Source organism: Alteromonas sp. S015, assembly GCF_036864485.1.
Taxonomy (GTDB): domain Bacteria; phylum Pseudomonadota; class Gammaproteobacteria; order Enterobacterales; family Alteromonadaceae; genus Alteromonas.
Genome location: NZ_JAZETO010000006.1, coordinates 173,014 through 230,684 on the forward strand (window position 1 = coordinate 173,014; position 57,671 = coordinate 230,684).

General features: G+C 44.3%; 39 protein-coding genes (1 of these 39 running past the window's edge). 19 read left to right on the top strand and 20 right to left on the bottom strand.

Annotated features, from left to right (window positions below):
- Positions 1-164: 164 nt before the first annotated feature.
- The 7 genes from V7R42_RS12865 to rmf all read left to right on the top strand — a co-directional run bounded on the left by V7R42_RS12865 (position 165) and on the right by rmf (position 12,759).
- Positions 165-5,003 carry an NAD-glutamate dehydrogenase gene (locus V7R42_RS12865; RefSeq protein WP_334020670.1) on the top strand — a complete coding sequence of 1,613 codons (4,839 nt, stop codon included), beginning with the start codon at positions 165-167 and terminating at the stop codon, positions 5,001-5,003.
- Positions 5,004-5,169: 166 nt separating this feature from the next.
- A complete protein-coding gene (gene pyrD, locus V7R42_RS12870; protein ID WP_334020671.1) occupies positions 5,170-6,177 on the top strand; it encodes a quinone-dependent dihydroorotate dehydrogenase in 1,008 nt (335 codons plus the stop codon).
- A gap of 70 nt (positions 6,178-6,247) precedes the next feature.
- Positions 6,248-8,344, top strand: a complete 2,097-nt coding sequence (rlmKL, locus tag V7R42_RS12875; RefSeq protein ID WP_334020672.1) for a bifunctional 23S rRNA (guanine(2069)-N(7))-methyltransferase RlmK/23S rRNA (guanine(2445)-N(2))-methyltransferase RlmL — start codon at positions 6,248-6,250, stop codon at positions 8,342-8,344.
- Positions 8,341-8,574 (top strand): glutaredoxin family protein, encoded by a 234-nt coding sequence (locus V7R42_RS12880; RefSeq protein ID WP_334020673.1) that lies wholly within the window; start codon positions 8,341-8,343, stop codon positions 8,572-8,574. The genes rlmKL and V7R42_RS12880 overlap by 4 nt, the downstream gene beginning before the upstream one ends.
- On the top strand, positions 8,571-10,511 hold the full coding sequence (gene uup / locus V7R42_RS12885) for an ATP-binding cassette ATPase Uup (protein WP_334020674.1): 1,941 nt from the start codon (positions 8,571-8,573) through the stop codon (positions 10,509-10,511). The genes V7R42_RS12880 and uup overlap by 4 nt, the downstream gene beginning before the upstream one ends.
- Positions 10,512-10,523: 12 nt before the next feature.
- Complete coding sequence (locus V7R42_RS12890) at positions 10,524-12,281, top strand: DUF3466 family protein (RefSeq protein WP_334020675.1); 1,758 nt, start codon at positions 10,524-10,526, stop codon at positions 12,279-12,281.
- A 301-nt stretch (positions 12,282-12,582) separates the two neighbouring features.
- Entirely contained in the window at positions 12,583-12,759 is a 177-nt protein-coding gene (gene rmf / locus V7R42_RS12895) for a ribosome modulation factor (RefSeq protein ID WP_014949558.1), read from the top strand.
- A gap of 96 nt (positions 12,760-12,855) precedes the next feature.
- Here rmf and fabA read toward each other — a convergent pair whose 3' ends face one another.
- Entirely contained in the window at positions 12,856-13,374 is a 519-nt protein-coding gene (fabA, locus tag V7R42_RS12900) for a bifunctional 3-hydroxydecanoyl-ACP dehydratase/trans-2-decenoyl-ACP isomerase (protein WP_334020676.1), read from the bottom strand.
- 207 nt (positions 13,375-13,581) lie between these two features.
- On the opposite strand from fabA, the gene V7R42_RS12905 reads away from it, so the two are divergent.
- On the top strand, positions 13,582-13,869 hold the full coding sequence (locus tag V7R42_RS12905; RefSeq protein WP_334020678.1) for a hypothetical protein: 288 nt from the start codon (positions 13,582-13,584) through the stop codon (positions 13,867-13,869).
- Here V7R42_RS12905 and V7R42_RS12910 read toward each other — a convergent pair.
- Together V7R42_RS12910 and V7R42_RS12915 are read right to left on the bottom strand one after the other, a co-directional pair.
- Positions 13,866-15,512: a cryptochrome/deoxyribodipyrimidine photo-lyase family protein gene (locus V7R42_RS12910; RefSeq protein ID WP_334020679.1), complete on the bottom strand. Its 1,647-nt coding sequence runs from the start codon at positions 15,510-15,512 to the stop codon at positions 13,866-13,868. The two genes, V7R42_RS12905 and V7R42_RS12910, sit on opposite strands and share 4 nt — an antisense overlap.
- Before the next feature lie 15 nt (positions 15,513-15,527).
- Positions 15,528-16,835: a DASH family cryptochrome gene (locus tag V7R42_RS12915; RefSeq protein WP_334020680.1), complete on the bottom strand. Its 1,308-nt coding sequence runs from the start codon at positions 16,833-16,835 to the stop codon at positions 15,528-15,530.
- A gap of 106 nt (positions 16,836-16,941) precedes the next feature.
- Between V7R42_RS12915 and V7R42_RS12920 the strand changes: the two genes are divergently transcribed.
- The 4 genes from V7R42_RS12920 (at position 16,942) to V7R42_RS12935 (ending at position 21,463) form a co-directional block, all read left to right on the top strand.
- A complete protein-coding gene (locus tag V7R42_RS12920) occupies positions 16,942-18,366 on the top strand; it encodes a cryptochrome/photolyase family protein (protein WP_334020681.1) in 1,425 nt (474 codons plus the stop codon).
- A 3-nt stretch (positions 18,367-18,369) separates the two neighbouring features.
- Positions 18,370-19,908, top strand: a complete 1,539-nt coding sequence (locus tag V7R42_RS12925; RefSeq protein WP_334020682.1) for a cryptochrome/photolyase family protein — start codon at positions 18,370-18,372, stop codon at positions 19,906-19,908.
- Entirely contained in the window at positions 19,895-20,041 is a 147-nt protein-coding gene (locus V7R42_RS12930) for a DUF2256 domain-containing protein (RefSeq protein WP_334020683.1), read from the top strand. The genes V7R42_RS12925 and V7R42_RS12930 overlap by 14 nt, the downstream gene beginning before the upstream one ends.
- A 123-nt stretch (positions 20,042-20,164) precedes the next feature.
- On the top strand, positions 20,165-21,463 hold the full coding sequence (locus tag V7R42_RS12935; protein ID WP_334020684.1) for a DUF2254 domain-containing protein: 1,299 nt from the start codon (positions 20,165-20,167) through the stop codon (positions 21,461-21,463).
- 1,712 nt (positions 21,464-23,175) lie between these two features.
- Here the strand turns inward: V7R42_RS12935 and V7R42_RS12940 are convergent.
- From V7R42_RS12940 to V7R42_RS13000, 13 genes are all read right to left on the bottom strand, one after another.
- Positions 23,176-24,009 (bottom strand): 2OG-Fe(II) oxygenase, encoded by an 834-nt coding sequence (locus V7R42_RS12940; RefSeq protein ID WP_334020685.1) that lies wholly within the window; start codon positions 24,007-24,009, stop codon positions 23,176-23,178.
- On the bottom strand, positions 24,000-24,833 hold the full coding sequence (locus V7R42_RS12945) for a 2OG-Fe(II)-dependent halogenase WelO5 family protein (protein WP_334020687.1): 834 nt from the start codon (positions 24,831-24,833) through the stop codon (positions 24,000-24,002). The genes V7R42_RS12940 and V7R42_RS12945 overlap by 10 nt, the downstream gene beginning before the upstream one ends.
- Before the next feature lie 28 nt (positions 24,834-24,861).
- Positions 24,862-25,680: a hypothetical protein gene (locus tag V7R42_RS12950; protein ID WP_334020688.1), complete on the bottom strand. Its 819-nt coding sequence runs from the start codon at positions 25,678-25,680 to the stop codon at positions 24,862-24,864.
- Positions 25,681-25,692: 12 nt separating this feature from the next.
- The gene (locus tag V7R42_RS12955) at positions 25,693-30,402 is read right to left on the bottom strand and encodes a hypothetical protein (RefSeq protein ID WP_334020690.1); all 4,710 of its coding nucleotides are present in this window, start codon (positions 30,400-30,402) and stop codon (positions 25,693-25,695) included.
- Between the two features lie 509 nt (positions 30,403-30,911).
- A complete protein-coding gene (locus V7R42_RS12960; RefSeq protein WP_334020691.1) occupies positions 30,912-31,835 on the bottom strand; it encodes a hypothetical protein in 924 nt (307 codons plus the stop codon).
- Positions 31,832-33,304 carry a hypothetical protein gene (locus tag V7R42_RS12965; RefSeq protein ID WP_334020693.1) on the bottom strand — a complete coding sequence of 491 codons (1,473 nt, stop codon included), beginning with the start codon at positions 33,302-33,304 and terminating at the stop codon, positions 31,832-31,834. The genes V7R42_RS12960 and V7R42_RS12965 overlap by 4 nt, the downstream gene beginning before the upstream one ends.
- A 3-nt stretch (positions 33,305-33,307) precedes the next feature.
- Entirely contained in the window at positions 33,308-42,481 is a 9,174-nt protein-coding gene (locus V7R42_RS12970) for a DUF6603 domain-containing protein (RefSeq protein WP_334020695.1), read from the bottom strand.
- Positions 42,482-42,493: 12 nt separating this feature from the next.
- Complete coding sequence (locus tag V7R42_RS12975) at positions 42,494-44,152, bottom strand: lipase family protein (protein WP_334020697.1); 1,659 nt, start codon at positions 44,150-44,152, stop codon at positions 42,494-42,496.
- Between the two features lie 27 nt (positions 44,153-44,179).
- Positions 44,180-44,896: a hypothetical protein gene (locus V7R42_RS12980; protein WP_334020699.1), complete on the bottom strand. Its 717-nt coding sequence runs from the start codon at positions 44,894-44,896 to the stop codon at positions 44,180-44,182.
- 50 nt (positions 44,897-44,946) lie between these two features.
- Positions 44,947-45,861 (bottom strand): hypothetical protein, encoded by a 915-nt coding sequence (locus tag V7R42_RS12985; protein WP_334020701.1) that lies wholly within the window; start codon positions 45,859-45,861, stop codon positions 44,947-44,949.
- 2 nt (positions 45,862-45,863) lie between these two features.
- A complete protein-coding gene (locus V7R42_RS12990; RefSeq protein ID WP_334020703.1) occupies positions 45,864-46,829 on the bottom strand; it encodes a hypothetical protein in 966 nt (321 codons plus the stop codon).
- A 5-nt stretch (positions 46,830-46,834) separates the two neighbouring features.
- The gene (locus tag V7R42_RS12995; RefSeq protein ID WP_334020705.1) at positions 46,835-47,479 is read right to left on the bottom strand and encodes a hypothetical protein; all 645 of its coding nucleotides are present in this window, start codon (positions 47,477-47,479) and stop codon (positions 46,835-46,837) included.
- A gap of 10 nt (positions 47,480-47,489) precedes the next feature.
- Positions 47,490-48,053: a hypothetical protein gene (locus tag V7R42_RS13000; protein WP_334020706.1), complete on the bottom strand. Its 564-nt coding sequence runs from the start codon at positions 48,051-48,053 to the stop codon at positions 47,490-47,492.
- A gap of 633 nt (positions 48,054-48,686) precedes the next feature.
- On the opposite strand from V7R42_RS13000, the gene V7R42_RS13005 reads away from it, so the two are divergent.
- Together V7R42_RS13005 and V7R42_RS13010 are read left to right on the top strand one after the other, a co-directional pair.
- Complete coding sequence (locus tag V7R42_RS13005; RefSeq protein ID WP_334020707.1) at positions 48,687-49,886, top strand: tyrosine-type recombinase/integrase; 1,200 nt, start codon at positions 48,687-48,689, stop codon at positions 49,884-49,886.
- Between the two features lie 226 nt (positions 49,887-50,112).
- Positions 50,113-50,463, top strand: coding sequence for a hypothetical protein (locus V7R42_RS13010; protein ID WP_334020708.1), 351 nt, complete (start codon positions 50,113-50,115; stop codon positions 50,461-50,463).
- An 86-nt stretch (positions 50,464-50,549) separates the two neighbouring features.
- Here the strand turns inward: V7R42_RS13010 and V7R42_RS13015 are convergent, their stop codons facing one another.
- On the bottom strand, positions 50,550-50,906 hold the full coding sequence (locus tag V7R42_RS13015; RefSeq protein WP_334020709.1) for a diacylglycerol kinase: 357 nt from the start codon (positions 50,904-50,906) through the stop codon (positions 50,550-50,552).
- A gap of 120 nt (positions 50,907-51,026) precedes the next feature.
- On the bottom strand, positions 51,027-51,449 hold the full coding sequence (locus V7R42_RS13020; RefSeq protein WP_014998425.1) for a universal stress protein: 423 nt from the start codon (positions 51,447-51,449) through the stop codon (positions 51,027-51,029).
- 184 nt (positions 51,450-51,633) lie between these two features.
- Here V7R42_RS13020 and V7R42_RS13025 point away from each other — a divergent pair, with 184 nt between their 5' ends.
- Positions 51,634-52,107, top strand: coding sequence for a c-type cytochrome (locus V7R42_RS13025; protein WP_334020710.1), 474 nt, complete (start codon positions 51,634-51,636; stop codon positions 52,105-52,107).
- 88 nt (positions 52,108-52,195) lie between these two features.
- Here V7R42_RS13025 and V7R42_RS13030 read toward each other — a convergent pair whose 3' ends face one another.
- Positions 52,196-53,824 carry an FMN-binding glutamate synthase family protein gene (locus V7R42_RS13030; RefSeq protein WP_334020711.1) on the bottom strand — a complete coding sequence of 543 codons (1,629 nt, stop codon included), beginning with the start codon at positions 53,822-53,824 and terminating at the stop codon, positions 52,196-52,198.
- 345 nt (positions 53,825-54,169) lie between these two features.
- Here V7R42_RS13030 and V7R42_RS13035 point away from each other — a divergent pair, with 345 nt between their 5' ends.
- From V7R42_RS13035 to bfr (V7R42_RS13045), 3 genes are all read left to right on the top strand, one after another.
- Positions 54,170-55,741, top strand: a complete 1,572-nt coding sequence (locus V7R42_RS13035; RefSeq protein ID WP_334020712.1) for a cation:proton antiporter family protein — start codon at positions 54,170-54,172, stop codon at positions 55,739-55,741.
- A 134-nt stretch (positions 55,742-55,875) separates the two neighbouring features.
- A complete protein-coding gene (bfr, locus tag V7R42_RS13040; protein WP_334020713.1) occupies positions 55,876-56,352 on the top strand; it encodes a bacterioferritin in 477 nt (158 codons plus the stop codon).
- Entirely contained in the window at positions 56,352-56,819 is a 468-nt protein-coding gene (gene bfr, locus V7R42_RS13045) for a bacterioferritin (protein WP_014949587.1), read from the top strand. Before bfr (V7R42_RS13040) ends, bfr (V7R42_RS13045) begins: the two co-directional genes overlap by 1 nt.
- Before the next feature lie 117 nt (positions 56,820-56,936).
- Here bfr (V7R42_RS13045) and V7R42_RS13050 read toward each other — a convergent pair whose 3' ends face one another.
- Positions 56,937-57,416, bottom strand: a complete 480-nt coding sequence (locus tag V7R42_RS13050; RefSeq protein WP_334020714.1) for a hypothetical protein — start codon at positions 57,414-57,416, stop codon at positions 56,937-56,939.
- 229 nt (positions 57,417-57,645) lie between these two features.
- Here V7R42_RS13050 and ccoN point away from each other — a divergent pair, with 229 nt between their 5' ends.
- On the top strand, positions 57,646-57,671 hold the start of the coding sequence (gene ccoN / locus V7R42_RS13055) for a cytochrome-c oxidase, cbb3-type subunit I (protein ID WP_014949589.1). Its footprint extends 1,408 nt past the window's final position; the window shows 26 of its 1,434 coding nt (coding positions 1-26); it begins with the start codon at positions 57,646-57,648; its stop codon lies beyond the right edge, outside the window.

Consider the following 57,671-nt stretch of genomic DNA (forward strand, 5'->3'; position numbering starts at 1 on the left):
CCTTTAGGCCCTTTTTTTTGGGTGTTTTCTGCATACTTATCTATGCTGTTAATATAAGGTTAAGAATGGGCTTTCATTAGCGTCATTTATTAGAGAAAATAGTTAGGTACTCGGCACTTATACCAAGTTTGATTGGTATTACGACATTCAAAAAAGGTTAACAAATGACAGTCACCTCACAGCGACACTCAGTACTGCTAGACAATGTATTTGCACTTATCGACAAAAAGGTAGATACCAAGCAGAAGTCTCTTGTGCAGCAATTCGGACGTCTGTTGTATAAAAATATATCAAGCGATGACTTAGAAAATCGCAACGACAGCGACCTTTACGGTGCAACACTTAGTTTATGGAATGGTTTGGCGAAGTTTGAACATACAACGCCATACATTCGTGTATTCAACCCTGAAATAGCCAAACACGGCTGGCACTCAAGCCACACAATAGTAGAGATTATTGTGTCTGACATGCCTTTCTTGGTTGACTCTGTGCGCATGTTGCTAAACCGATTAAACATCACCGCACACTTGTTCCTTCATAGTCCCATTGGCATTAAACGCGACGGCGCGAATAAAGTTGAAGCGTTTGCAGAGCCGGGGAAATCTATCGAAGGTGCTAAAAAAGAAACGGTTATCTTTATTGAAATCGATACACAAACATCGAAAAAAGATATTGATGCATTAACTCAAGAACTCCATTCTGTCGTTGATGAAGTCTCTTTGGCAGTGCAAGACTGGCAAGGTATGACGAACACCCTCCAGGACGTCATTAAAAACAACGCAAAATTTAACTGGCCAGTGTCTGCAGAAGCGAAAAAGCAAACTAAAGCTTACCTAGAATGGTTAGGCGATCACAACTTCACGATGATGGGTTACCGTTATTATGACGTTAAAGCGATTGAGGGTGACCATAGGTGGATCCCTCAAAACGATACCAGTTTGGGCTTGCTTAAAAACTCGGTTAACGATCGTGAGCGTTTGTTATCTCGCTTGCCTGCGTCGGCCCGTGCCGAAGCGTTGAGCAAAAACCCATTAATTCTGACCAAAACAAACTCACGCGCGCGAGTACACCGTCCTGCATATATGGACTATGTAGGCGTGAAGGTGTTTAACAAAGAAGGTCAGGTTGTTGGTGAGCACCGCTTCTTAGGCTTGTACTCTGCATCATTTTATAACAACAGCGTAACTCAGCTTCCGATTTTACGCGAAAAAATCAAACGCATTTGTGAACTGTCTGGTTTCGAGCCAGGAACTCACGCTTATAAAGCCTTCGCGAATATTATCGAAACTTACCCACGTGACGAGTTACTACAAACGCCAGCGGAAGAGCTAGCGCAAATCGTGATGGGTATTTTCCAAATGCAAGAGCGAGGTATTTCTCGTTTATTCATTCGAAAAGATATCTTTGGTCGCTTTTTCTCTTGTATGGTATTTGTACCAAGAGAACGCTATAACACCCAGTTACGCAAAGAGACCCAAGCGCTACTTAAAGCGTCATTAGGCGCAACAGAAGAAGTTGAATTTACTACGTTCTTCTCAGAGTCTGTGTATGCCCGAACGCATTACATTGCCAGAGTCAACGACAACAACGCGGAATTCGATGTGAAGGAAATAGAGCAAAACATTATTGAGTTGACGAAAACCTGGAATGACAGACTGGCGTCAGCTATTTCAGCGGCGCATGGTGAAGCATCAGGTAAAGCGTTGGAGCGTAAATATAACAACGCTTTTTCTCGCAGCTACATGGAACACAATCTGCCATCAGCAGCGCTTGTAGACATTGGTAAATTAGAAACGTTAGACGACAACCACACACTGGATATGTTGTTTTATCGCCCTCAAGAAGAAGACGCAGACAGCCAAGTTGTTAAGCTTAAGCTTTTCCACCGTGCAGAACCTATTCATTTGTCAGACGTGTTACCCATGCTTGAAAATTTTGGGTTACGCGTAATCGATGAAAGCCCTTATAAAGTCACGTGTTCAGAAGGTGAACGCAATTGGGTAATGGACTTCACCATGTTGCATAAGAGTGGTCAACACTTTGACATGGAGAACGCTCAAATTCTCTTCCAAGATGCCTTTGCTAAGGTATGGTACAAAACGCTAGAAGACGACGCATTTAACCGTCTTATTCTTGGTGCAAATATGACTGGCCGTAAGGTAACGGTATTGCGCGCCTATGCTAAATACATGCGCCAGACTGGTAGTTCATTTAGCCGTGACTATATCGCGAACACGCTAGCTAACTATCCAGACATTGCTCGTTTACTTGTAGACTTTTTTGACCAGCGCTTTAACCCTAAGAAAAAGCGTAATGAGAAAAAAGAAGAGGCTTTACTAGAGACCATCAAGGAACAGTTAGATAACGTAAGCAACCTTGATGACGACCGAATTATCCGTCGTTACCTAGACATGATGTCTGCAACGCTACGTACAAACTTCTACCAGGCGGACGCCGCGGGCAACGAGAAGTCATACGTATCGTTTAAGATGATGCCTGAACTGATCCCTGACATGCCGCTGCCGTTACCAAAATTCGAAATCTTTGTGTACAGCCCTCGCGTTGAAGGTGTTCACCTTCGCGGCGGTAAAGTGGCCCGTGGGGGCCTGCGTTGGTCTGACCGCCAAGAAGATTTCAGAACCGAAGTACTGGGTTTGGTTAAAGCACAGCAGGTTAAAAATACAGTTATTGTCCCTGTTGGTGCAAAAGGTGGCTTTGTTTGTAAAAATTTGCCAGTAGGTGAAGGCCGCGCGGCGATTCAAGCTGAAGGTCAAGCGTGTTACCGCACCTTTATCACCAGCTTGTTAGACATCACTGATAACATCGTAAATGGCGAGATTGTTCCACCAAAAGATGTGGTTCGCTTGGACGATGACGACCCTTACTTGGTTGTTGCTGCAGATAAAGGCACGGCGACTTTCTCTGATATTGCAAATGGTATAGCAGAAGAGTTTGGTTTCTGGCTAGGTGATGCATTTGCATCAGGCGGAAGCATTGGTTACGACCATAAGAAAATGGGTATTACTGCACGCGGCGGATGGGAATCAGTTAAGCGTCACTTCAGAGAAATTGGCATCGATTGTCAGACCACCGATTTTACCGCTGTAGGTGTAGGTGACATGGCGGGGGACGTATTCGGCAACGGTATGCTGCTTTCAAAGCACACCCGACTCATTGCGGCATTCAACCACTTACACATTTTCTTTGACCCAAATCCAGACGCGGCAGCCAGTTATAAAGAGCGTCAGCGTCTGTTCGAAAACCCTAGCCTAAGCTGGGAAGACTACGACAGTAAGCTTATTTCAAAAGGCGGTGGCGTATTTAGTCGCGCGTCAAAATCTATCAAGCTTACGCCTGAAATGAAAAAGTGGTTGGGTACACGTCAGTTAACCATGACGCCTAACGAGCTTATTCACAATATATTGAAAATGCCTGTCGACCTACTGTGGAACGGCGGTATTGGTACGTATATTAAGAGCAAGAAAGAATCTCACTCAGACGTAGGTGACCGCGCTAACGATGACCTACGCGTAAATGGTCGTGACGTACAAGCTAAAATCGTAGGCGAGGGCGGTAACTTAGGTCTAACTCAGTTAGGTCGTATTGAGTATGCATCTAACGGTGGCCGTGTTAATACTGACTTTATTGACAACGTTGGTGGTGTTGATTGCTCGGATAACGAAGTTAACATAAAAATCTTGCTTAACAGTTTAGTTAACGACGGTGAACTCACGCTTAAACAACGTAACAAGCTGCTCTACGATATGACTGACGACGTAAGTCGCATTGTACTGAAAGACTGCTACCGTCAGACTCAGTCTATATCTATTACTGAGTTAGCTGGCGTTAAGCAACTTAAAGAGCAGCTTCGCTTTATTCACGGACTTGAGCGTGAAGGTCAGCTAAACCGTGAATTGGAATTTATTCCAAGTGACGATGAGATTTCCGATCGCGTAGCTACGGATCAAGGTTTAACACGCCCAGAGCTAAGCGTACTCATTGCCTACGGCAAAATGGTACTTAAAGATGCGCTTAATATTCCGGAAATTACCGACAATCCTTACCACGGTAAGTTGTTGGTAGAAGCGTTCCCTAAAGTGCTTCGCGAAAAATTCGCTACACATATGCAGCAGCATCCGCTTAGAAGCGAAATTATAGCTACTAAGTTAACCAATAACATGGTTAATGACATGGGCCTTAACTTCGTGTTCAGAATGCAGGAAGAAACGGGTGCAAGTGTGAGCGAAATTGCTGACGCATATGCCATTGTTCACGGTATCTTCAATATGAAGACACTATGGGAGCGCATCGAAGAGCTAGATAATGTAATTCCAGCACAGCTACAGCTTAAAATGCTGGATGAAGCGCGTAGAATTATGCGACGTGCGTCTCGTTGGTATATTCGCCACGGCAATAAGTCACAATCGATTGAAGAAGCCATTGCAAGCTATCGCGGCACCTTCGATATCTTATCGAAGAACCTACAAAACTATCTTGTTCAAAGTGAATATGCTCAGCTCGAAACTGTAACGCAGAAATATATCGACAAAGGCGTTCCTGAAGATATCGCTTACCAAGTAGCAAGCTTCTCTAATATGTTCTCAAGTTTCGACCTTGCGCAAATTGTAGAGGCTGATAAGCATGATACTGATGTAGTGGCTAAGCTTTACTATCAACTAGGTTCTCGTTTAGAGCTACACTGGTTCTTAGATCAGATAAACAATCAGGCGGTAAGCAACCATTGGCAAGCATTGGCCCGCGCCTCGTATCGAGAAGAGTTGGATTGGCAGCAGCGTTCGATCGCTGCCAATCTTTTAGCTTCTCGCGAAGACGCAAGTGATGCCGACCAAATTTTAGATGAGTGGATTGAAAGCAATCAAGTACTGCTTAAGCGTTGGTATCACATGATGTCAGAGTTTAAGACCAGCACAACACACGAATTTGCGAAATTTTCTGTCGCTTTACGTGAATTGATGCTTTTAAGCGTGAAGTCTAACCATTAGAATACACGCACCTTAATGATTTAAGCCCTGTTTATCAGGGCTTTTTATTAGCCGATTGAACATTGCTGTACGTTTTTGCAGCATCGTTTGTAAAAGTAAACCTCATACGAGCGCAATATACGTTGATGATCAACAGGCCCTTAATTAGCGAGCGGTAATAATAACCATGCAATCTCTAGTGCAAAAATTCTTGCTTCAGTGTGAACCTGAAAAAAGTCACGATTTCACCATTAACTGGTTAAACAAGACCCAACATACCCCGCTGAAATGGATGTACAGCACACCGACGATTGAAAAGCCCGTTACCGTTGCAGGTATGACCTTCAATAACCCGGTAGGACTCGCCGCTGGGCTTGATAAGAACGGCGATTGTATTGACGCATTTGCCAGCATGGGATTTGGTTTTGTTGAGATAGGCACGGTAACGCCTCGTCCGCAGGCAGGAAACCCAAAACCTCGTTTATTCAGAATTCCTGAAAAGCACGCTATTATTAATCGCATGGGATTTAATAATAAAGGTGTTGATCATCTTGTCGAACAAGTGAAAAAGGCTCAGTTTAAAGGGCCTATTGGTATTAATATTGGTAAAAACAAAGATACCGAAGAAGCGAATGCGCTTGACGATTACCTGATTTGCTTAAACAAAGTTTATCCTTACGCAAGCTACGTCACTATCAACATTTCGTCACCGAACACACCTGGCCTAAGAAACCTTCAATACGGTGAAGCGCTAGATAAACTATTAGCAGGGTTAAAGGCTGCGCAAGAAACGTTAACGCAAACCCACGGTAAATATGTCCCGTTATTTATCAAAATTGCGCCTGATTTAAGCGATGTTGAAATTGACAGTATTGCTGCTTCGCTAATTAACAGCAAAATGGACGGTGTGATTGCCACCAATACCACATTATCGCGTGACGCCGTTACAGGGTTGAAACACGCTGAAGAAATGGGCGGCTTAAGCGGTTCTGTTATGACTGATATGAGCTTAGAAGTAACCCGCAAGCTTAGTAAAGCGCTAGACCGAGCTATTCCAATCATCGGCGTTGGCGGCATTGATTCACCAGACGCGGCACAAGCCCGTTTAGATGCTGGCGCTTCTCTGGTGCAGGTCTACTCGGCTTTTATTTATCAAGGTCCATCGCTCGTTAAACGCATCGTAAACGCGTTATAATACATCCGAACCAATCTCTCGTGTACGTGCTTTTTAATGTAAAGCACGTCCATCAAAAACAGGTATATGAATGAATACTATTCTGGTTACTACCAGTCGCGGTCTTGACGAACTATTAAAACAAGAAGTGCTAAGCCTATGCCCTGAAGCGCAAATTAAACAAGGGCCTGGCACTATTCAGTTTGAAGGCTCAAAAGAGGATGCATATAAACTTTGCCTATGGTCACGCTTAGCCAACCGTGTAATTTGGGTGCTTGCATCAGGTAAAGCAGGCGATGCAGATGCGCTATATAACACGGCTATGGGTGTTGACTGGCAAATGCAGATGGATTCACATCATACCTTATCTGTGCAGTTTATCGGCACAAACTTTGCCATAAAAAATACCCAATTTGGTGCTGTACGAGTAAAAGACGCCATCGTCGATTCTTTCGTTGAGCAGAGCTTACCACGCCCCTCTGTTGAGCGTAAAAACCCTGATATCTCTGTATATGCAAGGCTGCATCGCGATAACGTAATTTTAGGCATCGATTTGGCTGGTGCCAGCTTGCACCAGCGTGCGTACCGACAAGAAACGGGTGACGCGCCGCTTAAAGAGCATATCGCAAGCGCAATGTTAATGCGTAGCGGCTGGACCGAGAATACCGATGCACCATTGGTTGACCCAATGTGCGGCTCGGGCACCATTGCTATTGAAGCGGCCTACATTGCACGCAACATTGCGCCAGGTATTAAGCGCCTTTATTGGGGCTTTACTAAGTGGCTTGGCCACGAAGCAAAGCTTTGGGATGATTTGGTAGAACAAGCTATTTCCGCTCAGAAGCCTAGCTGCGGCGGTATTTACGCGGGTGACTTCAGCCGTAAAATGGTAGCCATTGCGAAAGCAAACGCTGATTTTGCCGGTGTGTTTAACGATATTTCGTTTTCTCAACAAGACGCGACAAAGTCCTCCCCACCCGTTTCCACGTCAGGCTACGTTGTATCAAACCCTCCTTACGGAGAACGTTTGGGCGAGCTAACATCGTTAATACCACTATTTAGTGATTGGGGTAAGCGTTTTAAAGAAGCGTGGAAAGGGTGGCATGTGTCGCTGCTTAGCAGTAATCGCGATTTGCTGCGCGTGCTTAAGCTACGCGCCAGCAAAGACTATGCTATGAATAACGGTAAGCTAGAATGCCGTTTAGCGAATTATGTTTTAAATGAAGAAAACACGGTTCAGTTTAGTGAAGATGCAAGTAATCACGAGTTTGCTAATCGTTTGAAGAAAAACCTTAAACGCATGAAAGGCTGGATTAAAAACGCTAACACTAACTGCTACCGCATTTACGATGCTGACTTGCCGGACTACAACGTGGCAGTAGATAGGTATGGTGATTGGCTAGTCGTTCAAGAGTACGCACCACCAAAAACCGTGTCTGAAGACAAGGCCCGTAAACGTTTGCAAGAAGTGTTACTACATTTGCCTGCCGTAACCGGTGTGTCACCCAAACACATCGCGCTAAAAGTGCGTAGCCAACAAAAAGGTACAAAGCAATACGAGAAAATTAACCAGTCTGGCGACATGATGGAAGTGTTTGAAAATGACGCGCGTTTCTTGGTTAACCTTACTGACTACTTAGACACGGGGCTTTTCTTAGATCACCGTAATACCCGTCAAAAAGTAAAAGCATTATCTCAGGACAAAGACGTGCTGAACCTGTTTTCATATACGGGCAGTGTGTCGGTTTTTGCCGCTATGGGCGGTGCAAAGTCTGTAACTACTGTAGATATGTCTAACACCTATTTAGAGTGGGCAAAGAAGAATGTGGCGCTAAATAAATTAAGCTGCCCACACGCCTTTATACAGGCTGATTGCACTACATGGTTAGCTTCGCACAAAGGTAAGTACGACTTGATTTTTATCGACCCACCGTCATTTTCAAATTCGAAGCGAATGCAAAATACATGGGATGTGCAGCGCGACCACGTGAAAATGCTGACCGACGCTAAAGCGTGCTTAAAAGAGCAGGGGATCATCATTTTCTCTAACAACAAGCGTGGCTTTAAGCTAGACGAATCAGCCATCAGTGAACTGGGCTTGTCAGTAGACAATATTACCAAAGACACGATTCCTGAAGATTTTGCCCGCAAAGGCAACATCCATCAGTGCTGGGTACTAAGTTCATGAGAATTTATTTCTACACCGGGCCCCAATGTAGCCTGTGCGACTTAGCCGATGTTGAACTGCAGCAAACGTCTATGTTTTCATCGCTTGATATAGAAAAAGTAAACATTCGCACAAGCACCGAGCTTTACCATTTGTACGGTGCAAGGATCCCCGTTTTAAAACGGGCAGATAACGAAAAAGAAATTGGCTGGCCTTTCACAGCAGCTGATTTAGAGGAGTTTCTTCAGTGAGCATTTTGCAGTTAAAAAACATCACTGTTATTTATGGAAATCCGCCGCTGTTAGACGGTGTCGAACTGGTTGTTCAGCCTAAAGAGCGCGTGTGCCTAGTAGGTCGCAACGGTAGTGGTAAATCAACGTTAATGAAAGTTATCGCTGGCGATATTATTGCCGACGATGGGCAGCGTATAATTGAAAATAATACGGTCATTGCGCGCTTAGAGCAGGACCCGCCTCAAACCACCGATGTGACGCTTTTTGACTATGTTGCCGAAGGCTTATCAGACGTAGGGGAAACCCTGAAGGCTTATTTTCATCAAACCCGTATCGTTGGTGAAGACCCTAGTGAAGCTAACTTAAATAAGCTTCAGCGGTTGCAAGAGCAATTAGAAGCCAGAGACGCGTGGCAATTTGAACAGCAAATTGAACAGACGCTAACCATGCTAAAGCTAGACCCTGAGATATCGTTATCTACTCTTTCTGGGGGATGGCGCAGAAAAGCCGCGCTTGCTCGTGCTCTAGTACGCCAGCCTGACTTATTACTGTTGGATGAACCGACCAACCACCTTGATATCGAAATGATCCGCTGGCTTGAATCCAGCTTGAGTAATTACCAAGGTGCGATTGTATTTGTAAGTCATGACCGTGCGTTCATACGCGCTATGGCCACACGTATTATTGATCTTGATCGCGGGTCTGTTACCAGCTATCCGGGTAATTACGAAACCTATCTTGAAAAAAAACAGCACGATTTAGAAGTTGAAGCGTCGCAGAACGCTGAGTTTGATAAGAAACTAGCACAAGAAGAAGTGTGGATCCGCCAAGGCATTAAAGCCCGCCGTACCCGCAACGAAGGCCGAGTAAGAGCGCTGAAAAAACTACGCGAAGAGCGAAAAGCGCGCAGAGCAGTTCAAGGCAATGCAGTAGTAAACCAACATCAGGGCGCGCGCTCTGGAAAAATGGTGTTTGAAGTAAAAGACTTGAGCTATAGCATTGAAGATAAACCCATCGTAAAAGGGTTAAACTTGAATGTTCTGCGAGGTGACAAGCTTGCCCTTATTGGCCCTAACGGAAGCGGTAAAAGTACACTTATCAAGCTCTTGTTAGGTGAATTGCAACCCGATAGTGGCAACTGCAAACAAGGCACCAACCTTGAAGTTGCTTACTTTGATCAGCACCGCCACGGGCTGGACTTGGAAAAGTCTGTTATTGATGCGGTAGGCGACGGTAAACGCGACCTGATGGTAAATGGCCACCCGCGCCATGTGATCAGCTATCTACAAGATTATTTATTTACGCCCGAACGCGTTAATGCTCCGGTTAAGTCACTATCTGGTGGAGAAAAAAACCGCTTAATGCTGGCAAAATTAATGCTTAAACCGAGCAATGTTTTGGTGTTGGATGAGCCAACCAACGACTTAGATGTCGAGACCTTAGAAATGCTCGAGACGTTGCTCAATGAATATGCCGGCACGGTACTTTTAGTAAGCCACGATAGGGAGTTTGTGGATAATGTGGCAAATAGCAGCGTAGTTTTTGAAGGCAATGGATTACTTCGAGAATTCATTGGGGGTTTCACTGACGTAGAAAACTGGTATAAAGAGCAACAGGAAAAGCGTCAGCAAATCGAAAAGGAAGAAAAAGCCAAGGTAAAGAATGAAACTAATTTAGCTTCAGGCAGTCCTAGTGCTAAGTCTTCTCCCCGTAAGACGAAAAAGCTATCATACAAAGACCAGCGTGAACTTGAGTCCTTACCGAAGGAGCTAGAAACACTTGAGGAAGAACTTGAGACTATGCAGGAGAAGGTTAACGACCCAGACTTTTTCAAACAAGACAGCGACGTTACTGCCAAAGCCTTAGCTGAACTGGCAGATAAAGAAGAATTACTTTCCCAGAAATATGCGCGCTGGGATGAACTAGAAAGTATGCTGGAAGATAATCAGCAGTAAATAGGATTTTAAATGAAACGAACTCAGCTTGCCGCCGCCGTTCTGTTGGCAACAGGAAGTGTTTCGGCATTCGCCGCGACCTATTCAGTGACGCCTCTTCCTTTACAGGATACCGCTAGAAACAATTTCGCCCGGTCCATCGATAACTCAGGAAAAATGTTGTCTGTAGCACAATTGGAGTTTAATCCGCCTATCGACGTCGACCAGCTTGAAGAAGACACAAGCTTTTTTGATCAATATGGTGATAGTTTAGAAAACGAAGATGATGCGCGACAAGGCGTGTTTACCGATAGAGATTACAACACCATCGTTAACTTTCTGATTTCCTCACCAACCCGCTTGACGGGGCAAAAACTCGCTACGTGGAGAACATTTGAAACTGATACACAAGACTTTTCATTAGTACCCGGTTTAGACAAAGTTACTGACAAATTTAACGATTACACCCACTCGGTTGAGACGATTGGCAGAGATAGTCTTAACGGTAACTTTATAGTCGGAGACTCCACGGCATTTGTCGTTCTGGATGCTTACGAGAATGAAAATGGCGATACGTTAAACTATACCTACCCAGAATCGGCCGAACAGGGTTTCGTACAAGTTTCTGGTGAAACGAAAATTTTACAAGCTATCGACACAACAGCGGGAGGCTTCTCTTCAGCTCGTTCAATTAATGCTAACTTGCAGGTTGCAGGATTTAGTACCGTGAGCTTCAGGGAGGAAGTCACAGAACTTGTAGAAGCCTGTGCAGATGATGAGCAACGTGCGGATATCCCTGAAGGTCGTTGTTTATTCTCTATTTACAGTGGAGATTTTGCTGTTCCGCGTATTTCCAGCGGGTTCATTAACTCATCTGCAGACTTTTTGCCCACGTTTGTTCTACTGTCTGAAGTCAATGCAACGATATGGCAGCTAGATGTCAATGGTGACGTAATAAGTACTGACACGTACCCGTTATTATTTGAACCAGAAGAAGATGATGAGCAGCATTATTACACCTATGCTTACGATATAAATTCACAGGGCATCGCGGTAGGTGAAGGGCTAACGGGCGAACGCATCACGATTACCCGTCCAAATTCTTCAGGCAGAACTGAAAGTGAACGTGTCGCAACAGTGTTCAGAGATGGTGAAACGATTGAGTTACTCCCGCGAGAAGAAAATATTATAAGCCAAGCTATCGCTATTAACGATGAAAACTGGGTGACAGGTGCAGTGCTTCGTTCACAAAGTGATATCGCACGCTCTAGAATGTTTGTTTATAATCTTGATACCCAAGAACAACATTACCCAAATGGTTTCTTTGTTAGCTCCGGTGTAACAGCGAATGCTATTAACAACAACAATATCGTGGTTGGTAAGGCTGACGTAGACGCGACCAGTGATACTCTTCGTGAAAGCGCCGCGTTTATGTACAACATAGACACAGAAGAATTTACTAACTTAAATGATTTAGTTTCTTGCGATAACCCGTATGAGCTAGTTGAAGCGGTTGATATCAATGATGATAATGAAATCATCGCGAATGCGAGAATAAAAACAACAAACAAGTATGTAACGGGCGCTGATATAATCAACGCTAACGGCGAAACAGAAGACGTTGACACTATCGTTGCGGTTAAACTTTCTCCGTTGGCAAACGGTTCTATAGACGAATGTGAAATACCCGATGACGAATTGCCCTACGAGCGAAAAGGTGCAGCCACAGGATTGCTCGCATTTTTGGGGCTGTTTACTGCGGTATTTTTACGTAGACGTATAAAAAAATAGCGCTTCCACCGGTGAATATGTAAGTATTATAAAAGAGCCACTCGTAAGTGGCTTTTTTTATGCTCAAAAAGCGTAAAAACAGACGTATTTATGCATAAAAAATGTAACATAACTTTCATCGAAACTTCATTTATTTAAATTTTGTCAAGCCCTTTTATTTTTTATTTTTCTTGAACCATTTGGTGAATTGCACTATCACAGTAATGTACGCAATCACTTTTCCGGCACTATCAACCGAAATGATGTAGAGCGCTCGAGAAAATGATTTGTTGTACTTTCAACAAACAAAAGAGGCTAATCAATGAAAAGACAAAAAAGAGATAAACTGACGCGCGCCCATTCAAAAGGCTATCAAGCTGGCATCAGCGGTCGTTCAAAGGAAAATTGTCCATTTCAGCAAAACGATGCACGTTCACAGTGGTTGGGTGGATGGCGCGAGGCGGTAGAAGACAGACACTTAGGTTTAAGTGTTAAATAACACTTCTCTTTTATGAACTGATTATGCAAAAGGAAAGCCCCTGAAAAGGGGCTTTTTCGTTGTGTTAAATATGTTAAATAATGCTACGTAGACTCTCTAAAAGTTCGATGTATCTTGGAATAATCCAACTTTCAAATCTTTCGCTACATAAATTTCACGGCCATCAACTTCTACTGAGCCATCTGCCATACCCATAAACAGCTTACGCTTTATCACACGCTTCATAGTGATTTTATAGGTTACCTTTTTAGCAGTTGGAAGGATCTGGCCGGTAAATTTCACTTCGCCTACACCTAAAGCGCGACCTTTACCAGGACCGCCACTCCAACCTAAAAAGAACCCAACCAATTGCCACATGGCATCTAAGCCTAGACAGCCAGGCATTACTGGGTCGCCTGGGAAGTGACAATCAAAAAACCATAAATCGGGCGTAATATCTAATTCAGCGATAATTTCGCCTTTACCATGCTCACCGCCATCTTCCGTTATTGAGACCACACGGTCCATCATAAGCATGTTAGGTGCGGGAAGCTGACTGTTACCTGGGCCAAACATTTCCCCACGGCTACATGCCAATAAATCTTCTTTGTTAAAACTACTTTTCTTCTCTGACATTCCCAACTCATTGTTGTAATTAAAGTGACGTTGCTAATTTAGCGAACAGTTGTACGCCAAACAACTCTGAACAGTCATTTTTCTGAAGAAAAACGCGTGCTAATATACGCTAAGTCAATTAACTCCGTACAAATATCGCCCTACAAACGCAATTTGTAAGCAGCGATTATGCTACGCTTCACAATACCGTACCTTTGTGTGAAAACTATGACAGAACAAATGACAAAAAAAGTCGTTAAAAAAAGCCCTTTAGATAAAGCTAAGGCTAACGCTGACAAGCAACGTCGTTTTAGGGAAAGACAGAAAGACGCAGGAAAGAAGCTTGTTAGGGGCTACGTGAGCCCTGAAGCAAAGGCGTGCTATGACGAAATACGCGAAAAAACTGGTTGGACAGATAGTGAAGCCATGTCTAATGCTATGAGGCTAATGTATGCAGCGTACAAATGCGGTCAAATTAAACTTTTAAACGAATGGCTTAGAAAAAATAATCGTTAGGCGGTTTTGTTGGTTTTTGTTTTTAGCCAAGCGCGGCTTGGGCTATTTTGCATGGTGTGCCGCTCAATTATACGTTTCGCCTCTTTAACCGAGTCATCCCGTTCTCGATAATCCCATAACCGTTTGGCAGTCAGTCGATTGTTCTGAGCGATATCAATAATTGGTGTAACATAATCGCGGTCGATATCGAAGTCTAGCATTTGTGCTTCCAGTGGCGGTAACAAGTAGGGCGCATGAACCGCTACACTAGGTAAGTTTACCAACTCCGGTACCCACTTCTTTATAAATATGCCTTGAGGATCTAATTTTTGTGACTGTGTCGCAGGATTATAAAGACGCACTGTATGAATACCAGTGACACTCGCTTGCATTTGTATTTGAGGGTAATGGATGCCGGGTTCAAAGTCTAAGAACTGGGTTGCTAGATAATGAGCCGCTTTTAACCAGTGAACATTAAGGTGATGACATAAAAAGCTAGTGACCATCGCGCGCATTCGAAAATTTATATACCCGGTATGTTTTAATGCTCGCATGCAAGCGTCAACCAGCGGATATCCGGTTTGGCCAGTAGCCCAACGATAAAAACGCCGCTCAGCTTCAGGGCCATCTATAAAAGGAAATTTGTCGTAAGCGCTATTCATAGGTCGCCACTCTATGCTGTGCTCGCTTTCAAATTTCTGAATAAAATGGCAGTGCCAGTGTAGTCTTGATGTGAAAGCTGATAGGGCGCGGTTCCATTGCATTTTTTGCGTAGCTGGAAGCGACCTTTTCTTTTGCTTCTGAATCAAAACGTACTGGTACACTTGCTTGATTGATATATTACCCCAAGCAAGATAAGGGCTTAATCGCGAACATGCGCGTCTAGCATTCTCTGGCATAGAAATATGCTGATGATAGTACTTCCCCCGTGCTTTAAAAAAATCTTTTAAAACCTGCCAAGCACGCTTTTCGCCGCCGGGCTGCATTTCAGCAAAGGCGGGTATGGCCTCGTTTCTGCACGGCCTTTCGCTTACTAATTTATCTAAATAATTTTCAGGAAAACTTTTCGCTACATTAAGGCTTGGTTTAACGAAGTCAGCCAACTTATCGAGTGATTTCGACGCAATAGACATAGCTGAATGTTCGCGCCAATTAACCCAGTTTGTTTTGTCTAAATCAAAATCATAGGTGGCTTTTGCAAAATGATGCGTCCAATTATGCTTCCACTGCGCGCGATGCGACAACCCACGTATTACTGCACCATATTGAGATTCAAAAAATGAAATGTCATTACTTTTCAGATAGCTAGATACAGTTTTATCTCGGTTATACGTAACCTTCAGGCCGGTTTCTTGGTAACTCCTAACCGCTGAAATATTGTAATGTTGTGCAATGAGTTTAAATGCTTCGACTACTTCGCAGTGCAAAGTCAAAACGCCAGAAGGTGCTGGTATTTGACTATTGATGTCATCGATACTTTGCTGAATAAAGCGCCAATGCCGAACGTCCATATGTGGGTCAGCAATGAGTGATGGCTCCCAGCAAAAGAGTAGAAGCACTTTTTCGTGAGCTTCAACAGCGCGATAAAGAGGCTCGTGATCACGTAAGCGTAGGTCTCGCTTTAACCAGATAACGGTGACGGACTCTTTGGGGGTTACGAACATTATACGGCCAATTAGCTATAGCCATTTATTACGAAATTGACCTGCAGAGTCATAAATCTCGGTTTGCTTTTGCAAGTTGAATTGTCTGTGTCCGCGAGGGTCGCTTCCAACGCCCGCGAGATAAAGCCAATTTCCCCAATTACTTCCAACATCGTAATCGATTAATTGATGCTCAAACCACGCAGCACCGTATCGCCAGTCCTGTTGAAGTTCATGAACAAAGCAGCTAGCAACAAGTTGTCTGCCGCGATTTGACATATAGCCAGTTTCTGCAAGTTGGCGCATACAGGCATCTACGATTGGATAACCAGTTTTACCTTCGCACCAACGTGCGAAGACTTCGGGACAATGCTTTGTCGACGGTGCTTTATCCTGAATACCACCAAAGCGAAACCATCTCGCTCCATTCTTACACTGTAACCAATGAAAAAATTCGCGCCAGAGTAGCTCAAAGTATATCCAGTAGGTAGAGTCATTTTTTTCAACGGTTTCTTCAAAATACTGGACTTGCCTGATTACTTCTCTCGCTGAAAGCGATCCGTTAGCAAGCCAAGCTGATAATTTTGTACTGTCTTGCCATGAATCTAATGCGTTACGGGTTTCTTTGTATGATGCTGCAGCATGCCAATCAAAAAGGTAAGTATTTAAGTGACAAAGTGCCGCGGTTTCGCCACCAACAAACGATGATGCAGAAGGCCCGGGTAAATCAACATCAAGGGTGAGTAGAAAACATGCGTCTATTTGTGGCGTAAATGGACATGGCAAATTGTCGATAACAGAATGAACCGACAATGGTTTGCAATGCTTCTCTACTTTTCTGCGAAACGGGCTAAAAACGTCAGGCATATTTTCAATACTGAACGGAAAAGTTTGTGCATCAAATAGACCAAACGTTGCGGTTTCGATAACCGTTAACGTTTTAAAGAAACGTTTTATTGTATTGAGCTGTGCTATCTCGTTAAAACCACAATGTTCGCTTACGCCAAGATGAGAAAAATGCCCCGACTTAAGCAATTCAACTAAACACTTAGCAGAGCTACCTTTGACAACAAGTAGGTCATGCCCCAATTTTTTTAATTGACGTTTTAAATCAACCAAGGTTTGTATAAGGAAAGTCTTTCTATGCCCACCCATGGGGGCGAATCCAAAAGCGTTTGAGGTAAAGTTATCGTCATCAAAGATATAAACGAACGTAACTTCGCTGACCGCGTTACACAACGCGGAGATAGCCGCATTATCGTGAAGCCTTAAGTCATGCCGGAACCAGAACAATCCCCGCTGATGAACATTTGAACATTTAACGTTAGTTTGTTGATTTATCATACTAATTTTGAGCGTTTTTTTGTGAATTACAGGGATCTTGAATCCGCTTTACTTCGTAAAACATACGAATAACATTTAAATTTGGCACAACGCCTGAGGAAAAAAAGTGACGGTTCCTGTGAGCATCATGTGGTTTAGACAAGACCTCCGCGTAAAAGATAATCCGGCTTTAAATGCAGCATGCGATATGGGCAAAATAGTACCCATCTACATCTATGACAATTCGTCTCCTAACGGGCGAGAACCAGGCGGCGCAAGTAAATGGTGGCTACATCATTCTTTAACCTCACTCAATAAACGTCTTAACGGCCACTTGCAAATATTTAGTGGTGATCCGCAGGTTCTTATTCCGAAATTAATGGAAGCGTTCAATGCAAGTGGAATTTTTTGGAACCGATGCTACGAGCCGTGGCAAATAAATCGTGACAAGGCAATTAAGCAGACACTTATCGACAGCGATTACGAAGCACACAGCTGCAACGGAAGTTTACTTTGGGAACCAATGAAGGTGTTGAAAAAAGACGGAACACCGTATCGCGTGTTTACGCCTTATTACAAAAAGGGCTGCCTGCAAGTTGAAGAACCGCGTTATCCGAAGTCGCCGCCTGCACGCATTACCTATGCTGACGTAGCAAATAAAGGTGACGATTTAGACTCGTTAGGTTTGTTACCTGCGGTTAAATGGGATGACATTATCGCTAGCCAATGGGCGCCGGGCGAAGACGGTGCCGCAGACAATCTAGCTGATTTTATCGAAAACGCCGCGCGTAAATACAAAGACGGAAGAGATATTCCCTCTGTCAGGGGAACATCTCGCTTATCTCCGCATTTGCATTTTGGCGAAGTTTCACCAAACCAGGTTTGGTATGCGATAAAAGACAAATTTGGAAATAGCGAAGACAAAAGCATTGAGACCTACTTGAGCGAGCTAGGCTGGCGAGAGTTTAGCTACTACTTGCTGTTTCACTTTCCAACGCTGCCAAATAAAAATTTCAACGAGAAATTCGATAAATTTCCCTGGCGCACAGATGCTAAAGCACTAAAAGCGTGGAAGACAGGGAGTACCGGCATTCCTATTGTCGACGCTGGCATGCGAGAACTATGGCAAACAGGCTATATGCATAATCGAGTGCGCATGATTGTAGGGTCTTTTCTGGTTAAAAATTTATTGCTTAGCTGGCATGAAGGCGAAAGATGGTTTTGGGACACCTTGTTAGACGCTGACCTCGCCAGTAACAGTGCCAGTTGGCAATGGGTTGCAGGTTCGGGGGCAGACGCTGCGCCTTACTTTAGGATCTTTAATCCAATACTCCAAGGTGAGAAGTTTGATAAGAAAGGTAACTATGTTCGTAAATATTGCCCAGAACTAAACGAGCTCTCGGATAAGTACATTCATAAACCTTGGGAAGCACCCAGTGCGATATTGAAAGAAGCAGGCATAGAGCTTGGTAAGGAGTACCCGAAGCCTATTGTTGATTTGAAAGCGTCTAGGCAGCGTGCCCTTGATGCGTTTCAGCAAATAAAAGAGTAGGGTATGGCAACACTGATTTTAGTATTGGGCGATCAGCTTACCGAAACATTGCCCGCTATCGTTGAGGCAGTCAAAAGCGAAGACACTATTTTAATGGCAGAAGTACGTGAGGAAGCGACTTACGTGAAACACCATAAGAAAAAAATAGCGTTTTTGTTTAGCGCCATGCGCCATTTTGCAAAGGCTTTGCGTGACAACAACTTTAACGTCAGCTACGTTAAATATAATGATGGGAATAACAAAGGCGATTTACTAGCTCAAGTTAAACACGAAATCAGTGAAAATGGTTATGATGCAGTAAAAGTCACCATGCCGGGCGAGTACCGTTTGCTAAAAAGTATGGAACAATGGGAAAACGTGCTTGGCATCCCCGTTACTATCTGCCAAGACAACCGTTTTCTTTCAACTCCAAAGGAATTCACCGACTGGGCTGAAGGTAAAAAGCAGCTTCGTATGGAGTTTTTTTACCGAGAAATGCGTTGTAAGCATAACGTACTTATGGACGGGAAAAATCCCGTTGGAGGAAAGTGGAATTATGATGCTCAAAATCGCGAGTCTATGCCAGAAACCCACAAAGTACCAAAGCACACAACGTTTGACGTTGACGATATTACTTCTGACGTTATCGAGTTAGTCAAAAACGAATTCAGCGACCATTTTGGCGATATTGATAATTTTCATTTTGCGGTTACGCGGCAAGACGCATTAGCCGTTCTAAACATTTTCATAGAAGAAAGGCTGCCAAACTTCGGTCAGTATCAAGATGCCATGGTTGAGGGTAAACCTTGGCTTTATCATTCGCATATTGCGTTTTATCTGAACTGTGGTTTGTTGACGCCTAAAGAAGCGATACAAGCCGCTGAACAAGCGTACTACGCAGGACAAGTTCCACTAAATTCTGCTGAAGGATTTATTCGTCAGGTACTGGGTTGGCGCGAGTATGTGAGAGGCTTCTATTGGCACTTTATGCCAAATCTGAAAACGGATAACTACTTCAATAACAGCCGCGCACTTCCTTCGTTCTTTTGGAACGCCCAAACCAATATGAACTGCATGCGCCAATGTATAAAAGAGACTAAACAAAACGCTTATGCCCATCATATACAACGACTTATGGTGATCGGCAACTTCAGCTTACTAACAGAGCTCAGCCCTGAAGACGTTCAAGCCTGGTATCTACTTGTGTATGCCGATGCCTATGAATGGGTAGAACTTCCCAACGTGGCAGGTATGATTTTATACAGTGACGGCGGGCACTTAGCCAGCAAGCCGTATGTGGCGAGCGGTAGTTATATCAATAAAATGAGTAACTATTGCAAAAATTGCGGGTATCAGGTTTCTAAAAAAACAGGGCCAAAAGCTTGTCCATTCAACTATCTTTATTGGCATTTTATTGACAAGCACAAAGAAAAGCTAAGCAACAATCACCGTATGGCGATGATATATAAGACTTACGGGCGTATGAAGGAAGAAAATATTGAGACCATGAAGCAAGATGCTTCGATATTTCTTAGTAAACTGACCAAAAATGAAGAAGTCTGACTTACCCACTAAAATATGCCCAGTCTGTGAAAGGCCTTTTACATGGCGAAAAAAATGGGAAAAGAACTGGGAAAGCGTGCGTTATTGCTCAAAGCGTTGCTCAGGAAACCGAAAAAACGCTGAGAGCAAATAAAACGATTAGAAAAAGCGCTCTACTAAAATTGCGCTACATATAAACATCTTTTTTACAGCGGGGTTGTCGATCAGTTGTTTCTTGCAGTACGTTTAAGACAAGATAAAATACAAGGAGTGTGTAGTGGAAGCACCGATTACCGTAGATAGATTGCGTTTTCTTCTTTATAGCGTAAAAGAAAAGCTCTGGGTAAAACCTCTAGGATTTTGTTTATTATCAATCCTTGCTGTATTCGTGGCGAAGGTTGCAGACGGCACGTCGTTGGCTGAGCATATTCCGAAAATAAAACCCGAATCGGTTGAAACGCTGCTTTCGATAATGGCATCTAGCATGATGGTGATCGCCACATTTTCTGCAGGCACCATGGTCAACGCTTACGCTTCAGCCAGTCGCTCGTCAACGCCTCGTTCGCTAAGCCTTATAATATCTGATGATGTATCACAAAATGCATTATCCGTTTTTATTGGCGCCTTTATTTATAGCGCAGTTGCGCTTACCGCAATGACTCAAGCTTTTTTTGATGAAGCCGGGCTCTTTATCTTATTTTGTTTAACGTGTCTGGCTTTTTCGATAGTTATTTTGACATTTATACGGTGGGTAGACAGTGTTGCACGTTTAGGGCGCGTAGGGTCAACGCTGTTAAAAGTAGAGAGCGCAACGACACGCGCTATCAAAAATAGAATAGACATGCCGTGCTTAGGAGCCGTACCTCATGAGAAAATAAAAGAGCAGGGGACTTACGCCATTTTTACAAGGCAAGTAGGCTACATCCAGCTTATAGACATTGCCAAACTTCAACTGTGGGCTGAAAAAAACGATGGCTTCATCAATGTAGTCATGCTGCCGGGTGAGTTTGTCTCACCAGAACGCGCCATCGCATACTCTAATAAAAAGGTAGTATCAGATGAAATTGTTGGTGCATTTACTATCGGTGAATCTAGATCCTTTGAGGCAGATCCTCGCTTTGGCTTTATCGTACTAGCCGAAATAGCATCTCGAGCATTATCACCTTCAGTTAATGACCACGGCACAGCGATAAATACGTTAAGCAGTATTACACGCCTTATGTTGTTGTGGCATAAGCCTAAGTCCGAACTAAAGAATTCAACAAGGAAAGACACTGAAGATGAGGAATTCAAATATGATCGTGTGTCATTGCCAGCGTTGAATGTGAATGACCTATTTGATGACGCTTATACATCCATTGCCCGTGATGGTGCAGCCAATATTGAAGTGGCTATACGTATTCAAAAGTCGCTAAAAACGATTAAAGCGTGTTTTAAAAGTGAAGGTACACGACTAGAAAAAGACTTCTTTGAGGCGGCGTCTAAGTTAGCAAAACAAAGTTACGAACGTGCAAAATTAGCGCTAGATTACGAAGACGATATTCAACGAATTGAGCACGTTTATAGCGATAACTAAATGTGTTAATTGCCACTGGCTAAATCACTTGAATTAAATAGTTTGGAAGACTCTATTATCTTTATTTCTCAAATAATATATATTCTGCGTAAACGACTAATCGAATTTTTTGTAATGTAGTAAACTCACTCTGATTAACCAAAAATAAAAAAATAGATTAACTTTCTTGATAGCCAAAAAATCCAAGCTCAATTTTAAGCTGAAATTATTAATACTATGATAGAGGCTTTTTAACTAATTATTTTACCGACAGCTCACTTGAATAAAACTGACGTGACGCTACGTGAATGAAAATATATCTTGCGAGGTTCAATGCTCCAGATTTCACGAAGCGCACGATTTCTATATTCCACATCTAAATCCAAATTTCAGAGCAAGTTTCAATAAAGAGTACTGCAACATTTCAAGCAAGCGCGATTAGGCCGAAATATTGAAACAGCAGCCACGCATAAAAGTCTGTAAGTATTCACAGTCAACAAAGCATTTGAATAGAGTGACATCATCGGCCTAATCGTCTACATACTCAATTGCGCATAATGTATATTATGTTAAATACAATATATATGTTTATCAAACAGTGCCAGTGATGCGTTGCTAAGACTTACCTACGCCAAATTGGTAGCCAGTTGTTCAATTAGTAGATATGACCTGCTATTAATTCAGTTAATGTAGTTTATATAACTCTATTATAATTCGGGGCTCTACTGTCTCGTTACTTACTATAATTCGACATGCATCCTAATTTTAAATAATGATGAATTGACAGAAAGACCTGTTAGACGTCAATTTTTGGAGGTGCTTAAACATGGTTTTACATCTTGTAGATAGCCACATTTGGCTCAGACAAGTTGAATTATCATTAAGAGACGCGCTTATTAAAAGTAAATTTGCTATCACCTATTCTTTCTTACTAAAATTGAGAGGTCACATGTTTAAATGCAGTTCTTCAGTAAAACGCCGAAGATAGTATTGAGTTGTGTGAGCCAAATCCACCTGAAAATAGCTCAAGCAACCTGCTCAAAATACGGGCGACGCTACGTAAAATCTGAGGCATGTTTGAGGGTCTAACCCTGTAGATTTTACGTAGCGCACGATTTAAAATAAGTAAAAAAAAGCAAATAAGGCAATATTAAAGCTACACTAAATATGTGTTTTTGTTACGGTGGACGTCAAACTAATCGCAAGTCTGATAATTAGTGCAAGTGTCTATATATACAACCATATACAATGTGCCATTCTACGTTCACGCATGATAATTACACTTATCATGCGTGATAATTCAAAGTTTTTATTTTAGCAGAGCTAAAACTTTTTGAAGGATTGCCCTAATGATTTGTTCTTCGCTGTAACGTTTTTCTTGTTGAGTTCTCCATTGTCTCCAGTTTATTGAAATCCCATTAATGCAATGGTGTTATTTTTTGGGAAAGGTCATACCATATCACCGTCGTCAAAATTCCTTCAGGTAAAGATGTCATTCATTCGGTTAATTGTTTCTTACAAAAACAGTGTTCTTTTCACGTGGGGTACCCCCTGCCCTTTCCCTAAATCCTTTTGCTCACTCCTAGCTGGGATTTTTGCTTTTAATGAATGTCAGTTCTCTATCAATCTGAAAAATCATTAAAACTGGCTGGTTCGCGAGAGCAATCTATAAGACCAATTTGGCGAATTGATTGAATTTTTTAATAGCTAACTTAATTTAGCTACCGGGAAATTTAAGACCATGCAAAAAGTTCCGCTTTATCTTTTGAATAGCTCAACCAAAACCCTGCGGTGATCCGTTCGCTTCCAACCACAGGCGTTACCTCGTGGTATACATGTGCAGCGTCAAAAACTAATAGGCTTCCAGCAGGCATTTCAATCTCCTTCTGAACTGCTTGTGCCAGTTCATCAGGAGTTGCTGGATAGGCGGCATCATATAGTTTTAATCGCCCACCCGATTGTGCGTTTTGTAGCATGAGAAGACAGCTTAATTCAAAGCCTGGCAACAAATTCGATAATACCGTTGAATCGGCATACGGCATGCCCTTTTGGTAAAACTCCAAATGGGCATGAGTACCCAGATAACCACCATTTTTCATTACACGCAATGTTATCCATGGCATTGTAAAATTCTCGGAAACGAGTCGTTGAACAGCACTTTTTTTAGCTACAAGTGCGAGCCGAGACAATATACTTTCAGGTACGCCTGAAGGTAGAACTGAATTAATATAATTATCCCACTGTTTTACACTCTCGCGCGCTTCATGAGAATTATTGAGTGCCTGTAGTTGCCATAGATTGGGGCCCCAACCAAATACACCGTCAAATTGCTGCTGCTTTTCAACGGGTGCGGTTTCCGCTTGGGTAATATTTATAAGTTTTTCAACACTATTGTGACTCAGAAATCCAGGAAACAAAATTCCTGTAATTTTCCTGCCCTCGCTGTCCACTATGCCACCTGGTGTAATAGCCGGGTTTTCACTTGCATCTACCACCGAAATATTAGTGTGACCGCTTAGCCCAGTTAACATCAATTCAGGTGCTTTTGTGGTATCCGTCAACTCCATATATATAAATCTTTATCGTCATTGGAAAAACTGGTAAATCCACCGATCGTAATACGTTCATAAAGACCGATTACGGGACAGACCTGATGCCAGATTCGCCCTCCGGCAAAGTAGATCAAATCACCTACCTGTGGGCGGATGTAATGTTTTTCAAACCTTTCAAAATAGTCATCTCTTGCCAAGCTAAAATGTGGGTAGCGGTTAGAATGCACTTCTGCCGGCGTCTGTTCCCATTCAAGGTCGTACAAGCATAATTCCCCACCTAATTCCGGCGCTCGCAAAACGACAAAATAACTTAACTGATTATACAAGTTAGCTTTATCAGCAAGTTCCGACATTGACTCGTATTCATTAATAAATTCATTTCCGGAATGGGCGTGTAAACCGTATGTATGTGGCTCTATCACCCGAATGACTGAAGCGCCGTAGATATCTCCCGTCGCCGATTGCGGAATAGCCACTTCCTGTTGACCAGAAAGCTTCGAAAAAACTTCTACAAGGCGCGCGTCAAAATCAAATCCACAGTTTTCTATTAATTCATGCCGATATCTTCTGGCATTTTCGAAATAAGGCTTGCGGTCTGCCTGGCTAACCATCAACGGCTCTCCGCAAATGAACCCAAATGGCATTGGAAATTGTAAATTCACACTTAAGCTTTCCGTACATGATGCTAGTGCTTCTGCTTCTTGTTGTGACAAAACATCACGCACTAAAAATCCATCTTTTTTACCGACTAAAAGATCCTTTGCGCCATCAGGGTGATACCGTTCAAGCTCCCGATAATCCAGTTCGTACCAGCGTAAAAAGTGAGAATTTTCAGCCATTTCCAAAGTCCTTGTAACTATTTAGCTTTCAACTGGAAATAATTCCAATATCTTCCGGTGTATACAAATAAGTATCTAAGTCATCTCTCTCCATAGAGGAGTCTGGTTGCTTGGTCTGGATTGAGCACCAGTGAAAACGTTCTATATCATCGGGAAAGGTGCTGCCCGTGGCGTTGGCATTTTCCCATTTTGTTAGCACCTTTTCGCATTCATCCATTGGTATATAGTGGCGAGAATAACTGCCGTAGAAGTGCACAAACATATCACCGGATTGATAATACTTAGGATGGTTTTGCAGATTTTCTACATAACCCACCTTTTTTAATCCATCAGGGTGTTGTTGCAGTACAGCGATCATCGCTTCTTGTTCACCGATGCCATTCCATATTTTGTTGTAGCAGATGAATTGTTGTTGCTTATATGCCTCCGCCAGCAACCATTTAGACCAGGTTGTATTGCGAATTAAAAAAACGCCTGTATTGATCGGCATCATTTCATAACCCACTGTTGGGTCGAGACCCATCAGCTCGTAGTAATGGTCGTGGGACTGAACAATTAAATCAAACTTAGCGTTGAAAAAATCTTCAATGCGACGAGAATGGTCAAAGATCAGCGTATCACTATCTGCCCATAGTACCCAATCATGCTTTTCAAACGCTTTCAGAATCGCAGGTATTTTCGCCCAGCATGCAGGTCTGTCCCGAGCTATTTCAACTTCACTAATAAAGGTATAACCATGCCGATTGCAATAAAGTCGTCTGTTTTCCAACGCCATTTGGCCCAGCCTTTCATACTTAAACATGTGATTTTGAGCTGGGATATCATTAAAGGTTATTACGGCCGTCACTATTCCTGTCCTCTAGCTATGCAAAGTTACAGTGATGGTATTATTAATTTTTATTCCTGAAAGCGTTGCTTCTAAGGTGTATTCGGTGGTTTCTGAAACGTTTACGTCTACACTTCCTTTGCCTGTATTGTCAGGTGTAAGTTGTTGCCCCGTCGGTTGCAATATCAGCTCATCACCCGCTTTAAATTCATTTACCCAATAGTTTAAGGAGACTTGTTGCGGATCACTTAAGGTCTTATAGGCAGGACCGAAGTAACGCACTTCAGGTTGATCACCGCCGATAGTGCGTGTCAGTGGGCCTCCTGGCCCTGTAACTGTGAGAGTCCAGACACCATCTGAATTCACTAATTGAAACGGATTGGCATTTTTGGTCTCAGGTACTGTCACGCCTTCGCTGGGATCCATAGATTTGTAACAAAAGTAAACTATTTCAGCTAACGCGAAATTGAGTACTAGTGGGTCGCTCTTGGCAGTTGGCTGTAGTGGTGCCGTAGCAAACAAGGTCAGTGTCAGTGAAACATCATTGGCATTCATGTGATTTGAAGGCGTATATTCGAAACCGTCAGGCTTATTCGCCTTTAGAGGTACGCTTGGTTCTCCCGGTAAAATTGAAGAGGAAGTTGCGTAGCTGTTGTCCCAGAATAGACTAACTGGCTGATTAAACTGCAGGTTATCGGTACTCTCAGCAGAAAAGCTATTAACCGCAGGTGGTAATAAATTTACAATAACTACTGTGCTTTCGCGTTTCGTATTACCCGCATTTTGTACTTCGACTGAATAAAATGTCTGCTTGGCATCCTGATTTGGCTTCACTTTAAACTTGCCTGAAAATACCGGGCCGTCGCCTTTGAGAACCTCAGATTGAGTTGGTTGATTACTGATCAACTCCACTTTTGCACCTTCTGTGGCGGTCCAGAAAATTTCCGTATATTCAGTGGCTCCCACCTTCTCGGGATTCGCATAGGCAGAGATGGTTAATCCTGCTGCAATTTTACTAAGCAGCAAAGGCGTTGATGTTCCTTTTTCGCTACCTTCACTTGCCTGAGCTGTAACAGTCACACTGTCGCTTCCTTGAACACCGTTTACCGCAATTTGATCAATTAACAGGATAAAGTTGTCGCCGTTTCCCCAGCTAAACGGTCGCAAAGCCTGAACAATGATGGTCACTTTTGAGTCCGTAGGCAGGACCTGTGTTGTCCAGTTCCTGTCTATAGCCGAGGCTGATACCCCCGTTTGTTGACCTTCTTCAATCAAATCTGAAACGCAGGCGCCAACAGGCAAATTAATGCTTATTGAAAAGTCAAACCCCACGGCGATATCTCCGCCGCTAATATTTTCAATTTCAATTTGAATTGACGTGGTCTGATTGATCAAAACCGACGTCGGGCTTAGCGTGTATTTCAGGTCTGGAACCTGAACTGTTGAAGTGTTCATAAGTCGTTCCGGGGTTGGTGCAAATTCGGGAATAGCAGTGTTCTCGGGAGTTAAAGAAAATGCTCCCGACAGGCGCATCCAACCCCAGTAGAGTTGTAAAGGCATTGGGGCGAGTGACGCCTTAGAATCCTTATTTGCTACTTTGCTATCTGTCCAAGTAGTGACACTATCTCGCCAGACATAATCCCACGTACCTTTAATATCTGCAGGTAGAGGCATACTTACGTTATTAGGATTTACCAACATTGGACCTGCACGGGTTATGTATTGAAGATTGGCTAATGCAGTATTGATGACTCCAGGCTGAAGCTGGCGAATCTGAATCGGCAAATACCCCATGATTATGGGCAACTGTGCAAAAGGTTCCATTAATACAGTCAGCATACCGGGCGACCTTTCAGGCGGCGGTGTATTGGTTCCGAGATATTGCGTACTTTCTGTCGCCGTTACAGGTACCAGTTTATTTAACTTCACATATTGCAATTCGTCCTCCAGAGTGAAGTCTTCAGAATTCTGTGTGGCTACTTCATTGAAAGCATCAGGGCCTCGGCTGGCCGCTCTACGTAATGTTGCAATGTTCGGATTATATCCATAGACGGCATTGATATTTGCGTAATCGTCATTAAAGTAAAAACCTGTCACACCGCTTTCTGGTAGCCCCATATCGCCGACACGGACGGGAAAAGAAACCTCTGTATAGCCATTTGTCACCTGCTTGTCAGTATTATCATAAGCCTGGTCACAAAGCGGGTCTCCGCTAAGCTCTAGCGTGACGCTGGCTCTCACTACAGCCAAAGGCTCCCCGATCAGAATTGACAGATTACTTTTCGTGTAATCCCCTTGAGTTGCAAAATGACTCACTCCATCCATCAGGTCTAATAGCTCACCTAAAGCATCAACACCACGTTCAGTTTGTTCCAGAATGCCATCAATCATGGCTTGCAGGTGTCTGTTTTTAAGATTCGGGCGACTGCCTAAAGGTACATTAATGCCAGGTGCTGCTTCCCAGCGAACCCCTGTACCGACATCTTTTATAATGGGAAGAATGACACCTTGAGCAAACCCTTCACTATCAAAAACTAATAAACCACCACTTAAGAAATCTGCAGCAATAAAGCCACAGACTGGCGTGGTATCATCAGAGGAGTTGCTCGGTGTTGGCGGTTCTGATGTTGCGTCAATCAAATTGAATTCGATTCGTGCAGGTTGGGTCAATCTGGGTGGCAACTGCGCATAAATCCGATTAGTGTCACCACCGGGTGTCACCATAGACTCAGAGCGGATAGGTACGATATACCCATTGTTCGCTTCGGCTTTAAATGTCTGGCCCCAACTATCCAACACCCAGAGTTTCGACAGCGCCAGATGGCCGGATCGAATTGGAAGAAATGGCGGGACGCCACTTACTGGAGGTGCTGGTACTACTGCATTATCAGGCGTCGCTCCCTCTTGCTGGTTACCTTCAGCCTCTGAAACCGAGCGCTGGATAAGAGCATCACTAAAACCACTCAGAGATTGAACAACGATATCCGATGTCAGCAACAGTCGGGAAACTTTTTCTAAATCATTGCGGACAAAATCTGCAATTTTAAGGTCTGGGATTTGTAATAAGACGTCTATTCGAGATGCCAGAATCGATGGGGCGTCTGAATTAACTAACGTCCTGCCATTATAGTTGTAGGACGTAGAAGAAACGGTGGTCGATTGCCATTCAAAATCTATCTCTCCCAGTTCCCAGTCATTTAATCCTTCAGCAGGTGTGGTACTGGTCGGGTGCCATTCACCTTCCCAGGCAATATAGACGGGCGTCCATGGTTGCTCCCAATCCTGATTGGCCATTGGATCTGGTGCAACTCCGTCAAAACCGGAAACGTCCGCCATGAGTTGCGCAGACAAAGCATCATCCAATGCAGGCGCCGCTTTTACAGCGGACTGAATGTTTTTGATCGCCGCTTCCACATCGGCTATGGCGGGCCCACCGCCTTCAGCTTTAAGCCAAAGCGACGCCAACCAAGGCTGTAAACCAGGATCGAGCATCAAGGATTCAAGCAAGATAAATTTGGCCTCTAAAGGAATGTTCGTGTTTTCTAAAAACGATAAATCCAATTTATCGGCTAAGTCCTCTGCGGCCACCGAAGCGGGCCGTGAGCCATCGACAGCCATTTCAAAACCAGTCAGATATTGACCACTCATCCTGCATTCAAGCTCTTTCTTATCTAGGCTGCGGTTTACTATTTTGTCATCAGTTCTGACAGAAGCACACAAGATCACAGGGTCGTTAGTTAACTGAAATTGATCTGTGGGTTGCAAGCTGGCCACATATTCAGAACCAAGTAAAGCATTAAGTTCTGAACGAAGATCACTGACGCTTTGTGTTGTATTAGCAAAATCACTGCTAAGTGCTGCTATCTGCGCGGTCAGTGACGTAATTGCACTTTGAACCGTTGTGTTGCCAGGTTTTCGCGTCAATTTCCATTGAGCCGCAAACAAAGACCATTGCCTAGAACGCAAGGCATCAGTTAAACGGTTTAATTTTACTTCTGCGGCGTTTAAATCTGTTAAAGCTGCTGTTTGCTGGTGATCAAGTGGGATAATCGTCTGATTGGAATTGTTGTCGTCAGGCAAGCTTACAACAGTTACTGAACCACCCGAGCTGCCTCCAAACGTAAGTCCAGCGTTGGTAAATTCAAAAGTGACAACGTTGGTTAAAAAGGTACTGATAGAGTCTGTCATCACTGCCTGAATCAAACGTTCAATCGAATATCCCGAAACATGGGAGTCAGGTATTTGTTCGTTCAACCAGGTGCCCAACGCTTCACTGGGTGTATTGCCAATTGCCACTGGGATCTGACCAGAGTGTGGGATGTTGTCATTTTCATAGAAAAAATCTATGCCTTGCCAACTAAGTTTCTGAACCGCTCCGAAGGGAAGCAACTGACCGGGTAAATCTTGTTGTGCCTCTGGCAATGAAGTGGGTTCGACACCGTTTTGTTTGGCCCATTGCTGCCAGGCAGCTTGTGCATCAATCAGTGACTGTGCACTGCCATCTCCTACCTGCATATTTAAGTTGGAAATATTTTGTTGCCATTGCTGTTGCTCAGTAAACCCTTGCTTATTCTCATTTGAAACACCTAACAAAGGGTCCCAACCAGTGGGGTTGAAAAAACCGAAAACAGAGAACGACACATCAGCGATAGAGCTCTCCAGTGACGCCATAGGATCGTAAAAAGCCAGTACGTTTTGAGCAGACTGATAAGTTACTGCAAACGCTGGTGCTCCAGGCGCCATGGAGTAGAGTTTTTTGACGGAAGACGGTTCATCATCCACAGGCACTGAAAGTTCATTCGCAACCCCAATAAAAGTATATTTTTGTTGTGAATCCGGATCTGGCCAGGCTGACTGACCTTCCTGTAAATCCTCTTTATCACTTTGTAGTAACCAGGCCTTAATTGTTGGTGGCGTATCTGCTGTGGCGTCTTTCAATATGACAGTGCGGATCACTAACCAGCGGTTGGGAAGCAACGGAAACTCAACACCTTCGGGGGTTGATTTACCTGCTCTAAGGCCTGTAGGAATAGTCCAGTGTAATTCAACCCCAGTTTGCGGAACCCCTGTTCCCGATGCCACCTTAAAAGCGGCGGGGGTGGGCACTGGATTGTCAGTATTTCGCAACTGCGTGTAGTCCACACCAACCTGAGAGAAATCCGCTGTAATTTGTCTTAAGTTGGGCGTCCCCAGCGCTAATGCATCAACGGTCATCGGCACCAGTAACCGCGGACCTGACCACAAAGCGGAATTCATTGGTTCTCTCCTTCATCAGAGGGAAAGTTTGACGCTGGCTTAAACACCTGCAATCCTGGACTCCTGATCATTTCCACGGCAAAATCTGCTGCCGACAAGTCCACATTATGCGGCCAGTCATCAGTTTTATTCAGCCAGCATTTTAATTCAGCAAGACTTCGCTGGATGTCTAATACACCTGTAGTTGCGTCGTCATTACGAAAAAACACCTGTGAGCGCACGGCTGTACTGCTTTGCTCGATTTGAGCACCAATTTTGCCTGCTTGAAGGCTTCTGACAAAGGTATAAGCACCGTCTGCGGTGCCACCTTGGCAACCAGGAATACCAGTATCGTTTCTGATGCCAAAATGAATGCCTTCAGAAGGTTCAATTAACTTCACTTCAGCTGGCAGGTCTTCGAAAATAACTAACAACACATCTTTGGCCAGAGGATCCATTCGAAGCAGATTAATTTTTTTTCCAGAAGCGTCCAAACCAATCACCTCCATACCTGGATACCCGCCCACCAGTGAAGAACGAATCAACATGACTGTTACCACACCACCATCACTAACCTGATCTGGCACCTCCACCTGACGTAGCTGGCTACGTAGTTTCTGGGCTTCTCCATGCACAATCTTAGTCAGGCTTTTCTGCTGATTGATATCAGATAACAGTTTAATTGACCCTGTTCGTCCTATCGATAATGCACCATCCATCGCTCGTTCCAGCCAGTTAATGTCCATAAACGACCAACGAATTGATTCGAAAGGCAGCATGCGATAATCGGGGACCAGATATTCAAAAGGCACACCGTATAGCAGGTAAAGCCTTGAAAGCCAGGCTTGTATCGGAATAGGAATATCTTCCGCACTACTGTTGTTGGCCTGTTTCACTAACTGCTGAGCTGCTATTTCCCTGGACTTCCAACTCTTCATCATTCTTTTCCTTCATAAAAGCCCAACTGAGCCATAATATACTCAAGCGGGTCAGCACCCTCAGCAACAGCACTCTGCACCTTTTCCTTATCTGGAAGATGGTCTGCACTGTTTTTACAAGCCCGCATGCGACGTTGATTTATTTGAGGCACAGTTACATCACACAAACATAGATTGAGCATATGAGCTGCACTACTGGCAGGAGAACTTTGCAAACTCTGCTCCGGGGCCAGATTAGTTGCCTTTAGCTGGTGTCCTACCATGCTGGCTTCCATCCTAGATTGCTGCTCAAGTGTTTGCTGTTGTCGCCAGATTTGCATCTGATTTACGAAATTAGAATCTGATAAAGCCAATAGCCGTCCAATTTGCCAGGCAGAAGCATAAGTGAAATCAAACATTCCATTTTCAGGATTATATCGAATAGCATGGTCGGAAACGCTGTAACTGGTTTCCAGTGGGTCTTCCCTATTAGGCCAGGGCGTCAGCACGCCCCTCAACCATGCAGTGGTCTGCTCGCCTTCCAGTAACCGAGTTTGTGTCGGGACAAATCCGAGACTGATGGCTTCTTCTGCTGCTTTCTGGGCATAAGAATCACCGGCTACCGATTCAGAGGGCATTCGCAACACCTGGTTCTGGTCAGTTTTTCTGATGTTTTGTAACAGACTGAGAAAGTCTCCCGGAAAAGACGAAACTGTAAACTGCCATTGAGCCAACACTGCGAGATTAATCATATCACCACTGACTGAAGAACCTGCTAAATGTTGGCTGTGTCCTTCAAGTGACACCAGATAGACGGTGTTTGTATGTGCCGAATCCTCAGAAGACGCAGGTAGCCGATTCGCCACAACCATTGACCACATTCCGTTAGCCAGTCCGGTAACCTTGTCAGTGGTATCGACTTTGCGGACATGGGTTAAAAATGGCAAATCAGATAGAGAAGGTGCAATTGCTTTAAAAAATGTTAAGTCTACCTGCATTAATTGGACCTGCGTTTTCTCTTCTTCAGAAGTTAAATTGGGAAGATCGGGAACAACTGTGTTGTTTGAGGGGTTAACTAGGGTAGCAACTGTTTCTGTGACAGGGCCTTTAATTTTTTCTTTTTCAGAATCATGCACTACTAACAATGCCAACCAGGGAGTATTGTCTGTAATATCGTCCGGCACAATTGGCCTTGCCCAAGGTAAATCCTGAGTTAACACAACGTGGGGTAATACCTCGGCAAAATTGCCGGCGTGATTTCCGGGAGGGTACACCGACTGTAAATCGTTAGGTTGAATGCTGAATCGAGACGCTGTTACTTCCAACGACTGTGTTGCCGTGTAATCCGGAGGATTATCGCCTTCAGGCCCAATATCTATACTTTGGGTTACTGTTAACTCATAACTCGCCGACTTGAGGGGGGCTTGACTTGAGTCATAAAACGTTATTTCGCCTGATAGCAGACCACTTTGAGGACCTACAGTATTACTCATTTTTCAACCTCCTTGCTGTACCAATCGCACGTTAACGTTAACTGGCCTTTTTAGGCAGTGAGCATCTTGCCCGAGACACCTCACTTCGTCTTTTGAGGTACCTTCTGCATTCATACCACTGTTTCCGCTATAACTGATAACGCCATTCAGTTGATTTTCTTTTGTTGCGCGAACCATCAAGCGTACCCAACCATCCAAAGCCAAGCCTGAAATATCAAAATTGGCAGTCTGACACGCTAGACTGCTTTCGTGAGACAACAACGGGTTCAGTTGGCGGCGACGTAGTTTTCCATTTTCATTTTTTTCCACGACCGCGTACTCCACGCCATCTGCATCGCAACCTAGCAGTACACACGCCCTATCATGATGTTCAGGAAGCCAAGTTGTAACCCAGCCCTGCTTGCGTCCTTCTGCGTATTCCAGTTGATTTTCCGACAACATGTGTTCCGCACAGCAAATATCATTTTCATTAACACGCGAACTTCGAATAATGGCCTGGGGTTTAACCAAGCAATCATCTCCTAGTAAGTAACGAGGATTGACTCTCACTAGTTTGCTACCAATTTGCCACCCGGCAATACTAGAATAGTTATCTGCGCCGCAAACCGCTGCATGCTCTAAACCGTCAGGCAACTCGATCTTCATCTGGTCTTCTGTTGAATGCTGGATAATACAGGCTGGCTCTTGTCGCTCATCAAAACCGATCACTCTAACGCCTAACTCACCACTGACATCAACTGTATGAGGAGCATTGGCGTCGATGGAATACAACGCAACGCTTCCACGTCTAAGGCTTGGGTTAACCCCCATACTTTGCGCATTAACCCAATTGGCGGTTGTTGGCCGGCGAGCGATTCGCCCATTCCCGTCGACTCTCAATCTACCGGCATATCGACGAGCCCCTCCCAAACATACCGGAGCTGATAAAGATTGTGGTGCAACAACATCAGCCGTAGATCGCAAGGAACGGGTCAAGACACTGGTTGAAGATTGGGCAAGGGTCTGTCCCAGTTTCGCCAAAACTGGCGGAGCCTGGAAAATGTTGCTCCCCTGACTAGACATAACATACAAGTCGGGATTTAAAGGCGCGTGTAATTTACGTTGCTGCAATGCAGCTAGAATATCATTTCGCAACTGTACTACCCCTTTTTCCATAACAGTGGTCATTACAGTATGGATTGGGTTTATCTGCGGTAACGGTTCTTCAGAGGAGAAAGGCACATTCAGTGATAATGGAAGGTTCATATCACAAAGCTTTTCAGTATTAAACACAGACAAATTTGCAGGACCCAGTTCACCAGAATACTTATAACGCTGGCCGATAATAGCAACGCTCGTCATCGTATCCGGTATTACGGTGTTAGTGGCGGGTGCAGTTTTGGTTTTCAGTTGCGTAGTAGCCCACAAGCCCATTGGGCTGTTTGCATTGTAAGCATTGATATCGAAGGTAGAGCTGTCTATGGTGACATTAGTGCCCTGTGAAGTCAGTATGAAGGTTAATTCGGATGTCAGTGTTGAAACATCCATAGGGCGCACGCCCAATTTAGCGTCACAGTTTAACGGCCTCAGGTTGCCCGCAATAGCTTTGGTCCCTGGTACCGCCGAATCCGCCCGTAACTCAAAGCCAATTCGTTGCATGGTCCATACATCAGTATTGGCTTCTCCTTCAATTAAGCCTTTGGAGATTTGTAGCTTCAGCACCTCTTGTTTTTCGGTCGAAGCATTAACTAACTTTTTAGTGTCTGGCTTTGTAGGTGGTGGCAGGAAGTTTTTGGCAAATTCATCCCATGAGCCGAGCGGTTTGTTGTCCAAATTCGGATTCTGATCACCAATGGGAATACTGAATGAAATCACATACCAGTTGACAGTGACTATACCTGCGGTTGGCGGCCCCCATAGGTGCAAGGCTGCACCTAATTCAGCTTTCAGGGTGATGGTAGTACCCAACAATTTAGTAGTTAAAGCCGCCCCGATACTGATGGAAATGTCTACATCATAATAGAATGGCTTCCAAGCGATAATAAAATCTGCATTGGATTTAAACCAGGCTCTTAACGGGCCTTCTTTGAATTCTAATTCCAGTCTACCACCAGCCATCACGGCATTGGGAGTAAGAGCAAAATATGCTTCACCTAGTATACTGGCTCCTGCTATCGGCCAACGCAACCTTAGCCGCGGAACGACAGGATAATAATCAGGCGGTGTATAGTTCGCATTATACCCCCCCAATGAAAGACAGAAATCACCGGAATGCTTATTCGGAGACCACCAGATAGCCAATACGAATCCACCGCTGATTTTACAATTTTTGTCTAAAACGAACGAGGCCGGCGTCAATTGCGCCTGGGCAATCAGCGAGCCTTTGGTGATATCGACCGTAATCACTATACCCAGTTGCGCAAACATCAAAGCTTTGCCAGGATCTTTGACCAGCGGAGGTTGGCTAATAGTGGACACGCCCAGCAAGGATACCGAAAGGTTATTGCCGAACTCAACGACAGCAAGCGCTGTGGTATCTATCAATGAGTAACTGGTAAAGTGCAGTCCGGCAGCCATCCAATAAGAACCCACTTCTGGGCTAATGACCTCAGACATTTTACTGAGAGCCTGGCTGGGTGTCGGATCAACACCAAAAATAGCTTCAGGGTCACTGGCAGCTTCTACCAGGATGAAGTTCTGGACCGCATCCGGTTGTGGTAACTTCAATGAACGATTGTAGGCAAAACCTCCTGAAAAACCTTTTATGAAAAAAGCTGGAGGGCCTCCAATTGGAAAGCCGCTAGCAGCAAAAACGAAGAAGGATGGATGTTTTTTGTTGGTAACGGTATCCGTCATCAGTCCATAAGAACCTACTGCAGAAATACCAAACCGTCCGATGTTCACGTTGATGGCGCCATTGTAGAGGACATCCTGCCCTGTACCAACCTTAACCAGACCTCCCGCGATGTCGACAGAACCTGCATTAAACGTAACCGCCAGCCCTCTGAGGTCAAGATCATATGAATCGAGAGACAACGGGTTGCTTACGTCCACGCCCACCGACAAGTCAAAGACCGTCATAGACAGTGCACTGATATCCAATCCACCGGTAAAGCCAACGCCAAGTTTTGTATCAGCGTTTTTCCACATGGCTGATATCTGCTGCACAGTCAGAGGACCGAAAGACTGCTGGATTGGGATGATTACCTGATCAACTACATCGCCGGAGGCATTTTGTAACCCTGCCCAGAATTGCCCCGGGTGGGTATAAGCTGCAATTGCGCTGAAAGTCGGGTCAGTGGGTGGATTTTCAGAATCCGGTGAACTGCCACTTCCCAGCAGGTTTGCGGCCACTGGATTAACTTTAGAGGTTTGCGGTAAACTATTAGGGGACAGTGCCCAACCAAGGTTATGAAATTCTAGACTGCCACCAATTACAGTCTTGCTGGTATCGTCAAAAGTAACTTGCAATAACGTTCTAGGGCTGATTCGCTCCATTGAAAAACGCGAAATCGATACCAATGGAGACTGATTTTTACCATGTATATCCAGACCAACATTCGACATCACCAAGGACATTCCCGCAAAGTCCGGTGTGAAATCAGGTGCATCAGAAATAGGTAAGTAAGCAGCTAAACCTGGCTGCGGGGTTTCAGCGCCTGATTCACCACTCTTTTCTATCCAACGGTTTTCTTCAGCCCCGAGCTGGAAGGTAACATTCGGCAGAGCATCGACAGTAATATCATTGGCCTTAAGCCTTACGCCATAGCCGAGCTCTGAGTTTTTATCTAGCCATACTCCACCATCTTTCCCAATGGTCAGCACTTTTATAGGGTTTTCGAGCAACGCTGACAGAAAACCTCCAATAAATCGCTGTGGGGTCAGCTTTAACAGATCATCAATACTGGTCAGTACATAGTTGCTTTGTACTTTCTCGATAAGTCCGCTACCCACAAGCAGATCTGCCGGTGTCGGCGCTTTGTCTTGGTCAACCAATTGGCTGTCCAACCAGTTCTTAACCTGAGTTATGTCCAGCAATACTATCGAACCGTAACGAGGCACTACCCATTTAAGTACGCTGACCAACCACTCTGAAAGTGTTGTCTCTTTAAAAAATTCAGGTAACAGCTCAACCTTCAGTTGAGACGCTTTTCCATTGTCCTGCTGAGGGTCAAACAGCATGTTGAATCTGTTATTGCTGGCATCAAACGCCATCTGAATTGCTGGTCCATTGTTCTGTAGAATTATCGGTACCTGAAGGTCAAGTCCAAAGCTGAAATTGACATCAAAATTATTGGCTGGATCAACACCTACACCAGAACGAGACAAGGTGACATCCAGTAATCCTGTATCCGGGAAGTCGATTTCAGCCCAGAACCCCAACAGTCCTTTGTCGTCACGGCCACTTAGCAAAGTGATTGGAATTTTATTACTTGGCGCCCAACTCACCAACCCACTTTCAGGCGCAATTGTGCCAGGAATAAGCCCGTCCAATAAAGTAGTTATAGCCTGAGCGGTGCCTCTTGCACCGGCGTCAGACAATCTTACATTTAACCAGGAAAGTGCTTTATCAAGAATATCTTCTGTTGACTGGGCCTGGCTAAGCTCGTCTACCAGCGCTTTAACATCCAATTGGTTTGTGCCGCCAGCCACTCGCAGGCGCTTGACAAAGTCACTAGCACTGCTGTTTTCCAGTTCAGTGAGTATTTGGCTGGTGATTTTTTGGATCAGTGCTTGAATTGCAATGGCGGTGGCGGCTTCAATCAGTGCTTGCCAACCGGCAAAAGGTACCAATTGCAGAGTAGCTCCATCGGTCTGTCCAATGCTCAGGTTAAAGCCTTTGTCAAATCCAGTTTGTGCGTAGGTCTGAGTAGTGTTTTGTAGTACTTTGATATTTCCGGTAATGCCAGGCTGGAAGGTGCGATTAAGTCTTATGGCTGAATGCAACGTCACATCAGCAACCCCCTGAGAGATCGACGTAGATGCTGTTACAGAAGTCACAAAATTAAGATTATCCGGTTCCACCTCATCCACCGCAAAATGCAGGTGTACACCATAGGGTAGCCCGGTTACCGAAACGCCCGTCTGACCTGCCGGTAGCTGAGAGACAGTAATGCCATTTCCGGTTACATTTGGTATGTCTTTCAACAAGGTAGCAAGCCGTCTGATGTCCAGAGTTCCGTCTGAACCAAATACTGATCCCGATAACAACCAGTCAACAGGATTATCAAATAGCCCCAGCAGAGACTTAAAGGTCAGTTGATCCCCCTGTTTGACCAACAGCCCAAGCCCTTCCATTAATACCGCCGCTAATGGGTAAGGTTTGATAACGTGTTGGTCCAACAACATCGTCACAAAACTGGAAACGGTCTGGTACGGTCCTAATGCCGTAACCTGTTGTATAAATTTTTGTTGATCAAATGGGTAGAGGGTCAGCTCTGGTGCAGAAGGCTCCTGTCCATCTCCCCATAATACATCAACCTCCAGCGGCAACGTCTGAGGTGACTGGCCTACGCGCCAGTTAATTTCAGGTACAAAAGACATCCGTACCTGTGGCACATAAACGTTAACACCGGCACTGATAATTCTATTACTCAGATTCATCGAAACAACACCGGTCAGTTCCACCAGCGAACCTACTGCAATGGAATCTGCTGTTTTTATCTGGATTTGATTACCGTTCGCTATCTGCCAATTGAACGGTCCAAATTCTCCCTCATCCGAACCAGCGATAGCGCTGGTTAATACCAGAAGTTTTTCGCTGTCATTCATCAATTCTTCAAATGCATTGGTCAGAGTGCTGACTGGCGAAGAAGCTAACTGTATGATTGCTTCTGGCACCGGAGCATAACCAAGTGAACGGGTTGTCAGAAGTCCCAGAGCGGACAAAATGTCCAACACTTGATCCGGAATAGCTGGCACTTTGATACCCAGCATTTGCTGTATCAACGTGAAAAGATTAGCTCTGCTATCCTTATTGCTAAGAACCTCGACCAAACCGTTTGTAAGCCAATTAAGCGGATTTGCAAATAAAGCATTCCATCCCTCGGTGGATATGCCTGACTTGTCTTTTAATACAAGACCGAGATCTGCAAAAAGGGTATAGGAATTTTCAAAGGTTTCATTGCCTTCTAGGTTTTTAATCACATGAGCAAATGCATCGTTCAGCGCGCCAAAATAGGCCTGGGCATGACTGCCCATTGATAGCAGATCGCTACCGGATAGGAGGAATGTCTCGGGTGTTACTACTAGTCCGTTGTCCAGACCTAAAACCACCTTGAATACCAGCCCATCTATATCTTTGCCGTCAAAGGTAGTAACCTTACCGTTAGTGGAAGTGAAGGTAACAGACATTTGCAAACAAGGGGTGTTTTGGTCGCTTATGCTGCTGTCTCCCAAGGGAACTTCCCCAGCTAGCAATTGAATGTCAGTATCAACCTGCACACCAAAAACAGGCTCAGCGGTGAACGGCCGGCCTAACCCGAGGCCAAGGCTGTCTGACCTCCCGCTGAAAATCAACAAGTTGAATCCCGAGGCAAAGCCAAGGGGCATTTGTAACGGCTGAGGAAGGTTCCCATTCCCCCTTATTTCAGGAACAGACTGACCATTTGTTATTGCCCAAGCAGCGAGAGTAGTTGCGGCTTTTAGATTGGCAGGTTCAGCCGTTATAGCCTGCAGTTGAGCTTGTAGAACACCAACGGGGTCGTTGAAATCACTCGGTGCCAGAACTGGCATATCATCTGGCCAGTTAATTTCAGACGGTAAATGCGCGCCCAGATCAGGTAACAATCCAAGGATGCCATCTATTGCCAGCGCTGATGGTTGAGAGGTTCTAGCAATAAATAGACCCATCACACGAACCAGTAAAGTGGCAAAGTTACTTTGCGTCATTAACCGGTTTAGTTGATCGGTATCACTGAACTCCAGGTTTTCGTTAAGTGACAAGCTATCCTGACCTATGACAATGGAAGGCTTCTCAACCTTCATGTTCCAGACCCAGTCTGACCCGTTGCCCCAGCCGACATCCATGCTAACGCTATCAGCGGTAATCTTAGCTCCTGCAATAGTTGGCGATTCCAATGTTTGATTTATAGCAAGAGTAGCGCCCACTTTTGGCAGCCATTTAGCGTCAACTACATTTCCGATCCCAAGCCGCACTGCATGTACAGTTATATCAAGATCCAGTGTGGGCAGTCCGGCAAACTCTAAAGGAGGATTTACCTCAAACCCCAATGTCAGTAATTTGTTTTTTGTTCCAGTGGGCCCTTCCTGTTGAAAAATCAGTAAACTTATAGGGCTGGAAGCAAGACTGACTTTCCAGGGTGATAACTCGGTTCCACTACCGGAAACATTAATTGCTGGGCCTCCTGCCTCAGCCAATAACGAACCAAATGCCTCAACCATGTAAGTAAAGGCTAATTTGTCGCCTGCATTTTCACTCAGTAAGCTACTGTAGTAAGCGGTCATGGCTTCGATGGGGTTCGCTAAAGACTTCAACAGTCCGTCTTTTGACAAAGGAGGCGTCGCAGGCCATGAAGCCCCATCAGGTAACGCAGGCGGGACCAGCCCGATAATGGTGCCAATTGAGGTACCGAACGCAACGTTACTCTGCCCTTGAATACTCAACAGCTCTTCAAGCTTTTTAACGATCCCAGCAATCAGAGAATCAACACCAACCTCAGCGATTTGCTCAAGGTTTAGCAAGTTTAAGCTGGCATAGTTGCCGTTCTCGGTAGTGACATTTGTCAGCTCAAAGTCGGGCTGTAGTTGCATGCCATTAGCCAATGCTATACCCGCTCTTACATTACCCACTGACAGTTTTGGCGAAGCAATATCGACCAGCAACTCATCGGGCTTACCTCGTTGAAAGACGAACCCCGCTTCACCCTGTAACGAGTCGGGCTGAGAGGAGAGAGAACCGTTCAAATCGAGATTCATCTGTCCCAGTTCCAATGCCGCGTTCATCAACAGCACATAATCGTCAGAGCCCCCCATTCTCTGAGGCTGGGCTGTAAATACGACGCCAGGATAGAACTGCCTTGTTCCCTGCGCGTTGGTCTGGTAGCCAAGGGTGAACTGGAAGCTACCGACTTCATCGATACTTGCTAAGGTCAGAGCAAGGGGATCGTTTCGCGTTCCAGTACCAGTGATACTCGGTGCTACGGAACCAATGAGGTGCCCTAAGGCTGTCAGCCAGGCTTTTCCGGCTTCACTATCGTCGACTAAGTAAGCAAACCACGCCAGTATAGGAGAGACCGGATTGCCATTGTTCAAGGCAGCTTTGGCCATACTCACCCAATCTAGCAGTGGCACTTCTCCGTCAACATCTGGCACATTCTTAGCCAGACCAAACACAGGTAATACGTAGGAAAGTTTATCTTTGTCGATACCGGTCTGTGCTAATGCAGATAATGCTATGGAGGCAACTGTGGACAATATTTCCTGATCGGATAGAGCTGCCAACTCTACCAATGAAATATCTCTCGCTTCTAATACGTTGGGTAACTTGAGATCCATAAATACCAGAGACAAGTCGATAGGGTTAGCGCTGCCAAGGTCAATTGAGGCAGATGTTTTAATACCCTGCAACGAGATATCTACACCATCAAACAGCCGCTGACTATCCCCACCTTCAATAGAAGCCCCTATAGAGAAGGGCCTGCCTCTCTGACCTAGCGCGAGCGTAAACTCTCCTGCACCTAGTTCCACAAGAGGGATTAATCCCCAGGCTAGTATTTTTACAGAATCGGGACCTACTTGATTGGCATCATCAGATACATTTTCAAAGGGGGCTGTAAAATTATTGTCTGAATCTTTTTTGTCTGGATGCTGCCATTGCACCAAGGTCCCAAAGCCAATTACAAGTATCTCGTCATTATCTGGTGAAGGATAACTGACCAGATACAGACCACTGTTAGTAGAGCTAAAATTAAGGGGGTACCAGGTGCCCAATAATGCCGGATCGGTAACGGGTATTCCAAGAGCGTTACCTCCCACCTCTCCCAATAACTGAGTAATTGTCGCTACAAATGCCTCAGGATTATTTTTGATAGTCTGCTGAGAGACTGTAAATGGGTCTGAAAACCAATCTGACTGCAGCTCTACTGAACCATCAGAAACCTTGATGATGCCTACCAGTTGACCCAATGAAAGTAGAAGCGGATCAATCTCTGATGACGGTATTGTATTGGTGGTCATTCTATTGCTCTCTTAGTCTGATGGATCCAGCAGTGCAATATAGGTATTGATGGAATGAAAAGAGACGCCATCAAACCCTGTTGTTCCACTCAATGTAATTTCTGTACCGTACCGGGTTAAGAGGCTATTCCAGGTAACCTTCTGAATAACATCCTGTATCCGTTTAACCAGAAAAACGTTATCGACCAAATCTGGGAAGTTAAATTTCAAATCCCATCCTGATGCAGCGGGACTTCCGTAACAATATGCGTAGATTTTAGTGCTGTTAGTAAGTGTGTTCGTATTCAGATCCAAAGAGGCGACCATCGCTGTCATCGCTCCAAGCCCGTGACCGGCAACAACTAACTCGTTCTCAGACAAGTTCAGGCCTTGAAGGTAAGACCTAAGATCTGTACGAATATCGTTATATATTTTGTACGCCCCACCATGGGCGCTAGCCATACGTGGCAACCAATCAATCACAGCGGCTAACGAATTAGCTAGATTATTCATTACCTCTGCATAAGAGATGTCACTGCGAAACACGACAGCATAAAGTCCAGGGCTGGGCCTCTGAAAGACACTGACCCATGGATCACACTCTGGAAAGGCTTTTACCAGGGACCAGGACGAAGGGAGGTTGGCGGATGATTGAGGATGCTGCGCCCGCTTCGCTGCCGCTGCGCATAGTTGCGTAAGAACATACGACAGTTGCGCGTCGTAACCATTGGCTGATGTGGAATGAGCTCCTTCCGGGTTAGGACTCGTCGTTTCTGTATTTAATACATCAGTGTAAAATGGCCCGCTTCGCTCCCACCATGGGGCGTCGAATTGCGGTAACGTTGCATCAACAGGCATATTAGTGCCCAATTGTGCCAGTGGATTGCCCTGCTCATCCACTGTCGGCTCGGTAGGAAAAAAATCCACCACGGGGCTAATGCCAGCATTTACAACCCAGGCGTCAGAAATACTTTTCTCAAACAGTGCCTTAAATTTAGTGCTGGCGTTGAGTGGTGTTGAGTAGGTGTAAAGTCTAATATCTTTAAATTTAATACTTATTTTATCTTTGTCAGGTCTAAAGTCATAAGCGGCAAGTTGTGCGAATGCAGCACCTATGCCTTGCCCGCAAATCATTAACTCTGTGTTGGCGGGAGCGACAAAAGAAGCTGCGGTTTGCATCAAATCCCAAATATCTTCCCGCAGACTCATATACAAAGACTGCAACGGTCCGTTAAAGTTAACCGTTTCCGTTGATACCTGAGCAGGAGCATCCTGAATTTTAAGGCTCTGTAGTAATTTAGCTCCGGGGTGCAGTTGGTTTTGTGCCCACTGACTGAGACAGCGCATATTCTGAAGTGAGCTTTCAATATTCGCCTGTAAATTATCAGAACCATCCGGGTCAGATATGATTGATGTGGAAAGAGGCTGCTGCCTCAAAGCAGGATACCCTTGAAGAGATATCTTGTTCAGAAACCCAGTCCAATCAGCCCCCAATACAAGTGCAATTTGATTTGTCGCGCCGATGAAATTTCCAATACAGGTGTACGCTTGAATCCCACTGCCCACTTTAGTATTTATCAGACTCCAGGGGGACGGCAAGCCTTTGATAATAAGGTTGGCTAGGTCTCCCATTCCCAATGAGGCTAATTGTTGCAGTGATACCGAGAGTGTTTTGTCGTAAGAAACCATCATGTCAATCCCTGTAGTGGTTAGCGCTGATTAGCTGCGATTGTTCAGATGTTTAGTTATGAATGTTCCTGAATTTCCTGCCGCCCCAGGTTCTCCGGCGCTTCCGGGCGTCCCTGTTGTACCCGAATTTCCTGCAGAAGGTCCCGGCTTACCACTGCAGGTGCCTGTACCAGCAGCACCTGGTGTACCCGGCTCACCGTAAGCGCCGCCGACTCCTCCGGCCTGTCCACTGCCACCTGTTACTGAGGCCACAACGTCCGCTCTACCCTGTTTCTGGTTTACCCATACCGTGACATTGCCACCATTACCGCCTTTTCCCCCATTGCCGGCATTTCCTCCGTTACCACCGTCACCTGCATCTCCACCATTACCACCTGTCGTGCAATGCGTACCTGCTTTGTCACCATCCCCTCCAGCGCCACCATTTCCCCCAGCACCGCCATTTCCTCCTTTACCGGCAAGCCCGCCATCTCCGCCTTTGCATTCGATTGATAAAAGGTCACAACTCAACACTTCGATGTTTAGGGATATCGATGGAGCATTACTCCCATTTTCCCCAGAAGTACCATCTGTCCCCTGTCCTCCATTGCTTCCATTGTGGCCGGACGTAGCGGGGTCACAGGAAGAACTCCAGTTGCACTTTCCTGATACGCCTTTTAGGCCATTCAAACCAGGATCTCCATTTTTACCATCGACGCCATCTAGGCCATTAGTACCATTCGCTAATATTGAAATTTGATTACTCATTTTGCTAACTCCTTGTCAATTGTTTGACTTGCTGTCGAGCTTTATTTTCCCTAAGCCAACGCTGTATTGGTCGGCGCACTGCAAAGGGCCTGCAAAATAGATGCTGTCGTCATTAAGCGGTTTTCATCTGCATAGAGTTGTCCGGACTGAGGAGAGTCATCTGGAATTGAAATTGCTGGATTGGTCACTCTTAAGTCCGGGCTACTATCCCATGAACCGTCAGCTCTTTGCATAGTCATTATTTGCTGAAACAACTCGATACCCGCACCACTATGCCCTGATAGCATCAGAGACCCAGCAATCCAACCCGCACTGCTATAAGAGTGCACGGACAAAGGTCCGGGTTCCGGTGTAACAATGAATCGGTTTTTTTCGCCGTGCCAGTGAGATGCCATCAGCAGGTGATAGGTGCAATACCATGGGCCGTTCCACCAGTACCCCTCCCAACCTGTACAACTATTGAAGTTTGCATGCAATCTATCGTGTAGACTTTGCCAACGTTTCTCAGGTGCATCTAGCTGCGCTGATTTTAATGCCGGCCACAAGATATCCAGATGAGGTTCAGACCAAGCCCCGTCGCCTTCAACGTATGTTGTAAAGCCAGCAGTTTCTCGCCAAGCATTTCTTAAAAACTGGCGATCATCATGGTTAACGGGATAGTCGAGGGTATCCATCAAAGCGATAACGCAAGCTGTCGAATCAGAGTCCGGCCCGGTGTGAGCATTGTATCCCCAACCAATAGGATAACTGCGATGTTCGTTCAGCCATTGGGCAGCCAAGTGAGCGGCGTTTTCGGCCTTACTATGTTGCCAGTGAATGCCAACATCAGCCAATGTCCAACCAATGAAACCCGTCACCCACTCCGTAGAGACACCGACGGGTAAGTCGTAGTCTTCCCACTGCCCTTGCTGTTGTGCAGCAACGATAAAGTCAACCGCCTTTTCGACCGCGTTTCCGAAAGACATAATTAACGAACCGCCTGCAAATAGACGTTGACTCTAGCATCTGAATTTGAGGTAACCCCCAAACCGGCAAAGGCAACTGAAATTTGGTCGTCATTAAGTGACTCAGCAAAGCGTGGTAGGCCTTTCGCACCTGGAATATCTGCAAAAATACGGTCCCACTCATCAAGAGAATGAGCGACGCAGTGCCCACAAACATCTGCTTTGGCATCGGTTGGACCAGTCCCATTCAAAGGCGCAGATATAGAAAGCACTAACCCGTCAGGATGAATCTCTCCGCGAGGAATTGCTATTTTTAGCCAGTCGATTATCGGTGCGCTATACAATTCCGTCACTCCGATAGTTTGCAGATTGCTATCACACGTTAGGCGAAAATAAATCTTAACTCTGGCATCCTCGAGGTTATACCCTTCTATACCAAAGCTACACAGTTTGACGTTATCTTCCTGTCGCAATAGTGGCTGGAAGTAACCAATGGATTCCGGCGTAATGAATTTCAGCCAGTCATTGATCAGTAATTTCGCCTTATCACCCAAAGGCTGAGAATCACAATAAATAGCCATACCGTGAGACCCGGGTACGGAAGCCAACCAAAGAGGACCCTCTGAGAATTGTTCAGGTAAACACCAGCTACCCATTAGTAATCGAGTCGTCTTCAATATGGGGAATAATTCAGGCGCCCTAAGTTGTGCAAGATTAAGCGCGGTTGCCCATGCAGAATGAAATCTTATTTCGCTTCGCATTGAATAGCAGGGGTCGACCACCAGTCTTCCTCTGATGTTATTTTTGCTCGCGGAGACACACAACTCTATAGGCGAACCATTACCGTTAAGCGCTGAATAGCCGGATGTGTTCGACCAAGTAGATTTCGGTAGCAGAGTATTAAGCTCAACTTCAAATGCCTTTTGATTGACAATACCAAGGCGTTCAGAAGCAGGGGCTAACGCTCTGACGTCGTTAGCGACCGTCATATCGATTATGAATCTGGTACGAGATTTATAACCCCAGCTCTTCCTGGTGCGCCAGGTGAACCTGCGGCACCACCACTGCCTGATGAGCCTGATGGGTTACCGCTACCAGCGCTGCCACCAGCACCGCCAGCACCACCTTTTCCTCCAGTGGCCTGTACATTGCTGGTGGTAATATTGGCGGTTGGACTGAGCGTCGTGTAAACTACAGTAAATGTGCCTCCAGCACCACCATCGCCGCCATCTCCACCAGCCCCTCCGACACCACCATTGCCGCCAGCTCCCTGACTTCCGGCAGATCCGCAACCGCCACTGCCACCCGCTCCACCTTTACCACCTGCACCGCCAGTGCCACCTGCACCACCGTTTCCACCGGCGCCACCAGCGTTCTCAATATTTATATCTCCGATAATTGCCCCAACATTTAAGGTTGCCGTAGGGCTGGAACCGCCTGAAGAACCCGAAGTTCCTGGCAGGCCGGGATCTCCGTCTCCTCCAGATGATCCTTTTCCTCCGTTTCCGCTACAGGACCCATTCCAGTTTTTGCCCGGCCCGCTTGAGCCTTTATTTCCTTCTTTACCATCTCCGCCTGCCTGGCCACCAGTACCATCTGTCCCAGGAGTACCTATGTTTGAAATTGTTCTGACAGTCATCGTAACTTCCTTATTTCTGGACGAGTTTTTCTATATTAATCTTGACGCTAGATTTAATAATGATCTCTCCGCCTTCTTCAACGGTCACGGTACCAACATTAATGACTGAGCCTGGAGGGTTATCAATTATCCACGGATTTGCAGGCGTAACGGTGATGTCCTGAACCGCTGAAACGGCAACCGAGAAGGGAGCAAAGAATTTCTCTATTGTAGGCTTCCAGGCTTTTGCTTTTGAAGAATCGCCCCAAACATAAGCCTCAGCACCTTTTATCAACTTTTCTCTTTGGTCCGGAGTAAGTTTGTCTATGCTATCTGCACTAAATTCTTTTGCATCGTGATCTGGCGCTTCAGGCCCTTGTTTGATTTGTCCGCTGGCGTACAGAGCGTCATCATTGCCTGCCCATTTCTTCATTTCATCGAGATTTGAGGTTTGAAGCGTCTTAACTGGTTTAATATTAGAACCGGCGCCTGAAGCTCCGATTCTGGTGGGTCCGTCGTAGCCATCACATTTGCAAACATCATCTATACTTAGACCATACCGATGCATTTGTTTTTCGAGTGTAAAATTCGACATCCTTTGTTCCTTTTTCTCTCTGTGAGAATTAAAAAGTAGTACAAAATTTAACCATGTCAAATTATTGACCAATCGCTTGGCTCAAAATACGGTAATCGTTAGCTGTGTAAAACCCTGCCCAACTTAACATTCAAGGGCAACAAAGCTTTTTTCGAAATAGCTTCATGCTTGCATGGTCGACGACATTTATCATGTTGGTGGCGCTTTAGGCCACTTATAGGAGTTTTCAAAAACAGATGTTGAAGTAGTTTGAGTAAACTATATTTAGTAATACCCATTATCTATGCAGACTGGTATAAATTCTGGTCTATTGAAACCGTGAAGCAACTGTATAAAGCAAGTTAAATCAACATTATAAAGCCAATATTTGACGTCTCAATTGTTAGCAGTGTTAATGGTAAGCCTTGCACTCACATAAGCTTTTCTACACGACTGTTTAAATATACAGTTATATGATAAAGTGGCGTTCTGAAATATAAGCACTTTATATCGAGTAATATGTTTACATTTGCTGACGAAGTCTACACATAACATTCACTGTTATCGCGCGTTATATATAATATATTCAATGCGTTACAAATCATCGAGGATATATAACATACTCTTAGTGGTACACAACAACTAGGTGATTCAATGCCTTCTAAACCTAATAATTTCCACTCACCATCGCACAGAATAAAAGATGAAGACGATAGATTTAGCACACCGTCGCAATTTTCTAGTATTCAAGATGTTACTGTTAACAGCAATGAATTTGACGAAAGCTTCTCGAAACCGATATTAACCCAGCAGGCATTGCTACCCAATGAAAGCGTATTTTCAAACAATAGCTTTGAGAGTTATTACCGCGATATTTTCACTAAGCTACCTTATAATACGCAACGCGCTTACATCAGCGATTATAATGAGTTCGCCATATTTTGTAAGCAAGCCGGAATAGAGAGTTTTAAAAACGACTTCGAACATAACGAATGCTGCATTAAGCACTACGTGGAAGAGCTATGTCGTTCTCCCCTAGCCTATAGAACCATAAAGCGTCGTCTCTCAGCACTGAGTAAATTATTGGGTGTTGCGAAGTTACCCAATCCAATAATAAGGTCGGCATATTTAAGGGACTTCATTCGTCTGTCGCTAATTGAGAACAAAAAGTTTCGTCTGTCTCAAAAACAAGCAGTGCCGCTAACCATTGATATGGTTGAACAGATCAATAATGCGGTAATACCTGATTCATTATTAGAACTTCGTGACCTTGCAATCATCAATTTGATGTTCGATGCACTGCTTCGAGCAGACGAAGTCGTGCGCATTTGTGTTGAAGATATATCCGCACGAAATAATACCTTACTCGTTGCATCCTCGAAAAGTGATCAGTCCGGTCAGGGTCAATATCGCTACGTGTCTGCAAGTACAATTTCAATGGTACAAGAGTATATTAATGAAGCGAACATCGACCCAAAAACTAAACAGCAACGCCTTCCTTCCGATTTACGAAGCCTACATAAAGGCATTCTTTTCAGACGACTAACGAATCATAAAACGGCACTTTTGCCGTTCGACGAACATGTTCCAAGCCACCACGCTAACGTTTTAAATTACTCTAGTGTTTACAGAGTTTGGCAACGAATTGCCCGGCGCGCAGGTATTAGCGAAAATATTACCCCTCATAGCGGTCGAGTTGGAGGCGCTGTTTCTCTTGCCGAAGATGGTGCGACTTTACCTGAACTTCAGCTTGCTGGCGGTTGGCAGTCACCAGAAATGCCCGGCCACTATACAAAACAAGCTAATGTAAAGCGGGGCGGAATGGCGAAACTTTCGGCGAAACGAAAAAGATAAATTCAAAAATATCAAAAGTATAGCTCCATAAAGGTTACGCATAACCAATAATTCTAATATTACGCACAACTCACCAACTCTATTTACACATGTTTAAATCTGAAATGATTTTTCGTGCGTAGTAATTGCGTATTCTTCACACATTGTTCCTTAAAATAGAGTCATCTTCCATGTAGATGATGCACTTTTGCATAGGTCAGTGACGCGTTAATGAATGGAGTTTTATATGAGCAGCGCAATAGATACTAAGCACGGAAAGTTACTTGCAGAAATGGTGGTTCAATCTTCTTCATGGAAGATCCAGCCTGAAAAGCAAGACCATTTTAAATCTCAAGAAGCGGCAGTCGAGTATTTAAACTCTCACAACGAGCCTCTTTATCTTCATGTCCCACTTGTCCAATCCGACGAATACGTAAGAATTTGTGTTACGTCACGAGGCGATGATGTTGTCTTTACGATTAAAGATTTGAATAACGGCGGCGAAACTTCACTGCACTATTCTCATATCAAGAATTTAGACAGCACCATTCGAACATTAGTTTCTGAAACCTGCGATCAAAAGATAAAAGCCCTATGACGGCCTTTTGACCATCGAGCTTGAAAGACGTTATTTTGTTTATACTTATAGCTGCAAGCAATGTTTTAGCCCAAAACATGCTTGCCCTACCAAAGAATGGTAAGCCAAGTAAAACATGCTAAGGCCAAACTGACAAAAACTGCCGCGGAACCAATGTCTTTTGCTCTCCCGATAAGCAGGTGTGTATCTGTGCTTACATGGTCACAGAGCTTTTCGACAGCGGTGTTGAGCAGCTCCGTTATCAGCACAACCAATAGTGACATAACAAGCAAAATTCGCTCGATGCTTGTAACTTCTGAAAGAAAAGCGACGGGTATCAATATAAACATTGTGAAAACTTCTTGCCTAACCGCGGCTTCGCTTAGGAACGCTGAGCGCAATCCTTTCAACGAATAGTAAGACGCGTAAAGAAGCCTAGTTAATCCTTTTCGTTTTACCATCATGTTTAGTATTTACTAAAAAACCACTATGCTAGCGAACAATCATTACATCTACATGACGATTAAAGGTTTTATTTTTGGGTACCTTCCACTTAGGTCTTTAATTAAACGCGCATAGTCTAATTACACCTTGACTGCCAACACATCTGTTTTAACACCGTGTAAAACCGCATTTGCCGTGGAGCCAAGCAACAAGCGAAGACCACTCTGACCATGCGTACCTACAACAATGAGATCAGCGTTAATTTTCTCGGCCATGTGGTGTATTTCATCGGCGGGTGAACCAATCTCTACGTTCACGTGGCTGTAAGGAATATCGTGTTTAGAAGCAACATCTTTTAATTGTCTTAGTGCCTGTTCTCTGACTTCTTCCGAAAAATCACGCTCTAAAAATAGCCCATAGGGCTCTACGTTGGTTTGCGGGTATGCGACATAAAGCAAGTGAATTTTGTGGCTATTACCCGCTATCGCGATGGCTTTTTCTACAACTAATTCGTAGTCAGAATAAACATCAATAGGGACTAATATTGTATCGTAACCTTGCATGGTGGCGCTCCTTAACAGTTTAGGTAGTAGTGGTTTTAACATTCCATTTATTATTCGTACCACATAATAGAACCACAAAAATTATTATACTTTGCGCTAGGTCAATGTTTACCCCTCAAAATTATCCATACTTGATTTATGTACTACATTTCGTAAATAGTAAAATTTAGTGAGGGGTGTAAATATGAGAACCATAATAATAGTAATAGTGTCGCTTCTACTATTTGCCTGTGATCAAGGACCAAAATCGCCTCGGGGATTCAGTCTGCCCGAAGGTGATATGGAAAAAGGTTATCAGGTTTTTAAAAAATATCAGTGCCAGGACTGTCATAGAATTGCCGGAGAAAAAGAGCGTAAAAATGCACAGTATTTAATAGCAAAGCCCATTCCTTTGGGAGGCAGCAGCGGAAGAATAACGACATATGCAGAACTGGTTACCAGCATTATCAACCCATCACATAAGCTCACCCCACGTCAGCCTGCCAGTTTTACCAGTGAAGACGGTGTCTCGTTGATGCGGATAATAAATGACGAACTTACGGTATCTGAACTAATAGATTTAGTGGCTTACTTACAACCCAAATATAAAGTAACGCCATATAGAACCAGTGATTACCGCCTTTATCAACTGCGTATTCCTGAGAAAAAAGCGGAATAGAGGTTGAAGCTCACTTAGCCTAACTCTTAATTGATAGTTTCGAAGAGAGTTAGGCTTTTTGTTTATCATCACGTTAAGTAGAAGTATGCTATACGGCCTTCGTTTCTTTCTCTATTTCTGCCAGTAAACTACACGGCATAAAACTTCCCGCGTTGGCCTCTTGTAAATGTAACTTAAATCGCTCGGGTACTTCATCAGTCAAAAAGCTCCCTGTTTTTACCAGTGGAAAAATTTCGTCGTAACGCGCAATATGACATTGGTCAACACGCCTGAAAATATGAGTACGATTTAGTTCGCTTGTTTTCACATGCCCGGTAGATGACAAGATATCCATTAACGCATGAATAGTCTTTTGATGAAAACGGTACACACGCTCATACTTGTCTTCAACGTTTAAGCCTTTGGCAAGCTTAGGATCCTGCGTTGCTACACCAGTGGGACATTTATTCGTATTGCATGATAACGACTGTACACAACCAAGTGCTAACATCATTCCTCGAGCACTATTACACAAGTCTGCACCTAAACTCAGATTTTTAGCCAACTGGAAGGCGGTGATTATTTTTCCAGAAGCAATAATCTTAATGCTATCGCGGATCCCGAAGCCTGTAAGGCAATCGTCGACAAATGCCAATGCCTCACGAAGAGGAAAACCAATAGAATTAGTATATTCTAGCGGGGCAGCACCCGTACCGCCTTCGCCACCGTCGACGGTAATAAAATCTGGTGTAACGCCTTTTTCTACCATCGCCTTACACATAGCAATAAACTCACTCTTCCTGCCTAGCGCAAGCTTAATTCCTACCGGTTTATGTCCACTTAATTCGCGCAATTGGCTTATAAAATCAACCATTTCTAACGGCGTTGAAAACGCCTTGTGTCTAGGGGGAGAATCGACCTGAGTCCCTGGTTCCACACCTCGTATCTTGGCTATTTCAGGCGTATTTTTATACGCAGGTAAAATACCGCCATGTCCAGGTTTGGCACCCTGGCTTAGCTTAATCTCTACCATTTTAACATTGTCGAGTTTGGCTTTTTCTTCAAAAAGGACAGGGTCGAAACCACCATCTTTACTTCTACAACCAAAGTACCCTGTTCCAATTTGCCATACGATATCGCCACCGTTTTCGAGGTGATACGGGGTTAAACCGCCCTCGCCCGTATTATGATAAAAACCGCCTTTAGCAGCGCCTTTATTTAGCGCCAAAATGGCATTTTTTGACAAGCTTCCGAAGCTCATTGCGCTTATGTTAAGTATGCTTGCACGATACGGCTTTTTGCAATGGGGACCACCTACCGTTACTCGGGGATCTTCATCCATGTCTTCCACTTCGCGAGCAGATAAGGAATGGCCAATCCACTCATAACCCTCTTTATACGTATCTAGCTGAGTACCGAAAGGAACAGTTTCTCTGCTGTTTTTTGCCCTTTGATACACGATAGACCTAAACATACGAGAGATAGGTGCGCCGCTGGTATCAGTCTCGATGATGTATTGTTGAATGTAGGGCCTGAGTCCCTCGACAGTCCAACGCACCCTGCCAATTAATGGAAAATTTTTTAAAATGGCATGCTTCGTTTGAAAAGCGTCAAATAGACCAAAAATCAATAGCGTGACTGATAAAAGTAAAAACCACCACACTGGAGCCCACAGTAAACCGATCACAACATTAATAGCGACCAACAAGGTTAGCACGGTGAGAATTGTTAAACGCATTTAAAGTCCTTCTTTATCTTTGATCATACCTATACAAAATAATATGCCTACATCCATGTTCAATACACTTAAAATCGGTAACCAGATTCAATTGGATGATAAGCTGCTGATATATCTTTGTAATGTACCGCATCAAGCCATAGTTAAATTTGGTTACGCGTTACCTATTCATCGTACTTCAATGCTTTTTTAGCTGCGAAAAAAAGCCATTGCATGCTAGTCTATTAGTCTTCAATTTGTGTCTTGACTAAGCGATTTGTCAATTGTAGCTATCACTGGTCAATAGGTGCTATGACTTATAAAGGGTAACGGATTTTACGTTCAACATTTTCTGAAAGGTAATTCATGGAGTATGCATTTCTTCTTTTCGCATTTGCCTGCGGCTTAACGGTCAAACTTATTGGCATTCCTCCTTTAGTTGGCTACTTGGTAGCTGGCTTCTTATTAAATTTTGCAGGCTATACGCTCACTGACGATTTAACCCAAATAGCCAACTTGGGCATTACCATTATGCTCTTCACTATTGGCCTGAAACTTAACATCCGCGATTTAAGCCGCCGAGAGGTTTGGGCTGGAAGCGTTTCTCACACCTTGTTATGGGTGGGAATAATTACCTGCTTCGTTTACGTTTTAGGTGCGGTTGCAGCTAGTTTCGTAGACGGGCTTACTTGGAAAAGCGCTGCGCTTATCGCTTTTGCCCTTAGTTTCAGTAGCACAGTATGCGTGGTTAAAGTATTAGAAGAAAGTGGCGAAAGTAAAACTCGCCACGGTCGGCTAGCCATCGGCATTTTGGTTATGCAGGACGTTTTTGCTGTAATATTTCTTGTAGCAGCTACAGGCAAGCTACCCTCAGTGTGGGCGCTCGCCTTATTAGCCTTATTTCCAGCAACGCCAATCATAAACAAAATGATTAATAAGTCAGGACACGGCGAACTGCTGCCACTTACAGGTTTTATCCTCGCACTCGGTGGCTATCATTTGTTTGAGCTTGTTAATATAAAAGGCGATTTAGGGGCGCTTATCTTCGGTATTATGTTAGCGCAACACGAAAAAGCGTCAGAACTAGCAAAATCCTTACTTAGCTTCAAAGACCTATTCTTAATCGGCTTCTTCCTCACTATCGGTCTTACCGCCCTTCCCGATTTTAGTATGATAGCTCTAGCTATTGTCTTCTGTTTATTTATACCGTTGAAAGCAGCACTCTTTTTTGGCCTATTTACTTCGCTACGCCTTCGTGGACGAACAGCGTACCTAAGCAGCTTAGTGCTTTCAAATTACAGTGAATTTGGGCTTATTGTTGGCGCGCTAGCCGTTTCGTTAGGCTTATTAGCAAATACATGGTTAGTGGTTATTGCTTTAGCCGTATCTATTTCATTCGTTATTACCAGTGTGCTCTATCGCAATTCACATTCCCAATACCACAAACATAAACACACCATTAAACGTTTTGAAAAGGATAAACGCTTAAAAGAAGATATTTATCCTACTCTTCACAATGCCGAATTTTTAGTGCTAGGAATGGGGCGTGTCGGTCGCGGAGCCTTCAATGCGCTGTCTAAGTTGAGCGATGTGAGCGTATGGGGAATGGATGCCGATCGGGTAAAAGTGAAAGAACTATCTGACGAAGGACTAAACGTAATATGCGGTGATGGTGAAGACGTCGATTTATGGGATAATCTGGATATCAAACAAATTCAGCTCGTTCTCCTTGCTCTGCCTTCTATTCAAGACTCAATAAACATCACACGTCAGCTTAAAAACGCGGGCTATACTGGAAAAGTTGCGGCCATAGCACGCTATGAAGATGAAGTATCACATTTACTGGAAAACGGTGTTGATAAAGTTTTTAACTTTTTCACGGAGGCTGGTCTTGGTTTTGCGGAAGAGAGCCTCGCTTATGCCCATTCACAACAGTAATGCTGTTCTAAATGCGAACAATGGATGAATTGAGAAACGTTATCGTTTGTAAATATCTGTTATACAAAGACTTTTTTGACATCCACACATGTTTAGACTAAACTTCACGCAAATACGTTAATAGGGTTTACACAATGCAAGGTGATAAACAAGTTGTTGCAAAGTTGAACGAAGTACTTACAAGTGAACTTACTTCGATAAATCAATACTTTCTGCACGCTCGTATGTTCAAAAACTGGGGTTTTTCTGAACTTAACGAAAAAAATTATAAAAAGTCGATCAAGGACATGAAGCAAGCGGACGATCTTATCGAGCGCATTTTATTCCTTGAGGGCCTTCCTAATCTTCAAGCGTTAGGCAAGCTTTATATTGGTGAAGACACCGTTGAAATGCTGTCATGTGATGCGCGTTTTCAAAAGGAACAGCTTCCACTACTTCGCGACGCCATCGCCTTATGCGAAGAAAAACAAGATTATGTCTCTCGTGATCTGCTAGAAGACCTTCTTGAATATGAGGAAGAGCACCTAGACTGGATTGAGACGCAAGAATACCAAATTGATGCGATGGGTATAGAAAACTACCTTCAAGCGCAAGTAATGGGAGATGACTAATGAAAGGTAACCAAGCAATCATCAATGGCTTAAACGAACTACTCTCTTACGAGTTAGCCGCCATGGATCAGTATTTCATTCACTCTCAGATGTATCTCGATTGGGGTCTGAATAAGCTTTACGAACGTATCGATCACGAATTTGATGACGAGCGTGGACATGCCACTAAGCTAATTGAGCGCATGCTGTTTTTAGAAGGTACGCCTGACATGACGAAGCGTACAGGCTTCAAGGTAGGTAAAGATGTACCTGAAATGCTTGAGAGCGATTTACGGGTGGAGTATGAAGTTGACGCAAAGTTACGAGAGGTTATTGCACTTTGTGAAACTGAGAAAGACTATGTGACCCGCGATATGCTAATTGTGCTATTAGACGATACTGAGATGGATCACGCACACTGGCTAGAGCAGCAACTTGGTCTTATTAAGCGCTTAGGCATTCAAAACTACCTGCAGTCGCAAATGTAATAAAAAGCGACGAAGCCATAGTTTACAGATAATTGATAATGAAAGGTCGTAAAAGCGGCCTTTTTTGTGCTCGTTTACTACCTTTATCTTTAAAGCGTGTTATTCCTCTTTGAACAGTTACTGCTGAGTCACGAAATACAGATAACTGGGGCTTTCTTTATCTTTAATATTCAAACGTAGCTGCCACTTCATTACCGGCTCACTACAACTGCCTAACATAAACCAACCTGACCAATTTCCTTCCCCGTCATCATCTAACAATACAGGAATTTTACCCATGTACATGTTTACGCCCTCAATCCATGCGCTTTCAATCTCCACCCCGACGGGAACGAGAAGCTTGACCGTTACGGACTCTTCAGGTTCAGGCTTGGTAGAAAAAGAGGCAATCGACAGCTTATCGTCAATTAAGAATTCGCAAGTTTCATTGACAAAGTTGCAGCTATTTCCTATTCCATTAACTACATCTGTGTCTTTTAACACTGATGACTGGAGTTTATGTGCAAGGTATACACACACGGCTACAACAATAATTGCCACTAACGGCAGCTGCGAATGTAAATATTTTGATCGTTTATTGTTATCGTTATTTAGCATTTCTTAAATTTTGTGTATTTCTTCATTGACGGAGATCAAGCTTAGGTAGTTTATGGTATCTTTTTGTAATTAAAAACCTTATCATCCGCGTACCAACTGGCTTGGAGACAATAATTATTACTCTTTCCGAGCTCGGTGTGAAGCGTTATTCCTTAGCTGATACACGTCTCGACCGCACTATTCCGGCAGTTGGAGACCATAGTTCATTTGAAGTGGAAGATTCATTAAAATGAGTGAAATAAGCCAAGCACAACC

Bases quoted from the DNA above. Each gene is read 5' to 3' on its own strand.
- V7R42_RS12865 (WP_334020670.1), top strand. From the start codon at position 165: ATGACAGTCACCTCACAGCGACACTCAGTACTGCTAGACAATGTATTT.
- pyrD (WP_334020671.1), top strand. From the start codon at position 5,170: ATGCAATCTCTAGTGCAAAAATTCTTGCTTCAGTGTGAACCTGAAAAA.
- rlmKL (WP_334020672.1), top strand. From the start codon at position 6,248: ATGAATACTATTCTGGTTACTACCAGTCGCGGTCTTGACGAACTATTA.
- V7R42_RS12880 (WP_334020673.1), top strand. From the start codon at position 8,341: ATGAGAATTTATTTCTACACCGGGCCCCAATGTAGCCTGTGCGACTTA.
- V7R42_RS12890 (WP_334020675.1), top strand. From the start codon at position 10,524: ATGAAACGAACTCAGCTTGCCGCCGCCGTTCTGTTGGCAACAGGAAGT.
- rmf (WP_014949558.1), top strand. From the start codon at position 12,583: ATGAAAAGACAAAAAAGAGATAAACTGACGCGCGCCCATTCAAAAGGC.
- fabA (WP_334020676.1), bottom strand. From the start codon at position 13,374: ATGTCAGAGAAGAAAAGTAGTTTTAACAAAGAAGATTTATTGGCATGT.
- V7R42_RS12905 (WP_334020678.1), top strand. From the start codon at position 13,582: ATGACAGAACAAATGACAAAAAAAGTCGTTAAAAAAAGCCCTTTAGAT.
- V7R42_RS12910 (WP_334020679.1), bottom strand. From the start codon at position 15,512: ATGTTCGTAACCCCCAAAGAGTCCGTCACCGTTATCTGGTTAAAGCGA.
- V7R42_RS12915 (WP_334020680.1), bottom strand. From the start codon at position 16,835: ATGATAAATCAACAAACTAACGTTAAATGTTCAAATGTTCATCAGCGG.
- V7R42_RS12925 (WP_334020682.1), top strand. From the start codon at position 18,370: ATGGCAACACTGATTTTAGTATTGGGCGATCAGCTTACCGAAACATTG.
- V7R42_RS12930 (WP_334020683.1), top strand. From the start codon at position 19,895: ATGAAGAAGTCTGACTTACCCACTAAAATATGCCCAGTCTGTGAAAGG.
- V7R42_RS12940 (WP_334020685.1), bottom strand. From the start codon at position 24,009: ATGGAGTTGACGGATACCACAAAAGCACCTGAATTGATGTTAACTGGG.
- V7R42_RS12945 (WP_334020687.1), bottom strand. From the start codon at position 24,833: ATGGCTGAAAATTCTCACTTTTTACGCTGGTACGAACTGGATTATCGG.
- V7R42_RS12955 (WP_334020690.1), bottom strand. From the start codon at position 30,402: ATGGCGCCTGGAGCACCAGCGTTTGCAGTAACTTATCAGTCTGCTCAA.
- V7R42_RS12960 (WP_334020691.1), bottom strand. From the start codon at position 31,835: ATGATGAAGAGTTGGAAGTCCAGGGAAATAGCAGCTCAGCAGTTAGTG.
- V7R42_RS12965 (WP_334020693.1), bottom strand. From the start codon at position 33,304: ATGAGTAATACTGTAGGTCCTCAAAGTGGTCTGCTATCAGGCGAAATA.
- V7R42_RS12970 (WP_334020695.1), bottom strand. From the start codon at position 42,481: ATGACCACCAATACAATACCGTCATCAGAGATTGATCCGCTTCTACTT.
- V7R42_RS12975 (WP_334020697.1), bottom strand. From the start codon at position 44,152: ATGATGGTTTCTTACGACAAAACACTCTCGGTATCACTGCAACAATTA.
- V7R42_RS12980 (WP_334020699.1), bottom strand. From the start codon at position 44,896: ATGAGTAATCAAATTTCAATATTAGCGAATGGTACTAATGGCCTAGAT.
- V7R42_RS12985 (WP_334020701.1), bottom strand. From the start codon at position 45,861: ATGTCTTTCGGAAACGCGGTCGAAAAGGCGGTTGACTTTATCGTTGCT.
- V7R42_RS12990 (WP_334020703.1), bottom strand. From the start codon at position 46,829: ATGACGGTCGCTAACGACGTCAGAGCGTTAGCCCCTGCTTCTGAACGC.
- V7R42_RS12995 (WP_334020705.1), bottom strand. From the start codon at position 47,479: ATGACTGTCAGAACAATTTCAAACATAGGTACTCCTGGGACAGATGGT.
- V7R42_RS13000 (WP_334020706.1), bottom strand. From the start codon at position 48,053: ATGTCGAATTTTACACTCGAAAAACAAATGCATCGGTATGGTCTAAGT.
- V7R42_RS13005 (WP_334020707.1), top strand. From the start codon at position 48,687: ATGCCTTCTAAACCTAATAATTTCCACTCACCATCGCACAGAATAAAA.
- V7R42_RS13010 (WP_334020708.1), top strand. From the start codon at position 50,113: ATGAGCAGCGCAATAGATACTAAGCACGGAAAGTTACTTGCAGAAATG.
- V7R42_RS13015 (WP_334020709.1), bottom strand. From the start codon at position 50,906: ATGATGGTAAAACGAAAAGGATTAACTAGGCTTCTTTACGCGTCTTAC.
- V7R42_RS13020 (WP_014998425.1), bottom strand. From the start codon at position 51,449: ATGCAAGGTTACGATACAATATTAGTCCCTATTGATGTTTATTCTGAC.
- V7R42_RS13025 (WP_334020710.1), top strand. From the start codon at position 51,634: ATGAGAACCATAATAATAGTAATAGTGTCGCTTCTACTATTTGCCTGT.
- V7R42_RS13030 (WP_334020711.1), bottom strand. From the start codon at position 53,824: ATGCGTTTAACAATTCTCACCGTGCTAACCTTGTTGGTCGCTATTAAT.
- V7R42_RS13035 (WP_334020712.1), top strand. From the start codon at position 54,170: ATGGAGTATGCATTTCTTCTTTTCGCATTTGCCTGCGGCTTAACGGTC.
- bfr (WP_334020713.1), top strand. From the start codon at position 55,876: ATGCAAGGTGATAAACAAGTTGTTGCAAAGTTGAACGAAGTACTTACA.
- bfr (WP_014949587.1), top strand. From the start codon at position 56,352: ATGAAAGGTAACCAAGCAATCATCAATGGCTTAAACGAACTACTCTCT.
- V7R42_RS13050 (WP_334020714.1), bottom strand. From the start codon at position 57,416: ATGCTAAATAACGATAACAATAAACGATCAAAATATTTACATTCGCAG.